This is a genomic window from Mycobacterium paraffinicum, assembly GCF_025822865.1.
GTDB lineage: Bacteria > Actinomycetota > Actinomycetes > Mycobacteriales > Mycobacteriaceae > Mycobacterium > Mycobacterium paraffinicum.
In genome coordinates this window covers 55,313-111,728 of the sequence record NZ_JACKUR010000041.1, presented here as the reverse complement: position 1 = coordinate 111,728, position 56,416 = coordinate 55,313, and the positions used below count along the sequence as shown (strand labels likewise).

Here is a 56,416-nt window from a genome sequence, read left to right as displayed (position 1 = left end):
TGATCCCGGTGTTCAGGCCGGCGTAGATCTCCTCTTTGAACCGCGCCACCAACAACAAGTTGTAGTCCGCGCCCACGGCAAGCAGGATGATCACCGACATCGCGAGCACCATCCAGTGCAGCTCGATGCCGATGAGGTGCTGCCAGATCAACACCGACAGGCCGAACGACGCGCCCAGCGAGAGCAAGACGGTGCCCACGATGACCGCCGACGCCACCACGCCGCGGGTGATGAGCAGCATGATGATGAAGATCAAGCACAGCGACGAGATCCCGGCGATCAACAGGTCATAGGTGTTGCCGTCGCTGAGGTCTTTGTAGATCGACGCGGTGCCCGCCAGATAGATCTTGGAGCCCTCCAGCGGCGTGCCCTTGAGTGATTCGTAGGCGGCCTTCTTGATGGCGCCGATGTGCGAAATGCCTTCCTGCGACATCGGATCGCCGTCATGGCTGATGATGAAGCGCACGGCATGGCCGTCGGGGGAGATGAAGTTCTTCATCCCCTTCTTGAACTCGGCGTTGTTGAAGGTCTCCGGCGGCAGGTAGAACGAGTCGTCATTCTTGGACGCGTCGAACGCCTTACCCATCGCGTTGGAGTTCTTCTGCGCCTCGTTCTGCTGATCCTGCAGACCCTTCTGGGTCGAATACATGGTCAGCATCGTCGTTTTCATGGCCTTCATGTTCTCGATCATCGACGGCATCAGCGCCACCATCTGGGGCATCAGCGTGTCGAGATGATCCATGATGGGCAACAGGCTCTCGATGTCGTCGGTCATGATGTCGATGCCGTCCAGACCGTCGAACACCGACCGCAGCGACCAGCACACCGGGATGTCGTAGCAGTGCCGTTCCCAGTAGAGATAGCTGCGGATGGGCCGGAAGAAGTCCTCGAAATCGGCCATGTGCTGGCGTAATTCGTTGATGTCGATGGTCATGTCGTGCATCTTCTTGACCATCTGGTGCATGTCGTTGGCCATCTGTGCGGTGATGCTCGACATCTTTTCCATGCTGTCGATGGTCGTCTGCATCATGTCGGCCTGGTGCAGCATGTCGGCCATCTGGTCTTCCTGGTACTTCTGGTTCATCTGCTGGGTGACGCCCTGCATGCTGATCTGAAACGGGATCGAGGTGTGCTCGATCGGCGTCCCCTGCGGCCGGGTGATGGCCTGCACGCGACCGATTCCCGGCACCCGGAAGACCGTTTTGGCGATCTTGTCGATGACCAGGAAGTCCGCGGAGTTGCGCAGGTCGTGGTCGCTTTCGATCATCAGCACTTCGGGATTCATCCGCGCCTGGGAGAAGTGCCGGTCCGCGGCCGCGTAACCCTCGTTGGCGGGTAGGTCGGTGGGCAGGTAGTTGCGGTCGTTGTAGTTGGTGCGGTATCCGGGCAGGGTCAGCAACCCGATGAGCGCGATCCCGATCGTCACGACCAGGATCGGCCCGGGCCAGCGGACCACGAGAGCGCCGATCTTGCGCCACCCGCGAATGCGTTGTGTCCGCTTGGGTTCGAGCGTCTTACGAAAGCGGGTCACCACCGAAATGACCGCGGGCCCAAGTGTGAGCGCCGCCGCGACGACGACCACCATGCCGATGGCCAGCGGAATGCCCAGCGTCTGGAAGTAGGGCAGGTTCGTGAAGTGCAGGCAGAAGGTCGCGCCGGCGATGGTCAGACCCGACCCGAGCACCACGTGCGCCGTGCCCTTGTACATGGTGTAGTACGCGTCTTCGCGTGATTCGCCAACGGCGCGGGCTTCCTGATATCGGCCGATCAGGAAGATCGCGTAGTCGGTCGCGGCCGCGATCGCCAACGTGACCAACAGGTTCGTCGCGAACGTCGAGAGCCCAATGATCTTGTAGTAGCCCAGGAATGCCACCATCCCGCGCGCGGCCGACAACTCGAACACCACCATCACCAACGTGAGCAAAACGGTGACGACCGACCGGTAGACCAGCAGCAGCATCCCGATGATCACCGTGAACGTGGCCGCGGTGATGAGCTGCAGGCTGCGGTCACCGGCCGTGTGCTGATCCGCCGAGAGCGCCGCCGGCCCGGTGACGTAGGCCTTCACCCCGTGCGGCGGGGGCACGCTCTTGACGATGCTCTGCACCGACTCGACCGATTCGTTGGCCAGGGCTTCACCCTGGTTACCGGCCAGATACACCTGGACGTAGGCGGCCTTGCCGTCGTTGCTCTGGGCGCCCGCCCCGGTCAGCGGATCACTCCACATGTCCTGAACGTGCTCAACGTGTTTGGTGTCGGCGTCGAGCTTCTTCACCATCTGGTCGTAGTAGGCGTGCGCGTCGGCGCCGAGGGGCTTTTCGCCCTCCAGCACAATCATCACGGAGCTGTTCGACTTGTACTCGTTGAAGATCGCGCCCATCCGCTTGGTCGCGACCACCGACTGCGCATCGTCGGGGGCCATCGACACCGAGCGCATCTTCCCGACCTCGTCCAGCTGGGGGACGACGACGTTGAGCACCGCGATGAGCGCGATCCAGCCCAGGATGATGGGCACGGCGAACGTTCGGATTAGCCGCGGAATCTTCTCCCGCACCGGTTCGTCGGCGACGGGAATGGAGTCGGTGCGGGCGTCATCGAGGTGTGCGCTCATGCGGATTTCACCAAACAGAAGGTCAGGGCGTGCACGCCGTTGGTTTGGTTCTCGGCCTTGACTTCGTCGTCGATCGTGATGCGACAACCGAGGGAATTTCCGTCGCTTTGGGCCGAGAGGTTCGGGAAGACCGAGGGGGCGGTCGTGCTGAGCACCAGCGTCCAAGGCAGGGGTGCGCCGTCGACCCGCCTCGGGTCGGCGGACAGGTCCAGATAATTCACATTCGCTGTGCTGGCCGTGCCGAAGACCTCGTACTTGACAACCTTTGGCTTGAACGGCTTGGAATCGTCCAGCCGCGGGCTCGTCATGACGCCCGTGTCGTGGGCGCTGAAGAACGACTTGACGCGGGCCACGGCGAAGCCGCCGACGACCAGGACCGCGACGATCAGCAGCGGCAACCACGCGTTGCGCACAACCTTCACCTCAGGTGGTTCCCTTCCCCATCAGGCCGCCATCATCGGTCAGCGTCAGTGTGACCTGCGCACCAGCTCAGAGGCAGGGAAGCGTCACGACCGCGACTTACGTTGCACCGCAATGGTTCTCGCCGATCACTATGATGCGTGCACGCTTGATCGCCCGAAGTTGGAACGGTCGCCCAAGCGCACCGGCGGTCGCCCCCAGTACCGACACCTACTTCATGAAGCGTCTTTGGATACTGCCTGACGAGCATAGTACATAATGTGCATACCTTGCACACCATGCAACAATTGCCCGCGGTGTTTCAAATCACTTTGTAAAGATGCTGTTGACCAGCGCAGCGGCCCGCTCGACATAGGGCATCGGCGTGTCGTCGGCGGCGCCGGCTTCCCCACTTGACCAGCGCTCGATGCCGGAACGCACGGCCGTCAAAGCGAGTGCGGCGATCAACGCGACGATCTCGTCGTCGGCGCGCATGCCTTGGCGGCGCGCGACGACATCGGTCAGGTGATTCTGGAACCGCTCCAAGTCGGCGAGGAATGCCGCCAGCACCGCCGGGGAGGTTTTGGCGAGTTCCAGCATGCCGGCGGCCTGTTCGCGTTTCGGCGGCACGTCGCGCAGGTGGTGCGCCGCCAGCGTGATCAGCTCTTCCAACACCACCGAATAGGGGGCGGGTCCGGCCGCGACGAAATCGGCGACCAGCTCCGGAGGTATGTCCGAAGGGCCATAGGCGATCGCGGACTCCTTATTCGGGAAGTAGTTGAAGAAGGTGCGCGTCGACACGCCCGCGTCGCCGCAGATCTCGTCGATCGTCACCTTGTCGAATCCGCGTTCCAGCGCGAGGCGCACCGCGGCGTCGCGGATGTCGGCGCTCGTCTGGCGCCGACGACGCTCGCGCAGACCCACGGGGTTGGACATAGCACCCATAGTTGCACGTTCTGCACAATTTGCAGTCAAAAGGCGGCGGATTCGGTCACGCGGGCCGTTCGGCCCGCGGCCGGTGCCGTTCCCGGCTGAGGGCTCGCCGGACGGGCCCGGTGCACCATATGCCCGCCGCTCTATTTCTTAAACACGTTGGCGCACAAGGAGTTCAATTGGTCGACGCAGGGGGAGCTGCCGGCATCCGCGACTAGGCGCGCGGCGCGACGAGTGCGTCCCGAAGATGATCGCACTGACTGGCGAAGAAGTTCACCGACACCGGCGCCTTATCCGCAATCTGGTCGAACGCGTGAAAGGCGCCGGGGGCAATCTCCTCGTGCACGGGAACACCGGCTTCGCGCAAGCGCCGGGCATATTGCAGGCACTCCTCATAGAACAGGTCCAGTGTTCCGACCCCGATCCAGGCCGGCGGCAGGCCGGACAAATCGTCCCGACGGCCTGGGGCGGCTTCTTTTGGGTCGGCGCCGTTGAGGTACCAGCGCCAGGCCATCTGGTTGTCGGTCGCCGTCCACATAATGCGCCGCCGGCTGTCCTGTTCGGTGCCGGTCCGATCGTCCAGCATCGGATAGACCAACATCTGGAAGGCCAGTTTCACGTCGGTGCGGTCGTGGGCCAGCTGCGCGAGCGCCGCGGCGAAGTGTCCACCGGCGCTGGCCCCTCCAACAGCGATCCGATCCGGATCCACCCATGGTTGACGTGCGAGCCACAACAGCGCCGCATAACAGTCCTCGAGAGGGATTGGATACGGGTGCTCGGGCGCCAGCCGGTGCTCCACTGCCGCGATCGCGACCCCCGCGCGGTGGGACAACTTGCGAAGGTATTTGTCGTCCTGGGCGGCGTGACCCATGATGGTGCCGCCGCCGTGCACCCAGAGCAGCGCCGGTCCGCGGTGGGGAAAGTTAATCGGACGATGCAGGCGAACGGTGACGTGCTCGTCGACCGTGGCGACCGGTACGTCCCGCAGTCGCCCCGTGCTACTGAAGAGGTTCATGATCGCCCGCTGCACCTTGAGACCGCGGTGCAGGGCGTATCCGCGAGGCAGAAATCGGGCCACCTTGCGCAGGTCGGGATTTACCGCCTGCCGTGAGGTAAAGGCGTTGTCGGGGAAGCTATTTGCCATCGAGACCCTCTATCCCTTGCGCCGGCGGACTCGCTGACCATACAGGATCGGGAATCTGTCCCGAGGCATCTTCGACCCGCTGACCAGGGACGCTTCGGGGCGGCTGATTGGTCGGGCCGGGGACAGGGTACCCGCTGGCGTGGCCTCGACCATTACCAAGATCATCAGCGTTCTGGATCCGCGCACCGGTGACACCGTCACACAGGTGCCGATAACCGAGCCGGCCGACTGTGACGACGCCGTCGCCCGCGCCGCGGCTGCGGCCGATGGGTGGGCGCGCACCCCACCGGCCGAACGGGCCGCCGCGTTAGCGGCTGCTGCGGGCGACGTACGCTCCGCGGCCGACGAGCTCGCCGAATTGAACGAGCGGGAAACCGGCAAGCTGCGGGGCGAGGCCCGCGCCGGCGTGGACGCCGGAATCGACGCGCTCGTGCAGTTTGCCCAACTGGGACCGCTACATCGTGGCCACGCCCTGCAGGGCGGATGGTCCGCAACGGATCTGATGGTCCCGCAGCCGCGCGGGGTGGTCGCGGTGATCACGGCATGGGACGACCCCATCGCGATGGCCGCCGGCCCGCTCGGTGCGGCCCTCGTGACCGGAAACACCGTGGTACACAAGCCGAGCGAGCGCAGCCCGCAGACCGGCCGGCGCTTCGCCGAACTGCTGGCCGCCCGGCTGCCCGATGGTGTGCTCGAGATCGTCGACGGCGACGCGACCGTCGGGCAACAATTGGCGGCCGCGGAGCCGGTCGATGTCGTCGCGCACGTGGGCAGCAGCGCGATCGGCCGAGAGATCGCGCGCGCCTGCGCCGAACGCGGCGCCAAGGCACTGCTGTCGAATGGCGGAAACGACGCCCTGATCGTCGACGCCGATGTGGACCCGGCCTGGGCGGCCGGTCAGGCCGCGCTGGGCGCCTTCGCCAACGCCGGACAGATCTGCGTCTCGGTGGAGCGGATCTACGTCGTGCAATCGATCGCCGACGCCTTCGTCAATGCGCTGATCGACGAGGCGATCTCGTGGGTCGACCGGATCGGACCGCTGGTCGACGAGCGTCATCGTGAACACGTGCACGCGCACGTCGAAGACGCAACCGGCGCCGGGGCCCACGTTCTCGTCGGCGGCGAGCCGCAGCCCGGGCCGGGCTCGTTCTATCCGCCCACGGTGTTGACTGATTGCACCCCCGAGATGCTGATCATGCGCGAGGAAACGTTCGGTCCGGTCGCGCCGGTACGGGTGGTGCCGGACTTCGCGGCCGCGCTGACCGAAGCCGCCAATGATCGTTACGGCCTGGCCGCCACGGTGCTCACCGGGAACATGGCGCATGCGCAGGAGGCGTGGCGCAGCCTCCCGGTGGGCTCGGTGAAGATCAACTCCGTCTTCGGCGGGGCGCCCGGCGGAGCTTCGGAGCCCCGCCGTGCCAGCGGCACGGGCTTCGGCTTCGGGCCCGAACTGCTCGACGAGATGACCGCCATGAAGGTGGTGCACTGGTCGGCGCCGGGCGGCTGATTGCATCGCGTCATGAGGTGGCGTTCAGGCAGGGTCGGCCTCCCAGCCACTGGGAAGCATCGGGACGGTTGCTTCGCCGCCGAAGCCGTCGCCGGCCAGCCTGGTCAATCCCGCGGCGCGCCGCGAGGCGAATCCGGCGAAACCGAGCGGTCCTGCGCCCTCGGCAGGGGCCATCGCTGAAGTTGACAGCGCATCGCTTGAGGCGCTGAATTCGCGTTCCAGGTCCAGGAATTCGTACCGGTAACCTCTGTGTGTGCGGCGGGGTGCCGCTCGCCGATGCCCCCGGGTTTGTTGCTGTTGTGCCGCGGGACCCGCCGCGGTCGCCGCGGCCGCGGCGGTAGCTGCTGTCGCCTTGCGAGATTGGCCGGCAACGTCGGACTCCGACCCGGCGCCGAGCACACCGACCAGATACGGGGACACGAAATTCTGTGTGGGCATGGCACTTTCCGGTCCCGCCAGCGTTGGCGGCGGGGCGGGTGGCGTGCCCGGTGTGGCCGCAGGGGCTGGCGCAGCCGCCGATACCGCCGACACGTGAAACGGTGCCGCGCTGGCGGTTGGTGCGGCGGCGAGCGCGGGTGGCGGCGGCGTGTGGGTGAGGGGAATTGCCGTCGCGGGCAATGGGATCGGGACCGCGGCGGGAACAGGAGCTGCTGCTGGCAGTCCCGCCAGCCCCGCCAGCCCCGCCAAGCCGCCCGCCGCTCCGGCGGGAATCGCCAACATCGGCGTCACCAATCCGAGGGTGTAGAGCGGATTGCTCAGAAAAAAGCTGAGCAACCCCGCCGGGTTGAACAGGAGAAGGTTGATGAATACGAGCGTTCGGTGAATGACGAATTGCAGAGCGAGCATCACGATCGTCTCGAACAGCTGCGCGGGATTGTGGGCATACATAGGGATCAGGGTCTCCACGCGCGAGAGAAACATCGACAAACTGGGGTGCATCGACCAGCCCTGCGGCGAAAAGGGATTGAAGGGAAAGAGCGCTTGCAGCCACTCCTGGAGATTTTGGGGGAGTGAGGTGCCCATGATGTAGGGGTTTCCGCCGCCCATACCCGAGCCGCCGCTCATTCCGGAACCGGAATCCGTGCTCCCCGCGCCCATGTCCGCCTTCATGATTTGCGGCACCCCCGTACTGGGTGGGGCCCCGGCGACTGCGGCGGTCGAGACGGCCTGGTAGGTGCTCATCGTTGTGGCGGCCTGCACCCACATTCGCGAGTAATCGGCCTCGTTCAGCGCTATCGGAATTGCGTTGATTCCAAAGAAGTTCGTCGCCACCAACACCGCATGCGTGGCGTGGTTGGCCGCCAGCTCGCCCAGCGTCGGCATCGCGGCCAACGCCGTTGTGAATGCCGTCGCGGCCAACTCTTGCCGCGCGGCCATTCCGGCGCTGGCCGCGCTGGACTGCATTAGCCAGGCGAGGTGCGGCGCGTGGGCGGCCACGTAGTGCCCGGCGCTTGGCCCTTCCCACGCGCCGGCTTCAACGTCGCCAAGCAGCGAGGTGAGTTCGCCTGCGACCGCGGCATACTCGGCGCTCAGTGAATGCCAGGCGCTCGCCGAGGCCAGCAGCGGTCCGGGACCCGGCCCGCTGGACAACAACATCGAATGAACCTCGGGCGGCAACGCCATCCAGATCGGCGCCGTCATCGCCGGTTCGTCTTTCCCGGCTGTCGCAGGCGAGCTACGCCATGGATAGAAACCAACGCGAGCCCTCTTGGTGGGCGGATCACGGGTTTGATCGTAAGGACGTACGACTCCGCATATAAGGAGATTCAGCTGTGATATTCCTGTATCTACGGTCCTAAAGTTACGATCTACCCGCGCGATACCGATACGGGCTGCTCTCGCATCCGGAGGTCGAGAAAGCGAGTAGCGCGGCTCGGCGATTGCGGGGTCGTGCCGTTCGGTGGCGACATGAGCGTCCGTGCCACCAATACCGTTGGGGCGGAATATAATTCGTCACAGTGACGAATCGAGGCAATGCACGCGGAAGTGAGGCAATGCACGCGGAAGTGGGGCCCGGGGCCGAAACGCGCCAAAATCTCGATGGCGCTTTGGGGTGTCGGTCGTAGCCCGCCTTGCCGAGCAATTCGGTCGCGTTATCAAAGCGGGGCCGGGGCGCGGGTGGTGTAGCAGGGGTGGCCCTGGCGTGCCGGGCCCGCCGGCGCCCGAGTCGCGTAGTCTGCCGTTCGTCTCACCGGCGTGGGCCCGTGATGATCGGGGGCTCGAGCTGGCGCGGTGCGCCGTGAAGTTGACTGCATCCACGTGCCCAATACCGCTGGGGCGAAGGTCAATTCGTCACAGTGACGAATTGAGGCCATGCACGCGGAAGCCGGGTCGGGGGCGTCGCGGACCGCCGGCCGCCCGATCTTGGCGCGTGGCTCGCCATGGCGAGCTCAATCGTTGTCGACGAGCGAACAAGTTCGTAAGCGCCGCGTCAATGTCGGTGACGGGGCCCGAGCATGCCAGCTTGCCTCGGTGGCATCGTCCGAGAGTTGTCGAGTGCCCCTTCATGCAATGGCCTGGTGGACGTTGTGCCGATAAGCGACATTATGTCAAGTTATCGAAACGACCTGGCCTGCTGGTTTCCCCTAGCGGGTTGAACACGCGAGTGTTGCCCTACGGCGAGCAGACCAACGCCGAGTCGCCCAGCACGTCCCTCGCCGCACGTATGAATCGCATATGGAGGACTACCGGAACCACTCCGTTTTCGGTTGCACACCATCGGATTTGGACTTACGTAGTGTGTCCGCAGCTCGTCTGGCCGTGTATTCGATCAGTCGTGTATGGCCTCGTACCTCAGCAGGACGCTGCCGCCCGGGAAGGTGCGGTTCTCCAACAGGCGCAGCGACATCCATGACGGCAGTGTGGGGAAGAACCGAGTGCCGCCGCCCACGGCGGTGGGCGTGACCACGATCCGGTACTCGTCCACCAGTCCGGCCTGCACGATCGGTGCGGCCAGCGTCGCGCCGCCCACCTCCAGCCTGCCGTCGGTTTCGGCTTTCAGCTTCGTTACCACCTCGACCGGGTCGCCGTGTTCCAGGCGGGAGTTCCAGTCGACGGATTTACACGTGCGCGAGAACACGACCTTGGGCATATCGCGCCAGATGCGGGCGAAGTCCACGATCAACGGGGTCGCGTCCGGGGCCTTGTCGGCGGTCGGCCAGTACGCGGACATCAGTTCGTAGAGCCGCCGGCCATAGAACGACAGGGCGGTCTCCCGCTCGAAGTCGTTCCAGTACTGGTGCAGTTCTTCGCTCGGATCGCTCCAGTCGATGTTGCCTTGCGCGTCGGCGATGTACCCGTCCACCGACACGTTGAAGCCATAGATGAGTTTGCCCATGCAGAACAGACTGCACCGGAGGGCAAAACTCATCGCGACGCCACATGGCACACCACAACATGCAGTGATCGAATATGGCGGGTTACCAGTAAAGCCCACCATATTCATCCGTGCCACAACAGTTTTCAGATGTTGAGGATAAAGCGTAGTGCCTGGTCAATGGCCTGTATCTGTCCGGGGCCAATCACTCTCTTACGAGATGAGGCGGTCATCGCGCACACTAAGACACGCATCCGACGCTTGGAGGACCGATCCCGGAATGAGCCCTGTCGCCGAATTCGACTTCATCATCGTGGGAGCAGGTAGCGCGGGCTGCCTGCTCGCCAATCGGCTCAGCGCCAACCCTGATTGCCGTGTCCTCCTGATAGAGGCCGGCGGCAAAGACGACTGGTTCTGGATCAAGGTGCCGGTGGGCTACCTGTACACAATCGCCAACCCCCGCACCGACTGGTGCTTCACGACCGAGGCCGACCCCGGCCTCGCGGGCCGCAGCATTCACTACGCGCGGGGCCGGGTGATCGGCGGCTGCTCGTCGATCAACGCGATGATCCACATGCGCGGACAGGCGAGTGACTACGAGCTCTGGGCACAGGCCACCGGTGACGAGCGCTGGCTCTGGGGTGGCCCGGACAGTCCCGGCGAGACACTGGCAATCTACAGAAAGTTGGAAAACTACTACGGCGGAGCCGACGACTGGCACGGCGCCGGTGGTGAGATCCGCGTCGAGCTACCGCGGGTGCGCTGGAAGATCCTGGACGCCTGGCAGGCCGCCGCCGCCCAGGTGGGCATCTCCCCGATCGATGAATTCAACCAGGGCGACAACGCCGGCTGTGCGTACTTTCACGTCAACCAACGGCGCGGCCGGCGCTGGTCGATGGCCGATGCCTTCTTGCATCCCATCGCCCATCGGCCGAATCTCACCGTCTACACGCAAACCCAGGCCTTGCGGCTTCTGATAGATGACCACGTCTACGAGGATCAGCGCCGGGGCGCCTGGACCACGGCCCGGCACCGCATCGCCGGTGTGCGCCTGCTCAAAGGCGGCGAAATCGTCGATGTCGGGGCACGCCAGGAGGTGATCCTGAGCGCCGGAGCTATTGGGTCGCCACATCTGATGCAGGTCTCGGGTCTCGGCCCAGCCGCCCTGCTCGCCCAGCATCAGGTGCCGGTGGCCGTCGATCTGCCAGGAGTGGGCGAAAACCTCCAAGACCACTTGCAGATTCGAACGATCTACCGGGTCCGGGGCGCCCCGACCGTCAATACCCTGTACCGGAATTGGATCAGCCGTGCGGGCATGGGTCTTCAGTATCTGTTGTTTCGATCGGGGCCCATGACGATGCCGCCTTCCACCCTGGGGGCTTTCGCCAAGAGCGACCCCGCGCTGGGCAGTGCCGATTTGGAGTGGCATGTGCAGCCCCTGTCCTTGCCGAAGTTCGGCGAACCCCTGCACCCCTTCGGAGCGATCACTCCCTCGGTGTGCAATCTGCGACCCACCTCGCGTGGTTATGTGCGCATGGCCAGTGCAGATCCACTGACCAATCCGAAGATCCTGTGCAACTACCTGTCGACCGACGCCGATCGCCAAATAGCGGTGACCGGCCTCCGGATGACCCGGCAGATCATGGCAGCGCCGGCGCTCGCCCGCTACGGTCCGCAGGAGTTGCTTCCCGGCCCGCAACTGGTGAGCGACGACGAGCTGCAGCAGGCGGCCGGTGAACTCGGTACGACCATTTTTCACCCGGTGGGCACCTGCGCGATGGGAGCCTTCGACGCCCGCGGTCTGCCGCGGTCGGCTGCCACGGTGCTCGACACCGACTGCCGCGTGTACCGGGTCGCCGGCCTTCGAGTGGTCGATGCTTCGGCCATGCCCAACATCATTTCCGGCAACACCAACGCGCCGACCATGCTCATCGCCGAGCGTGCAGCGCGGGCGATCGTGGAATAAGTCGGTTAACGTCGCCCGAGCCGCTCCCCTGCGACGCGCGACCTGCGTCTGCGCGCCTCCTTGAGGATCAATACGCACAAATTCGAATATGCAGACTTACCAGCAAGAGGACCAGTTGTTTCCCAACGTCTTTTGTTGCAGCGCAGCATGATTCGGGCTAGAGCCCGGATGGTACGGCCTTGCCGTTTACCGTCACGTCGACCTGGTCGGTCTTCGGGTTGTACTCGATCTTGCCGTGCTCGAAGTTCGACACGAGCAGATCGCCGACGGGGTTCTGGTCGCTGATGGGGAAACCCAGCGGGCCTGCCGAGCCGTTACTGCCCGTGATCGCAGGCGTGCCGTCCGGGGCTCGTGGGATATTCCAGGCCTCCCGGATTTTGCCCAGCGTGATATACGCGGGAGTCCCGGCCTCGCCGTTCTTGGCGGTGATCACGCCGCCCTGGAACTGCTGGAATACTAGGGCGCTCTCCCGTGTCCCGGCGTTGCGGTCACCCGTCAGCGGCTTGCCGAGAGCCTTCTTCTGATCCTCGGTTGCCGACGAGTACTTGGCAGCGATCGGGCCGGTCAGGGTCACCTCGACGTCCCGCTCCCCGATGATCTTCACCTCGGTGGCCGGCGCTGGGGTTGTCGACGTGGAGGTGACGTTCACCCCGACCGTAGGCGGTGCCGACGCGTCGACGCTCTTGCCATTGCTGCAGCCCGCCGTGATCGGCACGACGGCGGCCAGGCCGGCGACTGCCGCGTGGCGGTAAGCGATCGTTCTCATGGGCTTCCTCTCGCGTCTACCTGTGGTGTGGACCAAGTTGCGGCTGGCCTCGCCCGGTCGGGACCATGACGGAACCAACGTTGTGCTCGCGCCGGCCAACGCGCGCCCCCTGTTTTTGCGCGCCGCCCCAGCCACCCTAAGGCACCGCTTGATACCGGGTTCGTGACCCAAAGGATCACGAAAGTCATTGGGCTACGTCGTCAATCTGGCACCATGGGGATTTCGGGCCACACGGCGCAGCAGGTCGTCAGCGCCAACGGCGCCCGCCATAAAGGAGTTTCCGTGGGCCTATTCAAAAGGAAGAAGCGGCCCGGTACGGCTCCCGCTGATGCCAAGGTTTACTACTCCACCCCTTTCGGTGACACCATAGACGGTGAACAAAAGCCGTTCTTGCTTCAGCGCAACGGTGTTTGGTACGTCCCCGTTTTTCGCAGCGTGGAGTCGATGAAAGAGTTCTATGAGCGAACGAACCGCGCCGCCTACATGATCCTTGAGGGTGACGTAAAGAGTGTGATGGAGACTAACCGTTCGATTGAGGTGATGAAAACAGCGGGAGTCGTCATTGAACCTTTGAGTGACCATCCGGTTGTGATCATGCCTGATTCCTGACGGAGGCTGAGCGGCACGAATTGTGCCCGTGCGTCCGATCACTCCTTGAGGTGCGCTTGCAGCTTTGGGTAGAAACTCGACGACGTCCTCAAGGTCCAGAAGCTCTTTCGGCAGCTCGATTTCGCGGACGGATTGCCCGAGCCCAGAGATGGGCCCACCTGTTCCCAGGGTCAGCGTTCGATTACGGTCAAAGAGCCATGATTTAGGTCGCTGGTGACGTAGGCGACGTGGGTGGTTGGGTCGACGGCGATGGCGAGTGGATTGTTACCGACGGCGAGGATTCCGGTGACGATGCGCTTAGTGGTGTCGATCACCGACACGGACCCGCCGCTGTAGTTCGCCACGTACGCGGTGTTCGTCGGCGGGTCCACCGCCACACCCGCGGGGCGCTGGCCGACAGGCACACTCGCGGTGACGCCGAGGGTGGTGGTGTCGACCAACGACACCGATGCATCATCCCCGCTGGCGATATAGGCGGTGTGCGATGCGGTGTCGATGGCGATACCGGCCGGGTGGACGCGAAGCGCGACGGAACCGATGACGGTTCGGTTCGTGGTGTCGATGACCGTCACCGTTGGATCGGAATTGGTGACAAACAAGCGGTGCGCGGTCCGATCGATGGCTACCCGGCTCGGGCCCTTTCCGGTGGGCACCGTCGCCGTCACAGCATGCGTCATCACATCGATGACCGACACCGATGCGTTGTCACCACTAGTGACATAGGCGATGCGGGCATCCGGGTCGACCACTACCCCGCCCGGATGGCTGCCGACAGCTATCCGGGCGATGACCGTGCCGTTGGCGGTGTCGATGACCGAGACCGAGGAGTCGTCATAGTTGGTGACGTAGACGGTCCTGGTCGACGAATCCACGGCAACACCGACCGGGTGGCGTCCTACAGCGACGGTGGCCGTGACCGCGCGGCTGGCGGTATCCACCAGCGACACGGAGTTGGAACCGGTGTTCGCGACATAGGCGGTGTGTCCGGCGGAGTCGACCGCGACGCCGAAGGCGCCATTGCCTACCCGGATTGAGGTGGCGATCGTAGGTGGACCACTCGGCACTGTCGTGACTCCCGAACTGGGCGTGCCTCCCCCGCTGGGCGCCGACGGCGGGGCGGCCGTCGCAGATCCCGTCGTCTGCACAGATCCAGCCGTCGATGTGCGTGTGCGCAGAAGATATAGGCTCGCGCCTCCCAACACCACGACCACTCCAATCACCGTGGCGGCGGCCACCCAAGATCGCTTGGCGCGCTTGCGGTTCCCTGCCGTCTCCTGCCGCGGGTCGCGGGGCGATGGTTTCTGCGTTTGCTGCGTTGGCTCACTCGGCCATGAGGCCACTTGAGTGGGGGCAGCGGCGGTGTGGGACTGCACATTCGGGTCCGCGAGGCGCAGGGGCACCGTGATCGCCTCACGTGCGGCTCGTGCCATGTCCACCGGGGTGGCGTAGCGCTGCTCAGGATCCTTGGCCATGCCAGTGGCGATGACCGCATCGAACGCCGCCGGCGCGCCGGAGTCAGATGCCCCGCCAGTTGATGCTCGATGCTGTCACCCGGATATGGGGCGACTCCCGTCAAGCACTCATAGAGCACGCAGGCAAGCGCGTAGATGTCCGAGCGTGCATCGGGCTGGCCGACTCTGACCTGACTTAGGACACTGTCGGACGAATTTCTGCACTGCACTCGGCTGACCTGCGGGCTTTGTGTCCTTAGTGCCCTGGTTGGGGCACTAAGGGGGTAGGTTCGGGCGGTGGCGTACGTGCGGAAGGTGCGCACGGCCTCAGGTGCGGTGGCGGTGCAGGTCGTTCGTAAACATCGAGGTCAACGCAGGATTCTGGCGCACGTCGGCTCTGCGCACACCGATGCGCAGCTCGGCATCCTGCTCGAACAAGCCCACCAGATTGCTGCCGAGGATCAAGGCGTGCTCGAGATCGAGGTCGCTGCCCGGACTCAATCCGTTGACGGGATCGCCGACTGGCGCCGCGGCACGCTGACATTGTCGCCGGGCGTGCCCCCGGGCGCGCCGGTGCCGCCGGGTCGCACCACCGCAACGCATTCGCGGCTGCTTTACGACGTGCTCGGCGCCGTCTACGACTGGCTCGGTTTCGACGCCGTCGATGACGCCGTGTTTCGGGATCTGGTGATCGCCCGGATCGTGGAGCCCACCAGTAAGGCCGACGCCGCGCGGGTACTTGCCGACCTCGGCGCAGAAACGGTGTCCTACAGGACGATTCAACGGCATCTAGCGAAGGTGAACTCCGGCAAGTATCGCGATGTCATCGCCGGGAAGTGCTTCACCCATGCCGCCGACCGGGGTGGGTTGAGTCTTCTGCTCTACGACGTGACCACGTTGTATTTCGAGGCCGAGGACGAAGACGACCTGCGCAAGGTCGGCTACTCCAAGGAACGTCGCATCGATCCGCAGATTGTGGTCGGCCTGCTCGTTGATCGCACGGGGTTCCCGTTGGAGGTCGGCTGCTTTGAGGGCAACACCGCCGAGACCACCACGCTCGTGCCGGTCATTACGGCCCTCGGCGAGCGCCACGACCTGCGCGAGACACCGATGGTGATCGCCGCCGATGCCGGCATGCTTTCAGCATCCAACCTCTCAGCCCTCGATGAAGCCGGGCTGGGGTTCATCGTTGGCTCGCGGATGACCAAAGCGCCCGGTGATCTGGAGTCGCATTTCCATTGGCACGGCGATGTTTTCACCGATGGACAGATCATCGACACCGTCACCCCTCGACACGCCAACAGCTCGGTCAATGACGTCGCCCACCGGGCCGAACCAGTCTGGAACGCCGATGACCATTCACAGGCGTGGCGGGCTATCTGGGCGTACTCGGCCAAGCGGGCACGACGTGACCAGAAAACGCTCTATGCCCAGGAAGCCCGCGCCAAGGCGGTCGTCTCCGGTGAGCGCAGAGCCAAGTCCACCCGCTTCGTCAAGACCCGCGCCGGCGACCGCGTCCTCGATGAAGCCAGCCTGGCCCGCGCGCAATCCCTGGTCGGCCTCAAGGGTTACGTCACCAACGTCCCGGCCACAGTCATGCCCGCCGCCGAGGTGATCGCCCGCTACCACGACTTGTGGCGCGTCGAACGCTCATTTCGCATGTCCAAGAGCGACCTTCGCGCCAGACCGGTGTTCCACCGCACCCGCGACGCCATCGAAGCCCACCTCACGATCGTGATCACCGCGCTGGCCGTCGCCCACAACATCCAGGAACGCAGTGGCCTGGCCATCGCCAAGGTGATCAAGCAGCTGCGACCGCTGCGCTCGGCGACCATCGCGATCAACGGCGCCACCGAGACCTTCCCGCCCGCAATCCCAGAACCCCAGCGACAAATCCTGGCCAGCCTCCCCGAACCGGGGCACTAAGCCAAATGTCCTAACTCAGGCGGAAGATGCCCCGCCAGTTGATGCTCGATGCTGTCACCCGGATATGGGGCGACTCCCGTCAAGCACTCATAGAGCACGCAGGCAAGCGCGTAGATGTCCGAGCGTGCATCGGGCTGGCCGACTCTGAAGCGCTCCGGCGCCATGTAGCGCAGCGTGCCGACCACCGCGTCGGTCCCCGTCAGACCGGTCTCGCCCAAAATGCGCGCGATCCCGAAATCGATCAGATAAGCAAAGTCGCTTTCATCGAGCAAGATGTTGGAGGGCTTGATATCCCGATGCACCAATCCAATCTTGTGCGCCGCATGCACGGCGCGGGCCACTTGCTCGACGATGTGCACCGCGCGTGGCGGGGCATCGAACCGGAGGCCAGCACGGTCGCCAGGTCGCGGCCGTCGATCAGGCGCATGTCAACAAATAGCCGCCCGTCGATCTCTCCGTAGGTGTGAATTGGCACCACGTGAGGGTTGTTCAACCGTGCCGCTGAGTGGGCCTCACGACGGAATCGCTGTTGAAACGTCTTGTCCGCGGCAAAATTCGCCGGGAGTACTTTCAGCGCGACTATCCGATCGGTGACGGTGTCATAGGCTCGCCAGACCTCGCCCATCCCGCCTCGGCCGAGCAGATTGATTAATCGGTACGGGCCGAACGGGGTCCCTTCCATGGAAACCTCCCGACGGCTGCAATTCAGCAACACCATAGTCCACTGATGACATGGTTTGGGGAAACTCCCGCAACGGCCGATTCCGGACCTATTCGCTGCTAACCCATTGTCAAGATCGCGACGGCGGCGACGCCGATCACCGCGACGAGGGCTACCAAAATCACCGTGATCGCCGCGCGCACGATCTCTTCTTCCGTTGGCCGCCAGCGCGGCTGCAATTCGGCGAGAATGGTGTCCCCTCGCCAGGCAATAGCGTTGACTCTCGCTACCGCCCAAGCGACATCGTCGTGCGCGAGGGACGCGTATTCCTCGATTGGCTCGTGCGCGGCAATTGCGGTCGACATATCAGCCCCCCAGGCTTGCGGACGCCGATCGGCGTTATTCGAGTCCGAAGCTTCGGACTTCTCGGTAAACCAATGATAGGAGTGCGCAAATCACGATTGCGGTAACGATCCTTAACGGTCACAGCACAGAGTCGTGCTCCGCGCCGATCGTGCTCGGCTGACGGCGCCCCAGCGGACACGGCGACCGCTGGCCAAAGTTGGGACCGGTAGCGGCGGGCGTGTTATCTGCTTCAACTCGAAAGCGGCCCGCCACGGGCCGCCACCCGACGGAATAGGAGTCACGATGCGACGAATCGTGCGGTTGGCGACTACCGCCCTGGTGGCCAGCGGTTTGGGCGTCGCGGGTCTCGGGCTCGCCGCGGGCACCGCCAATGCCGATGGCGGCCCGCACCGCTGGTGCCCAGGGGAACCTCTGCCGCCGACCGGTAACCACGTCACCAATCCCGTCATTTGGGACAACAACATCTGCCACACCTACTATTACGTCTACTTCGGGCAGGGCAATGTCGCCCAGAACATTTGGGACGGCGACAACCCGCCGGCACCGCCGCCCCCGCCTCCGCCGGCGCTCATCAACAAGGACAACTGCCAACAGATCCTGGGCATCTTCTGCCCACACGCGTGACGGGACGGCGCCCGCTGGCTACGACGCGACCCAGTGACACTGACCACCCATGACACCTGCCCGTCCCCGGCGGTTGACAGAGGGCAACTGATCGCCGGATGTGGTTCGGCGCGGCACGATCAACGATTAGTTTCATCAGATGGCCGCACACAGTCTCCGTACCCGCAGGACCGTCCGGCGGTTGCTGGCGATATCGTGCGTGGCCGTGGCCGCCGCGGGTCTGTTCGTCGCGTGGCGCATCGATGAGCGGGCGCAACCCTGTTGGAGTGTGCGGCAATTCATCGATTTCAACCGCGACATGCAGGCCTCGATGAAAGCCAAGACGCGGTTCGCCCCGCCGGGCTCCTACGAACAAAACTCGGTACCCGCTGACGCCGACTATCAGGCATGGCTCGACGGCCTCCAGCGGCGAGCCAACGAGGTGACCGCGCCGGGCCTGTCGGCGCACGCGCAACGAGCTGCGGCGCTGGCCCGAGAATTCATGAACGACGCCAACCAGATGAACGACGACCTAGGAAGACAAGACCCGCTGAAAGCGGAACTGCCGCCATCGGCGAAAGCGGTGGCCCGGGTTAACCAGGAGTTCGGCAACGAGATGGCCACCCTGGCACACGCCTGCCCCGCGTGACCTGCGGCCATTTACACGTGGGCCCTGAGCGCTACCCGAAGCGGACCGCATGACAGGCGCGACGGTGACGCGCGCCAGTTGAGTCGCTCACATTCTGGAGGTGTGGTTTCGGTGGTTCGTCCCGGCGGCGGTAGCGCCACTCCCCCTACGGCACGGAACGAAGCCGGCTGCGGGCTGAACCGCTTCCCGGGCTCAGACCCACCGTTGGTACCTCGGTTTCGACGGCAGCCCAAGCCTTTCCGTCCCTCCGCTCTCAGTCCAGTTGGCGGCTATGGCAATCTTTCCGGCGGACAACGGATCACACCGGGTTTCAGGTCAGGCTGGCGTCCACAAAAATCTTGTTGGCTTGTAGTTGACTAACTCTCGATCGCGGGAGCGCCGCGAGACGGGACTGCGAGAGGAGCGTCTATGCCTACCATCACCACGTCGGAAGGCGTCAAGATTTTCTATAAGGACTGGGGCGCTGGCCAGCCGATCGTTTTCAGTCATGGTTGGCCGCTGACGTCCGACGACTGGGACGCGCAGATGATGTTCTTCCTGCACCAGGGCTACCGGGTGATTGCTCACGACCGGCGCGGGCATGGCCGATCCGAGCAGGTCGGGACCGGCAATGACATCGACCACTGGGTGGCCGACCTGGCCGCGTTGACCGAGCAGCTCGACCTGCACGAGGCCGTCCATATTGGCCACTCCACCGGCGGCGCCGAGGTGGCCCGCTACGTGGCGCGCCACCAGGAGCGGGTCGCCAAGGCGGTACTCGTGTCCTCCCCGACACCGAGCATGTTGCGGACCGAGAACAATCCGGGCGGGCAGCCCCAGGAGTGGTTCGACGCGGTGCAGGCCGGTGTCTTGGGAAATCGATCGGAGTTCTTCCGCGCGGTTCCGGAGGGTCCGTTCTACGGATTCAACCGCTCAGGGGTGGAGGCGTCTGAGGCGGTCATCGCGAACTGGTGGCGACAGGGCATGTCCGGCAGCGCCCACGCTCACTATGAGACCGTGTTTTCTTGGCTGCAGGACTACAACGAGGATCTGCGGACGATCACCGTTCCCGTCCTGGTGATGCACGGCGACGACGATCAGATCGTCCCGTTCACCAGCGCGGTGCCCCGAGCGGTCGACCTACTTCAGAACGGTGCTTTGAAGACCTATGCCGGCCACCCGCACGGCATGCCGACCACGCACGCCGATGTCCTCAACCCGGATCTGCTCGCGTTCATCGCTTCCTGATCGAGCGTCGGACAGGATGACATCAATCGTCGGCCGAGGAGTTGACGGGAGTAGCCGCGATGGCCCTCCGACTGTCCGCATCCTAATGGGGTGCGAGCTCGTGCCGGCGCACGTTAGCCGAAGAGCCGGCGCCCGGCGGCTAGGACGCGACGATGTCGGTCAGGTCGGTGGCCCGACCGAACAGATGGCCTTGCGCCAGGCCACACCCGGCCATGAAGACTGTCTCAGCCTGCTCGGCGGTTTCGATTCCTTCGGCAATCACGTTGAGGCCCAAGGCTTCACAGAGGCCGATGACTGAGCGATACAGCGTAAGGTTTCGTCCCGGCTCGACACCCATCGCCAGCCCGCGGTCGAGTTTCACAATCTGTACCGGTAGCTCGTGCCAATAGGTCAGCGAGTTGTATCCAGCGCCGAAGTCGTCCAAGGCTACCCTGATGCCCAGGGCATTGAGACGTCTGATGGCCGCCGCCGCGTCGGCGAGATCCACAATGGGAACCGTCTCGGTGATCTCCAGGACGACTCGTTGCGGCGGCAGCTCGTGCCGGGCAAGCGTGCGGCTGATGACCCGTTCGAAATCGACGCTGCCCAACCGCGCGGCGCCGATGTTGATATGAACGTCCAGGCCAAGGCCGGACGATTGGATGTCCGCGCAGGCCCGATCGAGTACCAGGGCATCGAGTTCTGCCCCCATGCCGTTGGCTTCGGCCAGGGAAACGAAGGTCTGGGGAGGAATCTGTATGCCGCTCGGTGTGGTCCAGCGGGCAAGCGCCTCGACGGCGACCGCGTTGCCCTGTGGAAGGCCGACGATGGGTTGGTATTTCAGCCGAAAGCCGTGTGGGGCATCACCTTTCGCCTGTCGAAGCGCGGTCGGAAAATCCTCGGCCACGGTGAACGCCGGCCGGTAAACCACCGCGGTGTCCTTGCCCAGCCGCTTTCCGGTGTACATCGAGATGTCGGCCTGCCTGAGTAGATCATCGGAGGTCCGAGGCAAGCCGTCACATCCGGGACTGACCAGGCCCATGCTGGCGCGCACCCGCACCGACGTGCCATGGAGCGAGAACGGGCTGCGAAGCGCTACCCGCAGTTGGTCGGCGACCAGTTCGGGTGCCTCCACGACACCCGTGATGAGGATGGCGAACTCGTCTCCCCCGACACGAGCCAGTGTGTCGTCGGCGCCAAGGCAACTCCTCAGCCGCACGCTGATCGCGCATAGCAGTTCGTCACCGGCGGCGTGCCCGAATCGGTCGTTCACCTCTTTGAAATCGTCGATGTCGACGAAGATCAGCACGAACGGCCCGTCGCGTATCGCATCGTCCAGCCGCTGCGCCAAGAACAATCGATTGGGTAGGTGGGTCAACGGGTCGTGGTGAGCCTGATGGGCGAGGCGACGTTTGGCGTCGATGAGTTGTTCGGTGAGCGTCCGCTGGACGCGCATCGCCACCAGGTATCGGGTCGAGACAAACACGGCCATCGCAACGTAGGTGCCGATGAAGATGGGGTCGAGCCGGCGTCCGATGAGCTCGTGGAAGGTGACGAGCGCGGTGCTGCCCATGAATCCCACATAAGGCAAGGTGAGCTGCGCCCAGTTGGTCGGTATTTCCTCGTCGTGCTCGGGGTGGGCGCGTGGTGGAAAATCCAGCAAACTCCATGCGATCAGCAGCGGAGCGATGACGAATCCGGCGCCGACCCACAAGTCCAGCTGCGTCACTCCGACGCTGCGAAGGTAGGCCAGCAGCCGGTCCGAAGACGCCAGGGTGATCACCGCGGCGGCAAGCAGCATGTAATTCGTCCGGCCCGGGCGATACGGCGGATACCACATCGCCAGCAGAAGGGCGCTCACCACCACGACGAGCTCGACTGCCGCGATACCGGTTACGACTGCGGTGTTGGTCGACCTCGGCAGCGCGGCTCCGTGCATGGCCCCCAGGCGGGCGACATAGACCAGGTGGAAGAACGCCAGTGTGGCCAGCAATCCATCAAGGCCGGTGGTGATTACGCTCTGCCGGCCCCGCACCCACGTTCGCGCCGGCGCTCGGTGGCCGGACCGTACCAGCAGAAGTATCGCCGCACCGAACAGCAGTCCGGCAACGAAATAGCCGATGACCGCTGACGGCGGCGCGGTCGCGCCGCTATCGGCCGCCCGGATTCGCTGGGAGAGGGCCTCAGCGGACAGGAAGGTGGCGATGGCCGCGAGAAGGGTCACTCGCCACCACCGCGCCAGGCCGGCCACCTGCCGAACGACAAGCAGCCCGGCGAGCAGCGCCACAACGCACAACGTCACTTCGAGGACGAACTGCACCCGCAGTGCCGCCGCCACTCCCCACGGCCCGAGCGCGTTGAATCCTGCCGCAGCAACGACGACGGCAGACAGCCCGTAACCCATGCGGCGACTCAGAAACCGCAACGCGCCCCCTCCAGCCCGCGTGACGTGTAAATCTTGGCAGAACAGGGCGGCACCGGGACCGTTATCGCTGATGCCGGAGAAACGTCAGCGCTTTTTCAGCAAAGCGGACGCAGAATCGCCTAGAGGCCTGTCCGCTTATGAAGCGAACCTGCCAAGACGCCGAAGTCGCCTTGGCTACACCGCAATCGCCTCGATGATGCTGAGTGGCGACACGGTGTCGACGACGCGCTTCAACCGGAAACCGGCTTGGTCGAACAGCCGGCCGTACTCGTCTGCGGTCCGTTCGCGTGCACCGGCGACGACCAGCATCTCGATGTCCACCCACTTGCCGTGGAAGTCGCGGTCGTGGTCGGGAATGACGAACTCGCAGAGCAACAGGCGCGCGCCGGTGCGGGCCGCGGCGCGGACGTTCTTCAGGATGCGCACCGCGTCTTCCTCGGGCCAGTCGTGGATGACGTTTTTGAGCACATACGCGTCGCCGCCCTGCGGCACTGAATCGAAGAAGGAGCCCTCTTCGATCCGGACCCGGTCATCGACACCGTACTTGCGAAACAACTCAGCGGCCCCGGCCACGACCTCCGGAAGGTCGAACAGCACGCCGCGCGAATTGGGAGCCGTCTCGAGCATCGCCGCCAGCAGCCGCCCGTGTCCGCCGCCCACATCGACGATCGTGGCAAACGCACCGAAGTCGTAGGCCGCGGTCAGGGGTACGGTCGAAAACTCGGACACATTGGTCATGGCAGAGTTGAAGATTCCACCTAACTCGGCTTCGTCGGCCAGGTACTCGAAGGCCGGTTTGCCGCGAAGCTCTGGGAGCACCGGATTGCCGGTTCGAATCGCGTCGGTCAGGTGGCTCCAGTGCTCGCGATGCTGAGGCGAGCCGACCCACCGCGCCATCCCCGCCATCGACACCTCCGCGTCAGTGCGCAGCGTGTCCGCGAGTGGGGTGAGCGCGTAACGCCCGTCGTTGCCCTGGCGGAAAATCCCGATGCCGATCAACGCGCGCATGAGTCGACTCAGAGCGTCGGCGTCGGCACCGACCCGGTCAGCCAGCTGCTCGCCCGACAGCGGGCCATCCGCCAGGGCGTCGGCCACCCCAAGATCCGCCGCGGACGTGATTGCCTGGGCCACCCACGCGTTCAAGATCAACTCCATCATCACTGCCGCTGGTGGAGCGAACCGCTGGCGCAGCCGCGACAGGTGATGGCGGGCCTGTTCAACGGCTTGCGCGACCTTGACCGGCGGAACCTTAGACGTCAAAGTGACTCCCCTTCTCGTTCATAGTCGCCACAAACCCTCTCCGCGGGCCCAGTTGCCTTAGGCGCTCGGGCAGGAATCGCGGAGCCGCCGTTGCCGAGGCACATCAGCGCACACACTAATGCGCCAACGAAACCCGTTCGCCTGAGCGCTCTTGCTACGCGACCGATCTGTTCGTCCGCATACGAACTATGCCCGCGGATCCGACATATTTCAATAGTAGTTGAAATAAATGCCCGATCCCTCTAGAGTCTGACCAGGGGGCCTGATGAACGGAGTCGCCATGTCACGTCTAGTCACGAAGGTCGTCGTTGCCGCGATCCTCGCATTTACCGCCGTAACAGCGTCGGGATGCGTTCCGGCAGCCACTGTGGAGCCTCCCCTCGGGGTCGCGGCGGGGTAAAGCTCTTGGGGTGTAACAAGTTCGACGGTCAGGGCGGATGACGCGCGCACGTTCCGGCCTCCCTCAGGGCACGAGCAGCAGCGCGGTCGTGATGAGCATGACGACGGCCGTGACGCCGTGGACTCCCCACGCGATCGACTTCGAGCCGCCGTTGCGGAGCACGATGGTCGCGTCGACGAGCGGAACGATGGTGGCGGCCAACATCACCCAGCCGATCAGGTGGGTCGTGCCCGCGATCATCAGGATGATGACGAACACCCCCGTGGCGATGTCGCGGATGCCCTTGACGCTTAGGTACGCACCCGCGCCCGGTCGGTCCAGATCGGGGAGCACGCCGTAGCCGGCGGCGGCGACGCGCGGCGCGACGAGGAAGCGCGCACCGATGAAGATGATGCCCGCGGCTAGGAGTCCGCTCAGCGTGTAGCCGATGGTGGTGGTCATGGCCGGTCGAGTGCTCCTGGGATTCGTTAGTGAATCGGTGAAAACGGCGTCGGGTCAAGCTGTGTCATTCGAACGTCGACGATGTCCCCGACGTCGAAGCCGGCCATGTCGGCGGCGAATTCCGGGCTGGTCATGACATCCCGGGTGAGTTGTTCGGGGTCGGCGCCGGGCGGGTAGCGGATCAGCGCGACGAGTCGATTCACGCCGCCGCTGCGCTCGGTCCATACGCCGTGTGTGGTAACCCCGAATGCCTTGAAGGTCGTCAGGTGGCGGGCCCAGTGCACCGTCGCGTACTGCTGCAGGGCTTGCGGTGATCGCAGCGTGTAGATCCTGAGCTGAAGCATCGAACCCGTTCTCCTCCAGTTGAACTCGCTGGCTTGGTGGTGCGTCAGATCATCAGCACCACGCACAAGGTGGCGACGGCCAAACCCTGCAGCGTCGCGCGGGCGCCGATGATCGAGTCCCACTTCTCTTGCAGCGCACGCCCTTCCGGTAACCGCCGGCTCGAGCCCGCAGCCGCCGTCAGTCGCCGATTGATTGGTGCGCTCACCTTCGTGTAGAGCGCAAGCCAGACCAATAGCAGGACCAGCGCAACGCCCGCGGCGATCGCCTGCGCCCAATGCGCTGCCACCGTGGCCAGCACCGCGCTCGTCGCGGTGGCGACGACCCCGAGTACTCCGGGCACAGGCATGCGCCGGTCTCCGTATTGGTGCACGCGTCCCATGACCACGACCACGGCATCGTCGTCGACCAACGCCAAGGCCGGTCGCAACACGATCGTGCAGAACACGTCGGTCCCGTAGACCACTGCGGTACCCAGTACCGCGACGAGTGCAGCGGCGCGGGTGATGACGTCCAAAACCATGACGTAACTCCCCTCATGTCCCTAACTGCTAGCAACGCTAACCTTTTATGCGCACCGGTGTCAATAGCGTTGCTAGCAGTTCTATCGACGCTAGGACGCGCGTCGTGAGCCGTCACGCGGCGCCTGATCGTCACAACGGGATCGGCGGCCGCATCTGGGTCACCACGGGATCGCACCGTCGCGGTTGACGAAGCTGCCGGTCGGACCGTCGGCCCCGATTTGCGCCATGCGGACGATCGCCTCGGCACCCTCGGCCACCGTCTGCGTACCCGTATTGCCGTTCAGGTCGGTTTTCGTGAACCCGGGATCGACGGCGTTGATCCGGATGTGCGGGAACGCCTTTGCGTACTGCACCGTGACCATGTTCAACGCCGCCTTCGACGCCGGATAGGCCACCCCGGGATAGACGTCCGCCGGTGCGGGCGCGAACAGGGTCAGTGACCCCAGCCCGCTGCTGACGTTGACCACCACCGGTGCGGCGGACCGTTGCAGCAGCGGCAAAAATGCGTGCAGTACGCGGACTGTCCCGAAGACATTGGTTTCGAACGTCTTTCGCATCACCTCGGCGGTGACATCGGCGGGCCCGATCACGGCGTTGCCGTTGGCGCGTTCTTCGATCGCGGCGTTGTTGATGAGAACGTCGAGACCGCCGTCGGTTTCGACGGCCCGAACCGCGGCCCGCACCGATGCGTCGTCGGTGATGTCGAGCTGGATGGCTTGCGCGCCCACGGCCTCGGCGGCTCGGCGGCCCATCTCGGGGTCGCGGCTACCCAGGTACACGGTGTGTCCCGCCGCCACCAGCTGTCGAGCGGTTTCCAGGCCGATGCCCTTATTGGCTCCGGTGATGAGTGTCGTCGTCATGCCTCCACGGTGCGCCCAGGTTCTACCGTCAGCCAGGAGTCTCGTCTTCCTAGGACTGTCGATACCAGGACGGCCAACCCGAAGAGGCGCACAGTGGAGGGATGGCGACTACGGAATTCGGGCTGGCGCTGCGACGCTGGCGCGACCAGGTGGCCCCGGAAGCCGCCGGACTGCCCGTCGGAGGCCGTCGGCGGGCCGCGGGCCTGCGCCGCGAAGAACTCGCGCAGCTGGCCGGGATCTCGGTCGACTACGTCACCCGGCTGGAGCAGGGCCGGGCGGTCAATCCGTCCGAACAGGTCATCGAGGCCCTCGCCCGCGCGTTCCGGCTGTCCAGCGCCGAACGCTCCCGGTTGTTCAATCTGGCCGGCCGGGTGCCGCCGGGCCAGGGCACGGTGCCGGCCTACATCCCGCCGGGCGTGCAGCGGATGCTCGATCGGCTACGCGAGACGCCGGTGGCCGTCTTCGACGCGGCGATGACGCAGCTGATGGCCAGCCCGCTCTACGTTGCGTTGATGGACGAGCACGTCGGCGATGAGCGAAACGCCTTGTGGCGCAACTTCCTCGGTTCCCGCGGCCGAGTACGGCACACGCCGGAGTCTCTGCTCGAACTGCAGACCGCCCAGGTCTCGGCGTTGCGGGCGACGGCGCAGCGCTACCCCGCCGACCAGACCGTTCGACGGTTGATCCACGAACTACGAGCCGGCAGCGACCTGTTCGCCGCGCTGTGGGATTCGGGCGCCATGGCCGGCCACCAGCTGGCGTCGCGCAAGGTCATCGACCACCCGGAGGTCGGCGCCATCACCCTCGACTGCGACGTGCTGACCGTTCCCGGCGCCGACCTGACGATCATGCTCTACACCGCCGAGCCTGGGTCCGAGGATGCCGAACGGCTGGCGCTGCTGGGGGTCATCGGTACACAGCCGCTGGTCGGCTAGTTCGTCGCCGCGCGCGCCCGCGGGGAGGCCGGGACGTCGGTTCGGCGATCGCCCTTTTGATTTCGCAAGGTAGGGCGGGCCGACCCCAAACGTATTTAGCCGAGAGAATCAGCGTGCGGCCGGCTAAGTCCTAGATTCCGACAACAAAGTCAACTCCGCGTGAATCGTGCGGCCGAACTTGCGCCGCATGAGCCGGTGCGCGGACGGCACCAGCACGCCATGCAGAAAAGGATATTTCTGCCGCAGCAGACGTGCCGCCTTCTGATATTCAGCCCCCTCCAGCAGACGCACGCGGCCAGGCAGCGCGGATCCCGTCGGCTTCCCCGACGCCGTCGCCGGGCCGAATTCAACGCTCGGGTTGCGGCGAATCCGGCGCACTTTGACCGCCCGTTCGAAACTCCGAAAGTACGCGCGATCTCCGTCCACCACGATGCTGACCGGGCTCGAGCCGGCAGTGCCGTCCTTGCGAAAGGTGGTGAGCGCGATGGTCTTCTGGCGCACGAAGGGCATCAACGTCGGGTTGGCTGCCGTGCCGACGGAGCCCAGAACGTAGCCGAGTTGACGCAACCGCAGCCCGAATGCCAGGGCCAGGGCAACTGACACCACTCCGAGGACCCACGCTTGCGCGGCCGAACCGCCCACGTCGAGGTCCACGACGTGGTTCACCGTGTGCACGGTGTTCGCCGCGATGAATCCCGCGAGCGCCGTGGCCAACGCGTCCGCCCAGATCAGCGCGAGGAGCAGGGTGACGCCCAGGCCCAGCTGGAACGCGCCCACGTCATGCAGGAAGTGCCGATGCGCATCGAATCCGACGGCATCGGCGAACGAATTCGGATCGACTAGGCACCAGATCCCGATCCCAGCGGTGGTCGCCCCCACGGCCGCCGTCACCGCGACCAGGTAGATCTGCGCGACCGTACTCAAGCGATTCATCATGGCGCCCTTCCGACGATGCTTTCTTACTGCTCCTAATCGCTAGACGGGATTGGGCATCAGTATGTGACGAGGGGAGCGACGGCGCCGGCGGGTGCCCAGGCTTGCGCCCCGCCGCGACAATCAACGGTTCACGCGGAAACGTTTGAGCCGTGTTGTGGTTCCGGATATCAATTCGACCTGGCTCCTTGGCAATCGCAGGTGGGCTGCCAGTAGCCGGGTCACGGCGTCGTTGGCCTTGCCGTCAACCGCAGGTTCCCGAACGTAGACAGTCAGCTCACCGTCAGGACCGACCTCAACGAGGGGCCCCTTTCGACTGCCGGGCTTGACCCTGACGAAGACGGAGTCGTTCATGCTGCGCAAGGCTACCGGCCGGGCATACGCTCCCCTGCCGGTTCCTGGTTGCGACCCGCGTGCGGTCTACAGAAAGGCTTCGTTCGGCGGTCCGTTGCAGACAATTACGTCCACTATTTGCTAGGCCGAGATCAGCGCGGCCGCGAGGCTCCGATGAATTCCGGACACTTCGGCGGTCAGACCTTTCGGGACGAAGAAATCGAAGCAAAGGTGGATCCCATGTCACCCAAAGCCACGGCCCTGCCGCCGGTCGTTGATGAACAAACGTGGCGCGCCGCGCTCGACGAATTGCGCAAGAGGGAAAAGGCCGCCACTCGAGAATTGGATGCGGTCGCCGCTCAACGCCGGCGTCTGCCGATGGTGGAGTTGGCCGACTACACCCTGATCGGGGCTGATGGCCCGATCCGCCTGGCCGACGTGTTCGCCGGCCGCTCCCAGCTCATCGTGTACCACCACATGTGGTCGGACGGCGCGGAGTGGCAATGCGGCGGATGTACGGGCTTCACGTCGCAGTTCACCCGACTGGAGTTCCTCGACAACTACGACGCCCGGTTCGTCATCGTCACCAACGGACCGATCGAGGAAGCCCTCGCCTACAAGCGGAAGGTCGGCAACCGCATGGAGTGGTACTCGTCGTCGCAGAGCCCCTTCGCCGCCGACATGGATGCTCCGCCCGGCGGCGGTTTTGGCGTCAACGTGTTCCTGCGCGACGGGGACACGGTGTACAGAACCTGGCATACCAATGGGCGAGGCACCGAACAGCTCAGTCACTCCTTCGGTCTGATCGACATCCTGCCGTGGGGACGGCAGGAGGAATGGCTCGATTCGCCCGAAGGGTGGCCCTCTCGCCCCACCTACTCGGGTTGGCTCGACTCCCCCGATATCGCAGCCGCCTACGGGCCCGCCAGTGAGGACAACGAATGAGCGCCGCCGCCGAACGTTACGTCGTCACCCGCACCATCGCCGCGACGCCGGCCGAGATCTTCGCGGTGCTCGTCGACCCGTCCCGCCACCAGAACACCGAGCCCACTGACTGGGTCCGTGACGCGGTGCACGCCGCGCCCATCACCCGCGCGGGCCAGATGTTCGCGATGAACATGTACCTCACCCAGGCCGGCGGTGACTACGTCACCCACAACCTGGTCAATGTGTTCGACCAGGACCGTGCCATCGGGTGGATGCCGGGCATACTCGACGACGCGGGCAACCACAATCCCGGTGGTTGGTTCTGGCGCTACGACCTCGCAGCTAACGGGAACCACACCGACGTGACGCTCACCTATGACTGGAGCGGCACACCGCAGGAGTTCCGCGACCGAGTCGGCGAGATGCCGATCTTCGGCGAGGACTACCTCGCCGCGTCGCTGGCCACGCTGGAGCGATCGGTCGCGAACTGAGCCGTCAATTGGAAGACGACGATTATGGCGCCGCGAGCGTCGAAATGCCAGAGACTCGCGGGATCTCGGAAGCGGGCAACGGGCGGCAGAAGAAGTTCCCCTGTACGGCGTCGCAACCGTAGTCCTTGAGTCGTTGGGCCGTGGCGAGGTCCTCGACGCCTTCCGCGACGGTGGCGATGCCGAACGCAGATGCCAACTCGATGACCGAGTGCGTAATGATTGCGGCTCGGTCGTCATGCAGGATCGGCGCGATGAATTCGCGGCCGAGTTTGACTTCGTCGACCGGTAGCTCGCGCAGATAGGTCAGAGTGGCGTAGCCGCTGCCGAAGTCGTCGATCGCCACCCGGATGCCCTTCTCCCGGAGGCGATCGAGCACAGTCCGGGCCTTAGCCAGGTCGGCCACCACCAAATCCTCTGTGATCTCAATCGTGAGAGAACCAGGAGACATTGCGTATGTGTGGAGCACGGACATGATCCGGTCGGGCAGCGCGTCCTTGTCGAGGGAGGGCGCCGCCAGATTGATCGCGACCGGGATCGCGGCGCCTGCCGCGTGCCAAGCGGCAGCGTCGGCGACGGCGCGCGACAGCACCAGATCGGTGAGCGCATGCATCAGCCCGTGCTCGCGAACCAGGGGCAAAAACTGGGCGGGCTTCAGCACGCCAAAGCGCGGGTGCTGCCACCGGACGAGAGCCTCTACTCCGCGCACGGAACCGGTCAGCAAGCCGAATTTCGGCTGGTATAGCAGGGTTAGCGAGCCGTTCTCAATGGCGCGTCGCAGTTCGCCGAGCAACTGCAGTCGCGCGATGGCACTGTCGTATGCCGGCGCTCCGCCAAGTTGATCGTTCATCTCGGGTGTGAACGTCCTGACATTGGCCGAGTTCGCCTGCCGGGCAACGGATCTTGCCGAATCGGCCTGTCTGAGGAGTTCACCCGGCGTGGGGGCGGCGGCGAGCCCTGAATTAGCCGATGCCACACCGATACTCACGCGCACGTCCAGGCGGTGATCCTCGATGTCGATGGGTTCCTCGAAAGATCGCGCCAGCCCGTTGGCAACCCGCATTGCCGCATCGGGACGGTCTTCGACCAGAATCGCAAATTCGTCACCGCTCATCCGCGCAACGGTATGAATGTCGTTGGTATTCGTTTGGATCCGCTGGCCGACGGCGCGCAGGAGCTCGTCGCCGACGTGATAACCCAGCGTGTCGTTCACCAGCTTGAAATCATCGACGCCCACCGTGAGCACGCTGACCGGCACGCTGTGCTGAACATGCAAGCGCAGCGCGTGCGCCAGGCGATCATCAAATAGTCGCTGATTTGCCAACCCCGTTAGCGGATCCCGTAGGGCGGCGTCAGACATAGCGACGAGCAGACGTTGCTTTCGGTCGAGCAGCAAGACGTGGCGGGCCAGGGTGGTAACGAAAAGTACCACGCAAACCAAGAAGATGAACTCCTCACCCGGGTATGCGGGCCAAAAGTGCACGGCACCAACGACAATGGCCAGCAATACCGGCAGGTAGGGCAGCCACAACGACGCCCTCGAAGAGGGCTGCGAAAAACCGAGGTCGGGTTCCTGGCTGGGCTGAGAAGTGATTCCGGACAGCGCGACGAAGTACATTCCCCCTACCCACCCAAGAACGACGAGGTCATTCGGCGCCTGGTCGGCGTAATCCGTTGCGACGTGGACCACCCCGGCCGCTGCGATGATGCCCCACCCCAGCATCATCAGCGTGGGTGAAAGCTTGCGGCCCGCCTCGGCCTTCCTCGCCACGACGAAAGTCGTGGCGACAAGCCCCACATACACGCCCGCGGCGGTGGCCAACAGGATCGCTGGAACGCTGACCGTCTGTGGTGCGTGCGCCGCGCGACCCAACATCAGGATGACAAGAATGATCAACAGCGACGCGGTGACGAGGATGCCGTCAAGCAGGAGGCCGATCCCAAATCGCGCGTCATCCCGGCTGGGAATTGCGAGCGCGGCTGTCAGCGCACACAGCGGCAAGATGAGGTAGCCGAAGTTGGCCGCCGAAAGGCCCGCGACCGGAAGGCTGCCACCCACCGCGACGTAGCACCACACCGCTTGGCCGACGGTCCAGCCGAGCAACCCGGTGGACAGAACGGTCCACGCAAGGCGTTGGCGGCCTCGAGAACCGCGCGCGGCATTGGCTGAACATGCGAGTGCGAAGACGCCTGCAATGACGGAGCCTGCCGGGGCGACTGGTCCGCGGCCCGAAGTGCCGTTCGAGATGAACAGCATCGTCGCGAACGCGAGGAGCCCGATAGTTGCCAACACGACCACCACAACGCGGCTCCGTGTCAGTGACAACATTCCCCTCAATCTGCCGGGTGCGGTTCGCAAGCAGGATAAGACACACCGCAAAGTAGTTCTGCAAATTTGCTTAGCTGTTTCCCGGCCATTACCGCCCCGAACCGGAGCAGGACGCCGCACCAGGTCGAATGGCTCTGGCAGCCTCACTTTTGAGAGGGTGAGCGTATGAACGAGACCCGAAACCGCGTACTCCTTCCCGCTTTCGCCGCATTGCGGTTTGCAACAGGCCTGAGCGCATGGCTTGCTCCCAAGAAGACAGCGGCTCTGATCGGGTTGGGTTCTGACCGTCAGCAGCCGCTGACCACCCAATTGTTCGGTTCCCGCGAACTAACGCTGGCCGTCGCCATCATGGACACCACCTCACCTCGGCTGCGCACGCGCGCTCTGCAACTGGGCCTTCTAGTCGACACTTTGGACATCGTCGCAGCGGTCCACGGCATGCGGCGCCAGACGTTGTCGCCGGCCGGCGCGATCGCCTGCGGGGGTGGCGCGGCGCTCTTTGCCGGCCTCGGGCTGGCTGCGCTCACCGGCTAAAGACCGCAAGCGCGACAGCGAATGAGAACCCGGACCCGCCTTCGGGCTTTTCGCTATTGTTCATATCTGCCCAGCTATGAAGCGGCACACTTTTGCGGCCGTGCTAACGCCAAGATGAATGGAAGGGAATCGAATGCCCTCACCTCGTTGGCTGGCCACACTCGCCATCCCCGTGATGGCCGGCGCCGCCCTGGTAAGCAGCGCCGCGCTTGCGGCTGCCACCCCACAAGACGACGCATATCTCGCACAACTGCGCGCCGTCGGACTCAGCTGGCCGCCCCAGACGGAAGAGGCGCTCATCGGGGAGGCACACCTCATCTGCTACGACCTCACCTGGGGTTGGACGCCACAACAAATTGCCGACGACGTTCACGCCCACTTGAACGCGAGGGGTGTGACGTTGTTGGACGTCGGCACCATGGTCGACGCCGCGCACTCGATCTATTGCCCCGGCAACGTCTGCGACGCCCCCAGCCTTTGCACCTGACGCGCAGGCGCAGGGCTACCACCAACGGACGACTCAACTGGCTGTAGCGTGACGGCCGTGAAGTCCTCCCTGGTGTATTCCTCCGTCGCGGCCTGTGTCGCGGCAACCGTTCTGACCCTCGCCGGATCGGGCACGGCAACCGCGGCCGGCTCGTGCCCGACAGCACCCGCACAGAATGGCGGAACGCCGGACTGGACGCTGGCCGGAAGCACCGGCAGCGTAGCGGTTACCGGGTCCACGGACACGACGGCACCGCGCGTGGACGTGACGGTACCGTTCAGCGTGGCCCAGACCCAGGTGCATACGCTGCACGCCGGAGACGGACCGGTGGTCTCCCCCACGGCCACCGTCTCCGTCTGCTACATGGGCGTCAATGGACGTGACGGGTCGGTGTTCGACAGCAGCTATCAACGGGGCGCCCCCGTCGACTTTCCGCTTAACGGCGTTGTGCCGGGCTTCCAGAAGGCCATCGCGGGGCAAAAGGTCGGGTCCACGGTGGGCGTCGCGATGACTTCCGCGGATGGATACCCCAACGGCCAACCCAGCGCTGGAATCCGGCCCGGCGACTCGCTCGTATTCGCGATCAAGGTCCTCAGCGCATCCAGCTAGCTCTGACGCGCGAAATCCCCTGTCGCTCAACCGCTCAGCGGCGCGAACATGAGCGCGGGATCAATGCCGAGTTGCTGAGCGACATGGGTGGTATCCCAATACTCGCGCCAGAAAGTGATCGAGCCGTCGCGGACACCGAAGAACGCCGTGACGTAGAACGTGACGGCCACACCGTTCATGGCGTTCACGTCGACGCGCTCGACGACGACGCTGTCACCGTCGGACACGATGGTGCGGATCTCGCTCCCCTCGACCATTCCCGTCGAAAGTGTGTTGTGCTTCTCGAGTTCCGCGCGCGCCGCGTCACGCCCGCGAACGACCGGCGAAAGAGGCACGTGAAGTTGCCAGACAAAATCGTCGGCCATGAGCGCGGTCATCCTGTCGGTGTCCATGCTCTCGCCGTAAGCGGCATGTATAAAATCGACTACGATTTTCTCGTTGTCATTTTTGGGCGCAACGCTTTTCGCCATGTTGTTTCCTTTAGACGTCATCGGCACTATTCGCTGAACTGTAGATGCCGAGAGCCGTTTGCGTTTCACTTCGCGTGATCAGCTCAAGGACGGCGGAGGCTGATGATGCTGACGTCCGCAGCAATCACCACTGTAATCTGAGCTGGCCATGAGCCCGATCGCCAACTCGACACGTCGCCGCCTGTCGGTCGCGATGAAGGACGGGTCAACGGCCGAGCACATCGCCGCCGAGCAGAGCACATTCATCTCCGAACTGCTTGCCGGCCGCGTCACCGTTCACGGCTATTCCGAATACCTGCTTCGCTTACGCGTGGTGTACGCCGCCCTGGAGGAGGCCATGCGGGCGCGCCGCTATGACCCCATGGTCGCCGCCGTCTACGACCCGGCGTTGGAGCGACTGACCGCCATCGACGCCGATCTGCGGCACTGGTGCCCCGAGGGCACCCGCGCCATCGACTCCCCCGCGGCGATGGCTTACAGCGAACGGGTCCGCACCCTGACCTGGGGTGGCTCCCTGGTGGCCCACCACTACACGCGATACCTCGGAGACCTTTCCGGAGGCCGGGTCATTTACCAGGCTCTCGACCGCACGTTCGGTCTTCGCGGCGCCGGGCTCGCGTTCTACGAATTCCCGATGCGGTCCAAGCCGTACAAGGACGCCTATCGTGCCCGCCTTGATGCGCTCCACCCCGGCGCTGATGACATCGAACGCATCGTCGACGAGGTCAGGTTGGCGTTCGGCCTGAATCACGCCTTGCTCGACGAGCTCGCCGAGCACGTCCCGACTTCAGGGTGTTGATGCTCCTTCAAACGTGCAACGGGCCTTACATGGGTCCGGGCAGCTCGCCCAGGTCGGAGAGTTCGGCGTGGACAGAGGTGATAGCCGCCCGGTATTGCTCCTCGTTCAGCGTCTTGTTGTAGTAGCGGTTCATCCGCAACTGGTATTGCAGATCCCGCAATCGCCTGATGCGGTCCAGCCGGGCGATTTCGCCTGGTGAGAACTTCAATTGCTCGGCGGTGATCTGGCCGGCCACGACCTGTTCAATCGGTGCGAGCCGATAGCCGCACCCGGCGAGGTAGTCGAAGTACGGCCTGCAATAGGGGCGTCCGCCAGCTTGCCAGCTGTGCCGGTCGGTGTTCCATTCAAACGCCGCGAGCACCATCGCCAGGGTTACGATGGCCGGCCGGGCATCGATATCGTTTGTGGCCCCGAGGTTTTCGTATCGCGCTTCGTCGGTCCCCAGCAGCAGTTGCGCGGCCAGGTGCATGCTGGCACGGCAGTGCAGGTCGGCCAAGTAGTGGAAGTTGCGGGCAATGAAGATGTCGCTCCCGGGCGGTGGCGTGCTCCCCGAGACGATATTGGTGCGAATCCAATCGCGGCGCGCCGTGGTGACCGCCGCGGCGCGGCGATCCAGCTCGCGTACCAAGACCCAATCGGTATTGGCCGCTGCCGCGGCTTCGGATTGCAGCTTGGTCGGCTGGGCGCCGGTGTATGTGGGGCCGCCCGTCACTTCGCTACGCGCGAGTGGGCGTGCCATGTCCCGGGTCAGGTAGCGGACGTACACATCGAGATCGGGAACGTTTGACCACTTGGCCAGATTGCCCAAGGTTGTTTCACCGGGCACCAATCTGCAGATGTGAGGTTCTTGTTTGAGGTCATCGCGCGTGTAGATCGTGCCGAGGTCGCGTCGGCAGACCGCATCCTTGGTATTGACGTCGGCAACCCAGCCTGCCGGTCCGGCGACTCCCGGCACATAGCGGGTGATTTCAACCAGCAGGTCGTCGACGGTTGCCGACTCGGGGTAAACCCAGAAAACCCGATGGGACTCGGTGTCGTCGCCCATCGCCACGCTGTCGCGATCCAGCGTGACTTTTACCGTGTCGGTCATGCTGGGGATTATGTCCCGACGTCAGACATCCTCGCCATTCACTAGATGTTGAGCCCCGAGAACATGATTCGGCTGGGATCGTACTTCTGGCGCACGGCGGTCAGCCGGGACAGGTTCGAGCTGAAGTACCGCGAGGCCGGTTGGTTCGCCTCGATGTAATTGACGTATCCCCCGACCGAGTACGGCTGAACGGCCTGGTGTGCGGTGTTGAGCCAGTTGGTCGCCGCCGCCGCGTCGCCGGTTTCGACGTACCACTGCACCAGTGCGTACTGCCGGCGCCATGGGAAGGCGGTTGCCCCCGGCGCCACATCGGCGAGGGCGCCGTCCAGCGCATGCATGATCGCCAACATGCGGCCCGCTCCACGCGGAAAGGCGTCGACCGCCTTGGCGATGCCCTGCGCGGTGGCCGCGTTGACGACGGGCAGCACGTCGGATCCGCCGACGTATCCGAGCGGTGACGGGTTGAGGTTCCCGACGGCCAGGTACCGCACCAGGTCGAGATAGTTGAAGGTGTGGTTCTCGGTCCCGGTCGGTTGCACCCCAACGGCTTTGGTGATGGCCGCCCCTACGCTGCCCCCCGATCCGACCGGGCACGTCGCCATGATGCGGCAATGCGTCCCCATCCCGTCGACGGTGGCGTCCGCCAGCGCCCAGCTGTTCCGGTCGGCGGTGCGCAGCCAGTTCTGCCAGCCGACCAGTACTTGCGCGAACGCCTCCGCCGGGAAGTTGAGGTTCACCACGTCAAGATCCGTCGTGGGAAAGGTGGCGAAGGTCAGCGAGGTGGTCACGCCGAAGTTGCCGCCGCCGCCACCGCGCAACGCCCAGAACAGGTCGGGATTGCTGGCGTTGGACGCGGTCACGGCCTGACCGCCGGGAAGCACCACCGACGCCGACAGCAGTTGGTCACAGAGCAGCCCCGCGTGGCGGGAATTGGCGCCCAGTCCCCCGCCCAGGGCATGCCCGGAGGCCCCGACCGAAGGGCACGTACCCGTCGGGATGCCGCGGCCAGCGCCTGCCAGCGTCTGGTGTATCGCGTACAAGCTGGTCGCGGGCGTCACCGTGACGCTCCCCGTGCCGGCGTCGTAATTGATGCCTCCGGGCAGCTGACGCAGGTCGAGCACCATGACGCCGTTCGCCGTGGAGGCGCCGATGTAGGAATGCCCGCCGCTGCGCGGCGCCACCTTCAGGTTGTGGGCGGCGGCGAACGCCATGGCCTTCTGCACGTCGGCCGGCGACGTCGGGGTCACGATGGCAGCCGGCGTCGAGCCGTTGTAGTTGGTGTTGAACACCTGCTTGGCCGACCCGAAGGCGCCGTTGTCCGGTAGCAGCACTTGTCCACCGATGGCGGTGGACAGACCCTCCCATCCGGTGGGATTGGGGGCGGCGGTGGCCCGGGCGGAGCCGAAAACCGCACCGGCGGCCAACGCTCCGGCGGTACTCCGCAGGAACGTCTGGCGTGAGATTTCACGCGCCACCGTCGGGCTCCCGCGTCTGCCTCATGTCCGGCATTGTCAAACGCGGGACAACGAAAACCTCGGTGCCCCATGCCGTGTGACCGGATCGAAACCGATACGAGCCGCCCCGGTGATGAACCCGCCGAGCACGGCGGGCGCCGCCTCGAACAGACACGCCGCTTCGCGACTCGTATTGTCTGCAGCATGATCGCCGCTGTGATGTTCGCGCCCGGCCAGTCCCCTCGGTAGCCGGGTTCAGGCGCGTGGGTGCTCTTGTGCTGGCGCTTGCGGGCCTGGCGTTTCTCGATTCGTTGAACGTCCTCAATCTGGGCGTCGTCTCGGCCGTCATTTTCGACAGCCGGTTGAATCGCCGGTCGCCGATTCCGGGTGCCCTGAGCTTCATCGCGGGCGTGTTCGCCGTGACAACCACCTTCGGGCTGTGCACGGTGCTGGGCCTCAGTTTCTTGACCCATGCCGTCGATTTCCATGTCACACCGGCAATCCGTTTTCGCGGCGAGCTGGTGCTCGGCCTCGTGCTGACCGGCCTGGCGTACTTCCCGTTGACCGCCCAATCATCGGCTCCCGGCTGGGCTTTGGCGGCGATGCGCGAGCGGCCATGGCTGCTCGGGTTTCTCGGATTGGCCGTCGGTAGCGGGCAGGCGCCAACCGCAATCCCCTATCTCACGGGGCTCGCCATGCTCGCCGCCCTGCACCCGAGGCCACCGTTCTGGCCCTTGGTGATCGTCGCCTATTGGGCGATCGCGCTTTCCCCACCGCTGCTGATCCTTGCCCTTTCGATGAGACGAACCATGCGCGCCAAGCGCATTCAGCGCAGGCTCGTCCGCGCCCTGACCCGCTACGGCCCGATGTCGGTGCGGCTGTTGTTCCTGGTCTTCGGCATAGGACTGGTGGCCGACGCGCTCGTCAATCACAGCGCCCTGTGGTGACGCGGCACTCTTTCTCATCTCTTGCATAGCGAGCCGCAATATCTTGTTGCGTGTGACTGATCGTCAAGAGCGCGCGACGTCCTTCGGCTCGATCGCCGAGGACTATGACGGGTTTCGTCCGCACCCTCCGCAGCAAGCCGTGGACTGGCTGGTGCCGCCCCATTGCGGGGTGGCCGTCGACTTGGGCGCGGGCACGGGGCTGTTCACCCGCACACTCGTGGACAGGGCGGCGGCGGTCATCGCCGTGGAACCCGATGCGCGCATGCGGGCCGTACTCACCGAGCGGTCTCCCGAGGTTCGTGCCGTCGAAGGCACCGGGGAGTCGATTCCGCTTCCCGACCTTTCCGCGGACGCGGTGTTTGTTTCGTCGGCATGGCACTGGATGGATCCTCAACGGGCCGTTCCGGAGATCGGCCGGGTGCTGCGCGACGGCGGGCGATTCGGCCTGATCTGGACCAGTCGAGATCGTGACGTTGATTGGGTGCGCGACCTCGACCTGCTGCCGGGCGAGGACACACTCGAGGCGGACTCCCCCGACCGCTTCCGCCGGCGCCACGAAAACGTTGTGCTCCCCGACCCGCAGATCTTCCACAACGTCGCTCGGGAGACATTCACGTTCGCGCGGACGATGAGCATCGAGGATGTCGTCGCAATGGTGGGCACCTACAGTCGGGTGATCATCGCGTCTGCGGATGAGCGCGCGGCGCGCCTGGCCAGTGCCCGCGCCGCCTTGAACGAGCGTTTCTCCGATGCCGAAGCGATCGAGGTCCCCATGAAGTCCCGGTGCTGGCGCGCCGACCGGATTCCCCGCGGCGTCGAACGCTAGGCGTACCGCCTCAGGCCTGGGGGCCCTCCGAGGGCGGCCAGTGCGATCCCGGCGACGCCTCGCCGGGTGAATCGTGTTCCCCGCGGGCCAGCGGCACCCACCGCTCGCTCGGCGCGGGCTGCTTGGACGACGGAAAGTCCCGCAGCTGTCCCGACGGCTTGGCATCCCATTTGGCGAAGGTCAGCGGCGTCTGCAGCCAGGTGTGCAGCAGGCAGTACACCGCCTGCAGCGAATCCAGATGGGTGCGTTCCCAACCGTGGCTGCCGTCGAGCCCGAAGCCGACGAGCGCCGCGCGGGTGCCCGCGCCCGCCTCGATCGCCGCGGCGGCATCGGAGCGGTAGAAGCGGAAGACATCCCGCGCGCAAGGGATTTCCTGCTCCTGCGCGAGCCGGCAGAGCCTGCGGGTCAGGTGATAGTCGAACGGACCGTGCAGGTCAGCCATCGGAATGGTCACGCCGTCCTCGATGGAATGCTGGCCGGGCGCGCACACCGCGTTATCCACCGAGACCAGTTCGGCGACATCGGCGGGCAAGCCGTGGCTCGCACCGTGGCCGACTTCCTCGGTGATGGTGATCATCACCATGGTGCGGTGCGGCAGCACCACCTTGTTCTCGGCGAAATTCTTGGCCAGCGCGAGCGCGATCGCGACGCCCGCCTTGCCATCGAGGTGACGAGAAACGATGTAGCCGTCGGCGGTCAGCTCGGGGCTGGCGATCAAGGCGACGAAGTCGCCGATCTGCAGGCCGAGGCGGACGAGGTCCTCCCGCGAAGACACTTTGCGGTCGACGCGGACCTCGACGTGTTCCCAGTCGGTTGGCTGCAGGTCGATCTCGTCGCCGAAGGCGTGCCCACTGGCCTTGAGCGGCATGACCGTGCCGGTGATGAATTCGTCGGGGTCGTCGGAGAAGATCCGCACCCGGGCGCCCGCGGCGAACCGGGCCGAGAAGGTGCCGACCGGAATGACCTCCAGACGGCCGTTGTCCTTGAGCCGTCGCACCATGCAGCCGATGGTGTCGGCGTGAACGACCACCGCGCGGTCGATGGCCGCCGATTCCCCGGGGAGTTCGGCGGTCAGCGCACCGCGCCGGGTCAGGGAGAACGGCACACCAAAGTCGTCGAAGATGTCGCCGATGAGCTGCATCACCGCGTCCGTCCGCCCCGCCGGACTTGGCGTCTGCAGCAGCGCGAGCAGCGTGTCAACCATCCACGTGCGGTCGGCCTCGGCCATGGCCGCGCTGTGACGCACGGTGTCTCCTCTCGAATCGTCCGGAACCGCGTTCAACCTACCGCGTGGTCACCGTCGACTCACCGGTCCGGGCAGGTGTCCGCGCCGAGATGGGGCACCCTGTCCCCCGCCTGCCAACACGGTAGAGCACGTGATGCCCGGACGCCCGTTGGCGCAACCGCATTCGCGCGCAAAGGCGGCGGACTTAGCTCATCAGATGCTATGGGTTGACGTTGGGACACACCTGCTTGATCCAGGCGGTAAGCGCATCCCTGTTGGCGTTGAGGTCAGGATCGTTGGGTTGTGCGCCGACGGTGGTGACGAAGTGCTCGATCGCGGCCTTCACCGTTTCGGGAGGCCCGTACTTTTCCAGCGTGTCGGCGAACTTGCGCGCATCCTCGGGTTTCTGCGCCACCATCAGGTTGTCTTTCGTGAAGGAAATGTCCAGGCAGGTGGATTGATCGAAGGAGCCGCCCTGCGCGGAGGACGAAGGTGGTGTCGTCGTCGGCGGTGCCGAGCTGGGCGCCTGCGAGCCCGAGGTCGCCGATTGGCTGGACGAGGAGCCCGACGTTGACGAGCCGTTCGAGCACCCCGCTGCAACGATCGTGATGGCGACCACTCCCGCGATCATGATTCGGTCTAGCCGCATCGGAGACTCCTCTGTTCCAACGAATGGCGTTTGCTGCATGCACCTTACCGGCAACCGACATACCCACGCCGCGGTTTTAATTCGTATTTGAATCGGAGACGCCCTGCGGTACCTGCGTCGGTGGACGGTACTTCCCCGGTTTTGTTGCCCTAGGAAACCCTTGATCTGCGAACGATTCCCGGTTACGGGGCGCCGAGCGGGGCCGGATCCGTCGGTCTTGGCTCGGGGGGTGCGCTCCACGACCGACATTGATCCCGAGGCTCAAACGACGATTCACGGAACACTTTCGAGGAATCACGCAATTTGCTGTCCGAGCGGTTATGCTTCCGTCCACCTCTCAGCTTGGTCGTGGATGCGTCTGGCCGCGCGGAAGCTTGAAGAGCCGAACGCGACCGTGAAAGGTGAGCTACACATGCGCCGACTGTCAGCCGCGATCTCCATCGCGGCCATCGGATTACTGGTTGCCGCGTGCGGCAGTAGCAACGAAGGCGGCCCGGGCTCGTCGACGACGACCTCGACGCGTCCGCCGGTCGCGCAGGCGGCGCTGTCGGGGTTGTTGCTCGGTTCGGCGGAGATCGACAGCGCGCTGGGTGTGACCGGATCGAAGAGCAAGGAAAAGAACGACAAGCTCCAAGACGACAACGCGAAGCAGCCGTGGCCCGCGGGCTGGAAATTCCCCGACGACTGCGTCTATGCCATCGGCCCCGGTCAGGCTCCCGTGTATGCGGGCAGCGGTTACACCGCGGTCAGCGGCGACGACGAGGTTGCGTCCCTTCCCCCGAATTCCAATGAACCGGATCCCGAGGTGGGCCAGGTACTGGTGCTGTTCCCGTCTCCGAAGGAGGCGAATGCCTTCTTCAGTAGCTCGGCGCAGCGCTGGCCGGCCTGCGCCAACCGACAATTCACCACTCCCGCCGGGCAGGACACCCCCGAGACGGGGTGGCAGGTGGGACCGGTCTCCAACGCCAACGGGATGTTGAGCACCACCCTGACGATGACGCTGCGCGACAACGGCAACGTCCTGCTGACCATGACCTGCCAGCGCGCGCTGACCGTGCGCAACAATGTGGCGATCGATGTCGGTGTGGTCCGCAAGGAACCGGCCGACTTGGCGGTCAAACTCGCCGGCCAGATCGCCGGCCGAGTCGACAAGCCATGAGCCCGTACGCCTAGGAGGCGGACGCCAGTTCCGCGATCAGGTCCGCGAGCGCGAGGATCCGCTCCGCGTTGCGGACATGTAGGCCCTCGACCATCCGACCGTCCACTGTGATGACACTGGTCCCCGCGGCCCGCGCCTCCTCGTAGGCCGCGACAACCTTACGGGCGTCGGCGACTTCCTGCTGCGACGGACCGAACAGGTCGTTGGCCGGGCCGATCTGGGACGGATGGATCAAAGTCTTGCCGTCGAAACCCATTTCGCGGCCCTGCCGAGCCTCGGCGCGAAATCCGTCGTCATCGGTGATGTCGTTGAACACGCCGTCCAAGATCACCTTTCCCGCCGCCCTGGCACCCAGCACCGCCAACGCCAACGCGGGCACGACCGGCGCGCGGCCAGGCACATGCAATCCGTGCAGATCGTTCACCAGGTCGTTGGTGCCGATCACCAGCGTGGCCAGTCGCTCGCTGGCCGAAGCGATCTCCTCGACCCTGAGGAAGGAGCGCGGTGTTTCGATCATCACCCACAGCTGCAACGACTCCGGGGCGCCGAGCTTGACCAGCGTCGCGGTCAGCGCTCGGACCTGATCGCCTGACTCGACTTTCGGCACCAGCACGCCGTTTGCACCCGAACCGGCCACGGCGGCCAGGTCCTCGTCGTGCCACTCGGTGTCTAGGCCGTTGATGCGCACCACGACCTCCCGGGGCCCGTAGCTGTCCGGGGAGATCGCGTCGCACACCGTGGCCCTCGAGTCGGCCTTGGCGTCGGGTCCTACGGCGTCCTCGAGGTCGAGGATGACCACGTCCGCGGGCAGCGATTTCCCCTTCTCCAATGCGCGGGGCTTGTTGCCGGGCAGGTACAACGCGGAGCGGCGCGGGCGCAGAGTCGGTGCCATCCAGTGATTCGCTTCCTGTCTCGAGCGGGGCGTGGTGAGCGCGGCTTAGGCAGAAAGTACCCTTCGATCTCAGTGTGGCCGCGCAGTCCGTCGGCGGCGAACATCCGAAATCGTGCCGCCGCGGCGGCCGAATCCCAGGAGGGAGCGGCGAGTGTCATCACTTGGTTCGGCGCGCACCGAGGGCGACAGCTGGGACTTGGCTTCCAGCGTTGGGGCGACCGCGACGATGGTCGCCGCGTCTCGGGCGCTGGCTTCCCGCGAGCCCGACCCGTTGCTGGATGACCGGTTCGCCGAGCCGTTGGTGCGCGCGGTCGGGCACCCCTTCTTCGTCCGCATGCTCGACGGCCAGATCCCGCTCGACAACGACGACATGCCGCTGACCCTGCAGCAGCGTCGTGAGCAGATCGCCGTGCGCACCAGGTATTTCGATGATTTCCTCACATCGGCATCCAGCAGCGGGATACGTCAGGCCGTGATTTTGGCAGCCGGGCTGGACGCCCGCGCCTATCGGTTGGCCTGGACGGCGGGGACGGTGGTTTACGAGGTTGATCAGCCCGAGGTCATCGCCTTCAAGAGCGAAACGCTGGCCCGGTTCGGCGCCGAACCGACCGCCGAACGCCGAACCGTAGGGATCGACCTGCGCGACGATTGGCCAACCGCGCTGCGCGGCACAGGTTTTGACCCGACGGCACCGACGGCCTGGATCGCCGAAGGCCTGCTCCCCTACCTGCCGCCGCAGGCGCAGGACCGCCTCCTGGACAGCATCACCGCACTCAGCGCACCGGGCAGCCGGCTGGCAACCGAGAACATCACCGACATGGGTGTGTTCACCGACGAGCGCGCCCGGGCGATGCGCACCACCTGGCGTAAGCACGGGCTGGACATCGACGTCGCCGATCTCGTGTGGGAGGGGGCGCGGCGACCCGCCGGGGCGCACCTCGCCGACACCGGCTGGGTCGTCACCCCCCACCCGACCGAGCAGCTCTACGCCGAACACGGCTTCGTCGTTCCCGACAACGAGATGCTCAAGGATTTTCGGCACGCGATCACCTACATCAGCGCCGAACTGGGCTGACCGCGCCGGCTAGGAGTCGGGCCTGGCGTCGCGCCACTCCCGCTCGAAGGGCAACCGCCACGCATTGGGCGCGATCAGTTGATGGATGGCGTTGGGACCCCAGGTGCCCGGTTGATACATCTTCGCCGGCGGGGGGTCGTCGAGCAGCTCCTGCGAACGCTCCCACAACGATTCGATGCCCTCCGCGGTGTTGAACAGCGTGTGGTCACCCCGCATCGCGTCGAGGATGAGCCGTTCGTATGCCTCCAGCACGTCCACGACGGTGTCGATCTCCTGCGAGGAGAACTGCATGGACAACTTGTCCAGTTTCATCCCGGGGCCCGGCCGCTTGCCGTAGAAGGACAGCGAAACCTTCGAGTTGTCGGCGAGGTCGAACGTCAGGTGGTCGGGACCCTGAGTCCCGACCCCCGAGCCTGGCGGAAACATTGTCCGGGGCGCCTCTCGGAATGCGATCGAGATGATGCGGATGCCCTCGGCCATCTTCTTGCCGGTACGCAAATAGATGGGCACGCCCGCCCAGCGCCAGTTGTCGATGCCGACCTTGAGGGCGATGAACGTCTCGGTGTCGGAATCCTTTGCCACGCCTTTCTCTTCGCGGTATCCGTTGTATTGGCCGCGCACTACGTTGGAGGGCTTGACCGGCAGCATCGAGCGGAACACCTTGTTCTTTTCTTCGCTGATGGCGAAAGGTTCGAGCGCCGTGGGCGGCTCCATCACGACGAACGCCATCACCTGGAACAGGTGGGTGACGACCATGTCCTTGTAGGCGCCGGTCTCCTCGTAGAAGTTCGCTCGCTGATCCAGGCCGAGAGCCTCGGGGATGTCGATCTGGATGTGGTCGATGAAGTTGCGGTTCCAGATCGGCTCGAACAGTCCGTTGGCGAAGCGGAACGCCAGGATGTTCTGCGCGGCCTCCTTGCCCAGGAAGTGGTCGATGCGGAAGATCTGGGATTCCTCGAACGTCTCGTGCACGAAATCGTTGAGCGCCACCGCGCTGGCCAAGTCGGTCCCGAACGGCTTCTCCATCACCACCCGCGAGCGCTCGACGAGCTTGGCGTCGCTCAGCATGGTGATGACTTCGCGCGCGGCTTTGGGGGGCACCGACAGGTAATGCAGCCGCCTGACGTTGGGGCCCAGCTCGGCTTCGGCCTCGGCGACTGCGGCCGCCAGCGCTTCCGGTCCCTTCCCCTGGGGGACGTAGGTAATGATCTTCGCAAAGTTGGCCCACTGTTCGGACGTGAGCTTGTGCCTGCCGAACGACTCGATCGCATCCTTGGCGATCTCGCGGAAGTCGTCGTCGCTGAGGTCTTCCAGCGACGTCGCGACGATCTGGATGTCGGGCGCGAGCTCGGACTGGTCCAGATACGCCAGGCCGGGGATCAGCCGGCGTTTCGCCAGATCCCCGGTCGCACCAAACAGAACGATGACATGGGGGTCAAGCGGCTCGGATTCGTGGCGGCGCGGACGCCTGTCGGCCGCCGGGTACGAGATGGTCTGCGGTTTCTTATCGGCCACCCCTGCGATACTTCCACCGCCACGGCGTAATGTCGCGTCCGTCACTCCTAGCTCGGCCAACGCGGCCGCTGCCGCCACGAACCGAGGATCACCATGGCCGCCCGGTTACCAGCCGGCGGATGGGGTACTGGATAGCGACGGGCCGTGCCCGACCACAGTCGATGGAAAGCGATATGACGAAACCCGACAAAGACCCCCGGGGCCACTCTCAGGAGCTCGAAGACATCGTCGACCGGCTCGAGGAGAAGGTCGCCGACGCCCGGGAAGCCGAAGGCGTTGCCGGCAAGCCCAGCGACCGGGAACGCGCCCCCACCGTCGGCTCGGGCGATGAACCGCCGGATTAGACCTGAGGGCCGGGCGGGGCGCCGAACCAGGCCGTGAGCGTGTCGCCCAGGCCCTCATCGGTGCCGTTTCCGACCCAGGCCACATGCCCGTCCGGACGAATCAAGACCGCGTCGGGAGCCGATACCGTGCCGACCGCCGGAAGTTCCCAGTTACCGCCATATTCCGCGTCGATCAGCTGGACCGTGTGCGCCCGGGAAGCCAGGTCGAATCGGCCCGCTTCGCCGAGGTTGAGCAGCACCGGTCGGGCCCGGTGTAGCAGCGTGAAAACCCGCAGTGGCCCCTCGGCGGTGACCAGGTCAAGATCGGGCATGCGCCGTCCGAGCAGCGGGTGTGCGTCGCCCAGGTCGTAGCGGATGTCCAGGCCGGACATCATGGCGGCGAACCGTCGGCGAGGTTCTTCCATGGCGAGCAGGTCGGCCATGGTGTCGCGCAAGGCCTTCGTTCGGTCGTCGGGGCGAAGAAGCGCCATCTGCGCGATCGCGTTGCGCAGCACGCGCGCGGCGACCGGGTGGCGTTCGGTGTGGTAGCTGTCGAGCAGGGTGCCGGGCGACGTGCCGTTGACCACCTGTCCCAGCTTCCACCCCAGATTGACCGCATCCTGCACGCCGGTGTTCAGCCCCTGGCCGCCCACTGGGTGGTGGACATGCGCGGCGTCCCCGGCCAGCAGGACGCGCCGGTCGCGATAGGTTGCGGCCTGTCGCGCCATGTCGGTGAATCTGGAAAGCCAAGCGGGACTGTGTATTCCGTAATCGGTGCCGTAGACGGCGATCAGTGCCTCACTCAGGTCGCCTAGCGTGGGTTCGCTGCTTGGCCCGAGGCGCCGCTCGGTGACCATGACACGCACCGGCCCGCCCTCCTCCGACGCGGAGAGGGAATGCACCCCGAGTGCATCGTGGCGGATGCCCCATACCGGCGAATCCCCTGTCCCGAAATCCATTTGGACCTCGCCGAGCAGGTAGCTGGCCGTCGGCTCCCAGCCGGGGAAATCGATGCCGGCGGCTTTACGGACCGCGCTGCGCCCGCCGTCGCAGCCGACGAGGTATGCCCCTCGCAGGATTCGACCATCGGAGAAGGCGACGTCGACGCCGCTGCGGTCCTGGGCGATGCCCGTCACCTCATGTTCGCGATAGAACCGCACCCCCAACTCGTTCACCCAGTCGGCGAGTATGCGTTCGATCTCGTTCTGCCACAACGCGAGACCGTAGGGATGCCGGGTGGGAAAGTCGCTGATGTCGAGCCGAATCTGGGAGAACCCGGCGACCTGGGCGACCTGGCCCCGGGCCAGAAACCGATCGGCGATGCCCCGCTGATCGAGGACCTCGATGGTGCGCGCGTGCAGACCCCCGGCACGTGCACCGATGAGGTCCTGGCCTGCGCGCCGCTCGAGTACCGCCACATCAACCCCCGCCAGCGCCAACTCACCGGCCAACATCAGGCCGGTCGGGCCTCCTCCAGCGATCAGCACCGCGTGGTCGACGTTCTCGTGTGACAACACTCCCAACCCCCTGATGAGCGCGAAAATTGGCTTCGGCCAGCGATTGTGCGGCATCACCCAGCCCTTGCCGCAAGCCCCCCGGTGCGCTATAGGTTGAGAGTGGGAGGGCAATAATTCACATACGGTCGCGTAGCGCGTCGATCGCTCGGTAGATCCGCTGCTCGCTCACCGGCCGCGTTGTGCCCAGCTGCTGGGCCCACAGGCTCACCCGTAATTCCTCGATCTGCCGCCCAAGGTCGCGGACGTCGGACACCGCCTGCCGCGCGGGCGGCAGCGACTGTGTGAAATCGTCGTAGGCGCGCTGCACGGCGCGTACCCGCTGCATTCGCTCCCGGTCCGCGTCGATCCCGTGTGGCAGCCTCTCGAGGCGCCGGCGGATTGCGCCCAGATAGCGGGTGAGGTCGCCCAGGTGGACAGTTCCGGTGGCGGCCACGAACCCCGGCGCCAACAGTCGGTCCAGCTGAGCGCGGACGTCGGCGATCGCCTCGGACTGCGCGGGCGGCGGCCGGCCGGGCAGGGCGAGTTGCACGTCCTGCGCGGCGGCCAACACCTGCTCCACGCGGGCCACGATGTCGGCGGTCGCGGACACGAGCGCCTTGCCCACCCGCTCGCGCAGCGCGGCGAACTCCTCGCGGGTCCACACCGGCGCGGGCACCAGCGCGTCCGCCGCGGCGTCGGCGCAGTCCTCGAGCAGCGCGGTCAGCGAGCCGTCCGGGTTTGCGCCGAGCGCCAGGCGGGTCCGTGGGCTCAGTTGTCGCTCAACGGCTTTGACCGGCGACGCCACACTCAGCCGCACCAATCGCCGCATCCCGGGCCCCAGCGCGTTGTCCCGCTCCGCCGGCGTCGCAAAGACCCGCAGGTCGACCGCGCTGCCCGCGTCGACGAAGCCGGGGAAGCCGCGCACGGCGCGCCCGTCGACCGTTCGCTCGACGACACGCGGCAGCGCGTCGAGGTCGTCGGGCCAGGTGCGCAAACCAGTCCGTTCCAGCCCGCCGGCGACCGCCCCCGCCACGGCCTGACGAGCGGGCGCGGCCAGCCGTAGTTGCAACGCGTCGAGGTCCTTTCCGCGGGCGACCTCGGTACCGTCGGAGGATTCGACAGCGAAGGTCACCCGCAGATGCGCCGGTAACTTGTCGAGGTCGAACGCGTCGACGGGCACCAGAACGCCGGTGCGACGGCGCAATTCGCGCTGCAGCGCCTCCAGCAACGGCTCCCCCGCCGGGTCGATCCCTGCCAGCACCGCACGGGCGGTGTCGGGGGCGGGAACGAAGTTGCGGCGCAGGTCTTTTGGCAGTGAGCGGATGAGCGCGGTCACCAGCTCCTCGCGCAGCGCCGGCACCTGCCAGGCGAACTCGTCACCGCCCAACCGCGCGAGCACATCGATCGGCACGTGCACCGTGACGCCGTCGTCGGCGGCACCCGGCTCGAACCGGTAGGTCAGAGGCAGCGTGACGTCGCCGGAATGCCAGGCGGTCGGGCGCTCGGCGTCGGCCGTGTCGCCGGTGCGCAACAGGTCGTCCCGAGTGAAGGTCAGCAACTCCGGTGTCTTGTGGCGCTCCTTCTTCCACCACCCGTCGAAGTGCCGTGCGGAGACGACGTCTGCCGGGATGCGGGCATCGTAGAGGGCGTACACCTCGTCGTCACCGACGAGGAGGTCGCGGCGGCGGGCACGTTCCTCCAGCTCCTCGAGCTCGGCGCGCAGCCGCGCGTTGTCGCGAAAGAAGTGGTGGCGGGTCTGCCAGTCGCCCTCCACCAGCGCGTGCCGGATGAACAACTCCCGCGCGATCGCCGGCTCCACCCGGGCGTAACCGACGCGCCGTCGCGCAACCAGCGGCAGGCCGTACAGCGTTACCCGCTCGTAGGCCATCACCTCGCCGCGCCTGGCGTCCCAGTGCGGTTCGCTGTAGGTGCGCTGCACGAGGTCGCCCGCGATCCGCTCGACCGCCTCCGGCTGGATGCGCGCGGCGGTGCGCCCGTACAGGCGGCTGGTTTCCACCAGCTCGGCCACGACCACCCAGCGGGGTGGTCGTTTGGTGAGCGCTGAGCCCGGTGCGAGGACGAATCGCGAGTTGCGCGCGCCCAGGTACTCGCGCCCGTCCTCGCGGCGCATGCCCATGTGCGACAGCAGCCCGGCCAGCAGCGCCGCGTGCACCTGCGCCGGGTCGGCGGGTTCATCGGACGCGGCGCCTTCAACGACGCCCAGGTCGCGGGCGATTCCGCGGAGTTGCCCGACCAGGTCCTGCCACTCGCGGATGCGCAGGTAGTGCAGAAACTCATCTCGGCACATGCGGCGAAACCCGTTGCCCGTCAGGGCCTTCCGCTGTTCGCGTAGGTAGCGCCAGAGGTTGAGGTAGGCAAGGAAGTCGGAGTTCTCGTCGGCGAAGCGGGCATGCTTTTGACGGGCGGCCTCCTCGCGGTCGGTGGGCCGCTCCCGCGGGTCGTGGATGGTCAGCGCCGCGGCCAGCACCAGCACCTCCCGCACGCATCCCTCGGTGTGGGCCTGCAGGATCATCCGGCCGAGGCGCGGGTCGACCGGCAGACGGGCCAGGCGGCGGCCGAGATCGGTGATGGCGCCCTTGGCGTCGAAAGCTCCCAACTCCTGCAGCAACTGCACGCCGTCGCGCACACTGCGCCGGTCCGGCGGGTCGAGAAACGGGAAGTTCTCCACCTCGCCGAGCCGCAGCGCCGCCATCTGCAACAGCACCGAGGCGAGGTTGGTCCGCAGGATCTCGGGCTCGGTGTAGCGCGGACGTGCCGCGAAGTCCTGCTCGGAATACAGGCGGATGCACACGCCGGCCGCGACCCGGCCGCAGCGGCCCGCCCGTTGAGCGGCAGAGGCCTGCGAGATCGGTTCGATCGGCAACCTTTGCACCTTCAATCGGCGGCTGTAGCGCGAGATGCGGGCATTGCCGGGGTCGACGACGTAGCGAATACCCGGCACCGTCAGCGACGTCTCGGCGACGTTGGTCGCCAGCACGACCCGGCGCCCGGTGTGGGGCGCGAACACCTTCTGCTGCTCGGCGGTCGGCAACCGGGCGTACAGCGGGAGCACCTCGGTGTTTCTCAGTCCGCCCAAAGCCTCGGCGGTATCGCGGATTTCGCGTTCGCCCGAGAGGAACACCAGGACGTCCCCGGCTGGCTCGGCCTCGAGCTCAGCGATCGCGTCGACGATCGCCTCGACCTCGTCACGGGTCTCGGTGCGCACGATCTCGTCGTCTGGGTCGTCGGGATCATCCTTCCGGCCGCTTGACACGGGGACTTCCAGCGGCCGGTAGCGGATCTCGACCGGGTGCGTACGCCCGGACACCTCGAGGATCGGCGCACCGCCGAAGTGGTCCGCGAACCGTTGTGGCTCGATGGTCGCCGAGGTGACGATCACCTTCAGGTCCGGGCGGCGCGGCAGCAGCTCGCGCAGGTAACCCAGTAGGAAGTCGATGTTCAGGCTGCGCTCGTGGGCCTCGTCGAGGATCAGTGTGTCGTAGCGCAGCAGCCGGCGGTCCCGCTGAATCTCGGCGAGCAGGATGCCGTCGGTCATCAGCTTCACCAGGGTGCGGTCGCTGACCTGATCGGTGAACCGGACCGTGTAGCCGACAGTTTCGCCGAGCGGGCCGCCCAATTCGTCGGCGATGCGCTGCGCGACCGTGCGGGCGGCCAGCCGTCTGGGCTGGGTGTGCCCGATGGTTCCGCGGACGCCCCGCCCGGCGTCGAGACAGATTTTGGGCAGTTGCGTGGTCTTTCCCGAACCGGTTTCACCGGCGACGACGACGACCTGGTTCGCCCGAATCGCGTCGGCGATCTCCTGCCGCCGCCCGCTGACCGGGAGATCGGGATAGCTGATGGCCGGCACCGCGGCCTGCCGCGTGGCGACGAGCGCCTCGGCCTGCGCGATCTGGCCGGCGAGCTGCCGCAGCTGGTCAGGTTTGGCTCCGCGCAGGTTCTTCAGGCGCCTTCCGAGGCGTGCGGCGTCGCGGGTTGTCAGGCCGTCAAGGCGGGTGTGCAGTTCCGCGACGGACAGTTCGGCCACTCGGGCCAGGGTAGGCGTGCGGGCGCCGTGGGCCGTTCGCCGAGCGTGGGTCGATGGACGAGTTCGCGCCAGTTTTGATACGTAGGGCCCATACTCGGCGCCCTAGGGTGAACCCATGAGTCTCGTCACGTATGAGCTGGACGACCACGTCGCGACCATCACCCTCAACCGCCCCGAGGCGCGCAACGCCATCAACGGGCCGCTGCGCCAGGACTTGAACGCGGCGTGGGAGCGGTTCCGCGACGACCTGGACGCGTGGGTCGCGATCCTGACCGCCAACGGCAGCGTCTACTGCGCCGGCGGCGACCTCAAGGACGGCGAGGGCTCGGTGGGCACCTTCGGCGGCACCTTCTGGGAGAAGCCGACGATCAACTCCTTCGAGTCCGGGATGGAGTTGTTCAAGCCGACCATCGCCGCCGTGCACGGGCCCTGCATCGGCTATGGAGTGACCGGCGTGCTCTTCTGCGACTTCGTCATCGCCAGCACCGAGGCGACGTTCTGCTTTCCGGAGGTGTCGATCGGCGTGCCCACCATCGTCGGGGCCATCCGGCTGCCCCAGCGGGTCGGCTGGGCCAACGCCATGGAACTGCTCCTGACCGGCAAGCCCATGAGCGCCGAGCGGGCCAAGGAGATCGGCCTGGTGTGGAAGCTCGTGGAGCCGGACGACTTGCAGGCCGAGGCCCGGGCCTGGGCCCGGACCCTGACCGAGGCCGCTCCCCTGGCCCAGCGGGCGACCAAGGAGGTGGCGTGGCGGACGGCGGACATGGGCTGGATCGAGGCCGTTCGCTTCGGGGAGACCATGCGCAAGGTGGCCGGGGCGACCGAGGACGTCGCCGAGGGCCTCCGGGCGTGGGCCGAAAAGCGCAAGCCCCAGTGGCGCGGCCGCTAGGGATGGGTGAGCGATTGCGAGCCGAGCTGGGCCGGGTCCGTGAGGGCGGTGGGCCCGGCGCCGACCATGCCGAGATCGCGCTCGGGGACGGGCCGATCAGGCGGCGACTGGCATCGTCGATCCGCGCGCTGGCCGAGCATCGCGGCCGGCGGAGCAGCATCTGCCCGTCGGACGCCGCCCGGGCCGTGGGTGGCGAGAACTGGCGCGAGCTGATGCCCGACGCGCGTGACGTCGCGCGGCAGCTCGCCAGATCGGGTGCCGTGGAGATCACGCAGCGCGGCACCGCCGTCGATCCCGAGGGCGACTGGACCGGCCCCATTCGCATCCGGACTACCGCTGACTGAGAGCTTCCGTTGCACCGCAACATGATTCGGCGGTATACGTGCGCTTCCCCGTCCCAGCGTCAACCGGCGGGACGGCCGCGGCCGGCGATGTGACAGGATTTCGGCATGAGTGCACGCAGATTTGGTCGCATAGTTGGTGTGTCGGTGGCGACGACCTGGGCTGCGCTGAGCATCCCCGTCTGGGAATCGTCGGCCCTGCCCGCCGCCGCCGCAGACGCGTGCTCCGACGTCTCGGTGGTCTTCGCCCGCGGCACTCATCAGGAACCCGGTCTGGGCAACATCGGGCAGGCCTTCGTGGACTCGCTCACCTCGCAGCTCGGCGGGAAGTCCGTCGACGTCTACGCGGTCAACTACCCGGCCAACGACGACTACCACAACAGCGCGAACGCCGGATCCAATGACGCGAGCACGCACATCCAAGACACCGTCGCCAGCTGCCCGAACTCGAGGATCGTGCTCGGCGGATACTCGCAGGGTTCGACGGTGATCGATCTGGCGACCAACGCGATGCCGCCCTCGGTCGGCGACCACGTCGCCGCCGTCGCCCTCTTCGGCGAGCCCAGCAGCGGATTTTCGTCCATGCTGTGGGGCGGACAACCGCTACCGACGATCAACCCGGCGTACGGATCCAAGACCATCAGCCTGTGCGCCCCGGATGACCCGATCTGCTCCGGAGGCGGCAACATCATGGCGCACGTCTCCTACATCGACGCCGGAATGACCGCCCAGGCCGCGACGTTCGCGGCCAACAAGATCAACCAGGGGCCGGCGCCGCGCGTCTGAGGCGCGCCCGTCAGTCGTTCGCGCGTTCCTCTTGCCGCTGCCGCTTCTCGGCGGCCGCCAGTTGCGCGACGCGGTCCGCCTCGGAGCGCTTTTCGGCGGCGTCGCCCAGCTTGTCCTCGGCCTCGTCGATCTTCACCGCCGCGACCTCGGAAGCGGCCTTCTCGGCGGCCTGGGTCCTGGTTTCCACCTGGCGTTTGGCCGACTCGACCGTCCGCTTCTGCCTGTCCGCCGCCTCGTCGGCGCGCCGCTTGGCCGCGGCGCTCTGTTGCTGGGCCGATTGCGCGGCTTCCCGCTTGCGTTGCTCGGCGGCGTTGCGAGCCTCCGCGATCTCCTGCTGCGTGGCCGCCTGCGCTTCCTGCCGGTCCTCGATCGCCTCGTCGCGGGCGCTCCTCAGCTTCGCGTCGGCCTGTTCCTTCCGGGCCGCGGCCTTCGCGTCCAGCTGAGCCGCGCGGCTCAGCGCGTCGCTGCGCTCGACGAGCGCCGTCCCCCGCTTGACCAGCTTCGGGTCATCGAGCACGTTGCCCACCGTGGTGTCCAGCATGCCGAGCGAGCGCTCGAACAGCAGCCGCGCGGGCGCTTCGGTCGGGATTCGGGTGACGACCCGGTCCTCGATGACCTGCAGCGGGAAACGGGCCAGCTGGTAGTGAAAACGCAGAACCGCGAACGGGACTTCGGATATCCTCATCAACTTCTCCTGTGTGTGGCCCGCCGTCAGGGCAGGTCGGCTTCGTCGGTCACGCTCTGGGCTCGACGTCGCAGGCGGTCGGCCTCCGACTCTTCGTTGCGCGCCACCTGGACCGAGGTCTGATGCTCGGCGGCGGCGTCGATGATGTCCTCCGACGCTTCACGGATCTCGGCGCGCTCGTCGGCCTTTGCTCGCTGCGCTGCACGCTGTGCGTCCAGCTCGGCCTGGGTCTTCTCGGCGGTCGCCCGCTGCCGCGCGGCCTGCTCGGCGGCCCGCTTCTGAGCCGCCTCCTGGGCGTCGATCGATTCCTCGGCGGCGACGGCTTGCGCGTTTGCCGCGACGCGCTCTTGGGCGCCCTGGACCCTGGCCTCGGCCGCGGCGTCCTGCGCCTGCTTGGCCTGCGCCTCGGCGACGGCCTCGACCGCGTTGGCTTCCTTGCGCTCGTGTGCCTGGGTCTGCTCGAGTTGCCCCTCGGCGGTTAGCGACTCGTTGCCGGTAACGGCCCCGAAGACCTCTTTGGCTTTGCCTTTGACCGAATCGATCAGGCCCCTGCGCGCTTCGTCGGCTTTGTTCTGCTCGCTCATCGAAAATCTCCTTGCGGCCGCTAGCCAAGAATTGCGTGCGTTCGTGTCACGCCAAGTGGTTCCACCGATGACCCCGATCAAACCCGCATGTGACCTGCGTCACCCACGCGTGTAGCCGGATGGGCGGGCCGGCCGCTAATGAATTAGCCAGCGTTGCAACGAAATTCGCGCGGAGAGCGGGTGTCGCGGGCGGGCGACACTCATCGCGGTGCAGGCGCGGGTTGCCCGATCGACTACGGTCGACCGTATGTCCAAAGCGTCCGGTAGCGACCTGATCGACGACGTCACCCCTGGCGACTTCATCGCCGTCGACCGTGGCTCGGGTGAACGGCCCTACAAGGTGGTGTTCAAAGACTCCACCGACGCGGGTTACACCGTCACCTTCCAGGGCGACGACGGGGAGACCTTTCAGCTGGACCTGCCCGCCGGCACCACGGTGACGAGGTCGCTGGAGTCGAAGTGGGAATCCGTGCAAAGCCCCACTCCACACTCGGAGTCCTAGATTTCCGGCTTCCAACCGTCCGGATGCTGCTCATACGCAACGCGATCGCCGGGGGGGGGCGTGGCTGATCGCCCAGTAATCGCAGCATTCCGTTTGGGCGCGTTCTGGGCGGGAATGCCACGGAGCGGCGTGAGTTGTTCGAGAACACGGACGACTGCGTCTGGGTGGCGATGCGGCCCGGCATGAAAGCCGGGCGAGCGACACCGAAAGCCCAGGAAAGGACGGGCGCCCGCGATGACAGCACAACCCCCAAATCCCGACCCGGTTCAAACGCCCGGGCTCGAGGCCGGCGGCGGCGTCCCGCCGGGATCCACTCCTCCTGCGGCACCGCAAACGGCGGGCCTGGGTGAGCACCAACGGCCGCCCACCGGGCGATTCATTTCCAGTTCCGTACTAACGGTGATCGCCGTTTGCGTCTTCGTCGTCGTCTTCCTCGCGGTAGCGGTGCTGCTCGTCATGAAATTGGTTGGGGCGTCATGAGATGACCGTCACCGCTGAAGATGTCCGGCGGCTACCCGACTGCCAAGATGACGGCGCTCCGCAACCTGGGCGCCTGACACTCGCTGTGACCGCTGCTTCGCCGGTTGAACCCTCACCGGCCGATCGTGACGCGGTCACCCACGCGGATGACGCCTTCCGTCAACACCGCGAGATAAGCACCCGCGCACGGCTGAGCGCCATGACCGCCTGTGTCCCAACGGTTTTCGGCTGCCGGTGTGCGGAG

54 protein-coding genes and 1 pseudogene (2 of these 55 cut by a window edge) are annotated in these 56,416 nt (G+C 65.8%); 24 read left to right on the top strand and 31 right to left on the bottom strand.

Annotated features, from left to right (window positions below):
- The 4 genes from H7J89_RS25125 to H7J89_RS25110 form a co-directional block, all read right to left on the bottom strand.
- Nucleotides 1–2,611 carry the 5' portion of an MMPL/RND family transporter gene (locus H7J89_RS25125; protein ID WP_264047782.1) on the bottom strand. Its footprint begins 305 nt before the window's first position, so only the first 2,611 of its 2,916 coding nucleotides appear in the window; its start codon is at nucleotides 2,609–2,611; its stop codon lies off the left edge, out of view.
- Nucleotides 2,608–3,024, bottom strand: coding sequence for an MmpS family transport accessory protein (locus H7J89_RS25120; RefSeq protein ID WP_067207230.1), 417 nt, complete (start codon nucleotides 3,022–3,024; stop codon nucleotides 2,608–2,610). The genes H7J89_RS25125 and H7J89_RS25120 overlap by 4 nt, the downstream gene beginning before the upstream one ends.
- Before the next feature lie 313 nt (nucleotides 3,025–3,337).
- Nucleotides 3,338–3,946 carry a TetR/AcrR family transcriptional regulator gene (locus H7J89_RS25115; RefSeq protein WP_264047778.1) on the bottom strand — a complete coding sequence of 203 codons (609 nt, stop codon included), beginning with the start codon at nucleotides 3,944–3,946 and terminating at the stop codon, nucleotides 3,338–3,340.
- A gap of 211 nt (nucleotides 3,947–4,157) precedes the next feature.
- Nucleotides 4,158–5,087 carry an alpha/beta hydrolase gene (locus H7J89_RS25110; protein ID WP_264047776.1) on the bottom strand — a complete coding sequence of 310 codons (930 nt, stop codon included), beginning with the start codon at nucleotides 5,085–5,087 and terminating at the stop codon, nucleotides 4,158–4,160.
- A gap of 139 nt (nucleotides 5,088–5,226) precedes the next feature.
- Here H7J89_RS25110 and H7J89_RS25105 point away from each other — a divergent pair, with 139 nt between their 5' ends.
- The gene (locus tag H7J89_RS25105; RefSeq protein WP_372513842.1) at nucleotides 5,227–6,594 is read left to right on the top strand and encodes an aldehyde dehydrogenase family protein; all 1,368 of its coding nucleotides are present in this window, start codon (nucleotides 5,227–5,229) and stop codon (nucleotides 6,592–6,594) included.
- A 24-nt stretch (nucleotides 6,595–6,618) separates the two neighbouring features.
- Here the strand turns inward: H7J89_RS25105 and H7J89_RS25100 are convergent, their stop codons facing one another.
- Together H7J89_RS25100 and H7J89_RS25095 are read right to left on the bottom strand one after the other, a co-directional pair.
- Complete coding sequence (locus H7J89_RS25100) at nucleotides 6,619–8,235, bottom strand: PPE family protein (RefSeq protein ID WP_264047774.1); 1,617 nt, start codon at nucleotides 8,233–8,235, stop codon at nucleotides 6,619–6,621.
- Nucleotides 8,236–9,364: 1,129 nt separating this feature from the next.
- Nucleotides 9,365–9,931, bottom strand: coding sequence for a dihydrofolate reductase family protein (locus H7J89_RS25095; protein WP_264047772.1), 567 nt, complete (start codon nucleotides 9,929–9,931; stop codon nucleotides 9,365–9,367).
- Between the two features lie 259 nt (nucleotides 9,932–10,190).
- Between H7J89_RS25095 and H7J89_RS25090 the strand changes: the two genes are divergently transcribed.
- A complete protein-coding gene (locus H7J89_RS25090; RefSeq protein ID WP_264047770.1) occupies nucleotides 10,191–11,876 on the top strand; it encodes a GMC family oxidoreductase in 1,686 nt (561 codons plus the stop codon).
- Between the two features lie 157 nt (nucleotides 11,877–12,033).
- Here the strand turns inward: H7J89_RS25090 and H7J89_RS25085 are convergent, their stop codons facing one another.
- The gene (locus tag H7J89_RS25085) at nucleotides 12,034–12,642 is read right to left on the bottom strand and encodes an LGFP repeat-containing protein (protein ID WP_264047768.1); all 609 of its coding nucleotides are present in this window, start codon (nucleotides 12,640–12,642) and stop codon (nucleotides 12,034–12,036) included.
- Nucleotides 12,643–12,924: 282 nt separating this feature from the next.
- Here H7J89_RS25085 and H7J89_RS25080 point away from each other — a divergent pair, with 282 nt between their 5' ends.
- The gene (locus tag H7J89_RS25080) at nucleotides 12,925–13,251 is read left to right on the top strand and encodes a hypothetical protein (protein ID WP_264047897.1); all 327 of its coding nucleotides are present in this window, start codon (nucleotides 12,925–12,927) and stop codon (nucleotides 13,249–13,251) included.
- 170 nt (nucleotides 13,252–13,421) lie between these two features.
- On the opposite strand, the gene H7J89_RS25075 is transcribed toward H7J89_RS25080, so the two are convergent.
- Nucleotides 13,422–14,315: a beta-propeller fold lactonase family protein gene (locus H7J89_RS25075; RefSeq protein ID WP_264047895.1), complete on the bottom strand. Its 894-nt coding sequence runs from the start codon at nucleotides 14,313–14,315 to the stop codon at nucleotides 13,422–13,424.
- Between the two features lie 684 nt (nucleotides 14,316–14,999).
- On the opposite strand from H7J89_RS25075, the gene H7J89_RS25065 reads away from it, so the two are divergent.
- On the top strand, nucleotides 15,000–16,628 hold the full coding sequence (locus H7J89_RS25065) for an IS1634 family transposase (protein WP_264047766.1): 1,629 nt from the start codon (nucleotides 15,000–15,002) through the stop codon (nucleotides 16,626–16,628).
- A 17-nt stretch (nucleotides 16,629–16,645) separates the two neighbouring features.
- Here H7J89_RS25065 and H7J89_RS25060 read toward each other — a convergent pair.
- Together H7J89_RS25060 and H7J89_RS25055 are read right to left on the bottom strand one after the other, a co-directional pair.
- Nucleotides 16,646–17,310 (bottom strand): annotated as a pseudogene (locus tag H7J89_RS25060) (serine/threonine-protein kinase); the annotation flags it as partial.
- A 98-nt stretch (nucleotides 17,311–17,408) separates the two neighbouring features.
- Nucleotides 17,409–17,654: a hypothetical protein gene (locus H7J89_RS25055; RefSeq protein WP_264047764.1), complete on the bottom strand. Its 246-nt coding sequence runs from the start codon at nucleotides 17,652–17,654 to the stop codon at nucleotides 17,409–17,411.
- A gap of 283 nt (nucleotides 17,655–17,937) precedes the next feature.
- Between H7J89_RS25055 and H7J89_RS25050 the strand changes: the two genes are divergently transcribed.
- The 3 genes from H7J89_RS25050 to H7J89_RS25040 all read left to right on the top strand — a co-directional run bounded on the left by H7J89_RS25050 (nucleotide 17,938) and on the right by H7J89_RS25040 (nucleotide 20,134).
- A complete protein-coding gene (locus H7J89_RS25050; protein ID WP_264047762.1) occupies nucleotides 17,938–18,279 on the top strand; it encodes a hypothetical protein in 342 nt (113 codons plus the stop codon).
- Nucleotides 18,280–18,418: 139 nt separating this feature from the next.
- Nucleotides 18,419–18,907: a hypothetical protein gene (locus H7J89_RS25045; protein WP_264047760.1), complete on the top strand. Its 489-nt coding sequence runs from the start codon at nucleotides 18,419–18,421 to the stop codon at nucleotides 18,905–18,907.
- A gap of 408 nt (nucleotides 18,908–19,315) precedes the next feature.
- Complete coding sequence (locus H7J89_RS25040) at nucleotides 19,316–20,134, top strand: alpha/beta fold hydrolase (RefSeq protein ID WP_264047757.1); 819 nt, start codon at nucleotides 19,316–19,318, stop codon at nucleotides 20,132–20,134.
- Nucleotides 20,135–20,273: 139 nt separating this feature from the next.
- On the opposite strand, the gene H7J89_RS25035 is transcribed toward H7J89_RS25040, so the two are convergent.
- The 6 genes from H7J89_RS25035 to H7J89_RS25010 form a co-directional block, all read right to left on the bottom strand.
- On the bottom strand, nucleotides 20,274–22,538 hold the full coding sequence (locus H7J89_RS25035; RefSeq protein ID WP_264047755.1) for a putative bifunctional diguanylate cyclase/phosphodiesterase: 2,265 nt from the start codon (nucleotides 22,536–22,538) through the stop codon (nucleotides 20,274–20,276).
- 174 nt (nucleotides 22,539–22,712) lie between these two features.
- Complete coding sequence (locus H7J89_RS25030; protein WP_264047752.1) at nucleotides 22,713–23,798, bottom strand: methyltransferase; 1,086 nt, start codon at nucleotides 23,796–23,798, stop codon at nucleotides 22,713–22,715.
- A 463-nt stretch (nucleotides 23,799–24,261) separates the two neighbouring features.
- Nucleotides 24,262–24,639: a DUF4267 domain-containing protein gene (locus H7J89_RS25025; RefSeq protein ID WP_264047750.1), complete on the bottom strand. Its 378-nt coding sequence runs from the start codon at nucleotides 24,637–24,639 to the stop codon at nucleotides 24,262–24,264.
- A gap of 26 nt (nucleotides 24,640–24,665) precedes the next feature.
- On the bottom strand, nucleotides 24,666–24,983 hold the full coding sequence (locus tag H7J89_RS25020) for an NIPSNAP family protein (protein ID WP_264047748.1): 318 nt from the start codon (nucleotides 24,981–24,983) through the stop codon (nucleotides 24,666–24,668).
- A gap of 44 nt (nucleotides 24,984–25,027) precedes the next feature.
- Nucleotides 25,028–25,504 (bottom strand): DUF1772 domain-containing protein, encoded by a 477-nt coding sequence (locus tag H7J89_RS25015; protein ID WP_264047746.1) that lies wholly within the window; start codon nucleotides 25,502–25,504, stop codon nucleotides 25,028–25,030.
- 159 nt (nucleotides 25,505–25,663) lie between these two features.
- Nucleotides 25,664–26,365 (bottom strand): SDR family oxidoreductase, encoded by a 702-nt coding sequence (locus H7J89_RS25010; protein WP_264047744.1) that lies wholly within the window; start codon nucleotides 26,363–26,365, stop codon nucleotides 25,664–25,666.
- Between the two features lie 101 nt (nucleotides 26,366–26,466).
- On the opposite strand from H7J89_RS25010, the gene H7J89_RS25005 reads away from it, so the two are divergent.
- On the top strand, nucleotides 26,467–27,300 hold the full coding sequence (locus H7J89_RS25005; RefSeq protein ID WP_264047742.1) for a helix-turn-helix transcriptional regulator: 834 nt from the start codon (nucleotides 26,467–26,469) through the stop codon (nucleotides 27,298–27,300).
- A gap of 123 nt (nucleotides 27,301–27,423) precedes the next feature.
- Here H7J89_RS25005 and H7J89_RS25000 read toward each other — a convergent pair whose 3' ends face one another.
- Entirely contained in the window at nucleotides 27,424–28,236 is an 813-nt protein-coding gene (locus H7J89_RS25000) for a PPOX class F420-dependent oxidoreductase (RefSeq protein WP_308205148.1), read from the bottom strand.
- Nucleotides 28,237–28,356: 120 nt separating this feature from the next.
- Entirely contained in the window at nucleotides 28,357–28,587 is a 231-nt protein-coding gene (locus H7J89_RS24995) for a DUF167 domain-containing protein (RefSeq protein WP_264047738.1), read from the bottom strand.
- Between the two features lie 219 nt (nucleotides 28,588–28,806).
- On the opposite strand from H7J89_RS24995, the gene H7J89_RS24990 reads away from it, so the two are divergent.
- Together H7J89_RS24990 and H7J89_RS24985 are read left to right on the top strand one after the other, a co-directional pair.
- On the top strand, nucleotides 28,807–29,511 hold the full coding sequence (locus H7J89_RS24990; protein ID WP_264047736.1) for a DUF899 domain-containing protein: 705 nt from the start codon (nucleotides 28,807–28,809) through the stop codon (nucleotides 29,509–29,511).
- Nucleotides 29,508–29,984: an SRPBCC family protein gene (locus tag H7J89_RS24985; protein WP_264047735.1), complete on the top strand. Its 477-nt coding sequence runs from the start codon at nucleotides 29,508–29,510 to the stop codon at nucleotides 29,982–29,984. The genes H7J89_RS24990 and H7J89_RS24985 overlap by 4 nt, the downstream gene beginning before the upstream one ends.
- Nucleotides 29,985–30,006: 22 nt before the next feature.
- On the opposite strand, the gene H7J89_RS25810 is transcribed toward H7J89_RS24985, so the two are convergent.
- Nucleotides 30,007–32,283, bottom strand: coding sequence for a putative bifunctional diguanylate cyclase/phosphodiesterase (locus H7J89_RS25810; protein ID WP_264047733.1), 2,277 nt, complete (start codon nucleotides 32,281–32,283; stop codon nucleotides 30,007–30,009).
- 192 nt (nucleotides 32,284–32,475) lie between these two features.
- Here H7J89_RS25810 and H7J89_RS24975 point away from each other — a divergent pair, with 192 nt between their 5' ends.
- From H7J89_RS24975 to H7J89_RS24965, 3 genes are all read left to right on the top strand, one after another.
- Entirely contained in the window at nucleotides 32,476–32,844 is a 369-nt protein-coding gene (locus H7J89_RS24975; RefSeq protein WP_264047731.1) for a hypothetical protein, read from the top strand.
- A 133-nt stretch (nucleotides 32,845–32,977) separates the two neighbouring features.
- Entirely contained in the window at nucleotides 32,978–33,331 is a 354-nt protein-coding gene (locus H7J89_RS24970; RefSeq protein WP_067206349.1) for a DUF732 domain-containing protein, read from the top strand.
- Between the two features lie 48 nt (nucleotides 33,332–33,379).
- Entirely contained in the window at nucleotides 33,380–33,940 is a 561-nt protein-coding gene (locus tag H7J89_RS24965; RefSeq protein WP_372513840.1) for an FKBP-type peptidyl-prolyl cis-trans isomerase, read from the top strand.
- Between the two features lie 26 nt (nucleotides 33,941–33,966).
- On the opposite strand, the gene H7J89_RS24960 is transcribed toward H7J89_RS24965, so the two are convergent.
- Entirely contained in the window at nucleotides 33,967–34,410 is a 444-nt protein-coding gene (locus tag H7J89_RS24960; protein ID WP_264047728.1) for a limonene-1,2-epoxide hydrolase family protein, read from the bottom strand.
- A gap of 148 nt (nucleotides 34,411–34,558) precedes the next feature.
- On the opposite strand from H7J89_RS24960, the gene H7J89_RS24955 reads away from it, so the two are divergent.
- A complete protein-coding gene (locus tag H7J89_RS24955; protein ID WP_264047726.1) occupies nucleotides 34,559–35,209 on the top strand; it encodes a biliverdin-producing heme oxygenase in 651 nt (216 codons plus the stop codon).
- Between the two features lie 25 nt (nucleotides 35,210–35,234).
- Here H7J89_RS24955 and H7J89_RS24950 read toward each other — a convergent pair whose 3' ends face one another.
- Together H7J89_RS24950 and H7J89_RS24945 are read right to left on the bottom strand one after the other, a co-directional pair.
- Nucleotides 35,235–36,299, bottom strand: a complete 1,065-nt coding sequence (locus H7J89_RS24950; RefSeq protein ID WP_264047724.1) for a hypothetical protein — start codon at nucleotides 36,297–36,299, stop codon at nucleotides 35,235–35,237.
- 41 nt (nucleotides 36,300–36,340) lie between these two features.
- Nucleotides 36,341–37,774, bottom strand: coding sequence for an FAD-dependent oxidoreductase (locus H7J89_RS24945; protein ID WP_264047722.1), 1,434 nt, complete (start codon nucleotides 37,772–37,774; stop codon nucleotides 36,341–36,343).
- A 242-nt stretch (nucleotides 37,775–38,016) separates the two neighbouring features.
- Between H7J89_RS24945 and H7J89_RS24940 the strand changes: the two genes are divergently transcribed.
- A complete protein-coding gene (locus H7J89_RS24940) occupies nucleotides 38,017–38,700 on the top strand; it encodes a GAP family protein (protein ID WP_264047720.1) in 684 nt (227 codons plus the stop codon).
- Between the two features lie 52 nt (nucleotides 38,701–38,752).
- Entirely contained in the window at nucleotides 38,753–39,526 is a 774-nt protein-coding gene (locus tag H7J89_RS24935) for a class I SAM-dependent methyltransferase (protein WP_264047718.1), read from the top strand.
- Between the two features lie 10 nt (nucleotides 39,527–39,536).
- Here H7J89_RS24935 and H7J89_RS24930 read toward each other — a convergent pair whose 3' ends face one another.
- Both H7J89_RS24930 and H7J89_RS24925 read right to left on the bottom strand, forming a co-directional pair.
- Complete coding sequence (locus tag H7J89_RS24930; RefSeq protein WP_264047715.1) at nucleotides 39,537–40,772, bottom strand: osmoprotectant NAGGN system M42 family peptidase; 1,236 nt, start codon at nucleotides 40,770–40,772, stop codon at nucleotides 39,537–39,539.
- Nucleotides 40,773–40,971: 199 nt separating this feature from the next.
- Entirely contained in the window at nucleotides 40,972–41,400 is a 429-nt protein-coding gene (locus tag H7J89_RS24925) for a hypothetical protein (RefSeq protein WP_264047713.1), read from the bottom strand.
- Nucleotides 41,401–41,812: 412 nt separating this feature from the next.
- Between H7J89_RS24925 and H7J89_RS24920 the strand changes: the two genes are divergently transcribed.
- Nucleotides 41,813–42,559 (top strand): sensor domain-containing protein, encoded by a 747-nt coding sequence (locus tag H7J89_RS24920; RefSeq protein ID WP_264047712.1) that lies wholly within the window; start codon nucleotides 41,813–41,815, stop codon nucleotides 42,557–42,559.
- A 10-nt stretch (nucleotides 42,560–42,569) separates the two neighbouring features.
- On the opposite strand, the gene H7J89_RS24915 is transcribed toward H7J89_RS24920, so the two are convergent.
- On the bottom strand, nucleotides 42,570–43,451 hold the full coding sequence (locus H7J89_RS24915) for an HpcH/HpaI aldolase/citrate lyase family protein (protein ID WP_264047710.1): 882 nt from the start codon (nucleotides 43,449–43,451) through the stop codon (nucleotides 42,570–42,572).
- 151 nt (nucleotides 43,452–43,602) lie between these two features.
- On the opposite strand from H7J89_RS24915, the gene H7J89_RS24910 reads away from it, so the two are divergent.
- Nucleotides 43,603–44,526, top strand: coding sequence for a class I SAM-dependent methyltransferase (locus H7J89_RS24910; protein WP_264047708.1), 924 nt, complete (start codon nucleotides 43,603–43,605; stop codon nucleotides 44,524–44,526).
- A gap of 9 nt (nucleotides 44,527–44,535) precedes the next feature.
- Here H7J89_RS24910 and zwf read toward each other — a convergent pair whose 3' ends face one another.
- A complete protein-coding gene (zwf, locus tag H7J89_RS24905) occupies nucleotides 44,536–46,041 on the bottom strand; it encodes a glucose-6-phosphate dehydrogenase (protein WP_264047705.1) in 1,506 nt (501 codons plus the stop codon).
- A 161-nt stretch (nucleotides 46,042–46,202) separates the two neighbouring features.
- Here zwf and H7J89_RS24900 point away from each other — a divergent pair, with 161 nt between their 5' ends.
- Nucleotides 46,203–46,385 carry a hypothetical protein gene (locus H7J89_RS24900; protein ID WP_264047703.1) on the top strand — a complete coding sequence of 61 codons (183 nt, stop codon included), beginning with the start codon at nucleotides 46,203–46,205 and terminating at the stop codon, nucleotides 46,383–46,385.
- Here the strand turns inward: H7J89_RS24900 and H7J89_RS24895 are convergent.
- Both H7J89_RS24895 and hrpA read right to left on the bottom strand, forming a co-directional pair.
- Nucleotides 46,382–47,818 carry an FAD-dependent monooxygenase gene (locus H7J89_RS24895; RefSeq protein WP_372513844.1) on the bottom strand — a complete coding sequence of 479 codons (1,437 nt, stop codon included), beginning with the start codon at nucleotides 47,816–47,818 and terminating at the stop codon, nucleotides 46,382–46,384. The genes H7J89_RS24900 and H7J89_RS24895 overlap by 4 nt on opposite strands.
- 178 nt (nucleotides 47,819–47,996) lie before the next feature.
- Nucleotides 47,997–51,905: an ATP-dependent RNA helicase HrpA gene (hrpA, locus tag H7J89_RS24890; RefSeq protein WP_264047699.1), complete on the bottom strand. Its 3,909-nt coding sequence runs from the start codon at nucleotides 51,903–51,905 to the stop codon at nucleotides 47,997–47,999.
- Between the two features lie 115 nt (nucleotides 51,906–52,020).
- On the opposite strand from hrpA, the gene H7J89_RS24885 reads away from it, so the two are divergent.
- From H7J89_RS24885 to H7J89_RS24875, 3 genes are all read left to right on the top strand, one after another.
- Complete coding sequence (locus H7J89_RS24885) at nucleotides 52,021–52,794, top strand: enoyl-CoA hydratase/isomerase family protein (RefSeq protein ID WP_264047698.1); 774 nt, start codon at nucleotides 52,021–52,023, stop codon at nucleotides 52,792–52,794.
- A gap of 2 nt (nucleotides 52,795–52,796) precedes the next feature.
- Nucleotides 52,797–53,138 carry a DUF3253 domain-containing protein gene (locus H7J89_RS24880; RefSeq protein WP_264047697.1) on the top strand — a complete coding sequence of 114 codons (342 nt, stop codon included), beginning with the start codon at nucleotides 52,797–52,799 and terminating at the stop codon, nucleotides 53,136–53,138.
- A gap of 105 nt (nucleotides 53,139–53,243) precedes the next feature.
- Nucleotides 53,244–53,921, top strand: coding sequence for a cutinase family protein (locus tag H7J89_RS24875; protein WP_264047696.1), 678 nt, complete (start codon nucleotides 53,244–53,246; stop codon nucleotides 53,919–53,921).
- 10 nt (nucleotides 53,922–53,931) lie between these two features.
- On the opposite strand, the gene H7J89_RS24870 is transcribed toward H7J89_RS24875, so the two are convergent.
- On the bottom strand, nucleotides 53,932–54,606 hold the full coding sequence (locus tag H7J89_RS24870) for an IF2 family translation initiation factor (RefSeq protein WP_264047694.1): 675 nt from the start codon (nucleotides 54,604–54,606) through the stop codon (nucleotides 53,932–53,934).
- Nucleotides 54,607–54,632: 26 nt separating this feature from the next.
- Nucleotides 54,633–55,190: a CsbD family protein gene (locus H7J89_RS24865; RefSeq protein WP_264047692.1), complete on the bottom strand. Its 558-nt coding sequence runs from the start codon at nucleotides 55,188–55,190 to the stop codon at nucleotides 54,633–54,635.
- Nucleotides 55,191–55,437: 247 nt separating this feature from the next.
- On the opposite strand from H7J89_RS24865, the gene H7J89_RS24860 reads away from it, so the two are divergent.
- Nucleotides 55,438–55,692, top strand: coding sequence for a hypothetical protein (locus H7J89_RS24860; RefSeq protein ID WP_264047690.1), 255 nt, complete (start codon nucleotides 55,438–55,440; stop codon nucleotides 55,690–55,692).
- Between the two features lie 234 nt (nucleotides 55,693–55,926).
- Complete coding sequence (locus H7J89_RS24855) at nucleotides 55,927–56,172, top strand: DUF6480 family protein (protein WP_264047688.1); 246 nt, start codon at nucleotides 55,927–55,929, stop codon at nucleotides 56,170–56,172.
- A 112-nt stretch (nucleotides 56,173–56,284) separates the two neighbouring features.
- Here H7J89_RS24855 and H7J89_RS24850 read toward each other — a convergent pair whose 3' ends face one another.
- Nucleotides 56,285–56,416, bottom strand: the end of a protein-coding gene (locus H7J89_RS24850; protein ID WP_276042579.1) for an MOSC domain-containing protein. Its footprint extends 672 nt past the window's final position; the window shows 132 of its 804 coding nt (coding positions 673–804); the start codon falls outside the window, past its right edge; its stop codon occupies nucleotides 56,285–56,287.

Coding starts and splice junctions, on each gene's coding strand:
- H7J89_RS25115 (WP_264047778.1), bottom strand. CDS start 3,946: ATGTCCAACCCCGTGGGTCTGCGCGAGCGTCGTCGGCGCCAGACGAGC.
- H7J89_RS25110 (WP_264047776.1), bottom strand. CDS start 5,087: ATGGCAAATAGCTTCCCCGACAACGCCTTTACCTCACGGCAGGCGGTA.
- H7J89_RS25100 (WP_264047774.1), bottom strand. CDS start 8,235: ATGACGGCGCCGATCTGGATGGCGTTGCCGCCCGAGGTTCATTCGATG.
- H7J89_RS25095 (WP_264047772.1), bottom strand. CDS start 9,931: ATGGGCAAACTCATCTATGGCTTCAACGTGTCGGTGGACGGGTACATC.
- H7J89_RS25090 (WP_264047770.1), top strand. CDS start 10,191: ATGAGCCCTGTCGCCGAATTCGACTTCATCATCGTGGGAGCAGGTAGC.
- H7J89_RS25085 (WP_264047768.1), bottom strand. CDS start 12,642: ATGAGAACGATCGCTTACCGCCACGCGGCAGTCGCCGGCCTGGCCGCC.
- H7J89_RS25055 (WP_264047764.1), bottom strand. CDS start 17,654: ATGTCGACCGCAATTGCCGCGCACGAGCCAATCGAGGAATACGCGTCC.
- H7J89_RS25050 (WP_264047762.1), top strand. CDS start 17,938: ATGCGACGAATCGTGCGGTTGGCGACTACCGCCCTGGTGGCCAGCGGT.
- H7J89_RS25045 (WP_264047760.1), top strand. CDS start 18,419: ATGGCCGCACACAGTCTCCGTACCCGCAGGACCGTCCGGCGGTTGCTG.
- H7J89_RS25040 (WP_264047757.1), top strand. CDS start 19,316: ATGCCTACCATCACCACGTCGGAAGGCGTCAAGATTTTCTATAAGGAC.
- H7J89_RS25025 (WP_264047750.1), bottom strand. CDS start 24,639: ATGACCACCACCATCGGCTACACGCTGAGCGGACTCCTAGCCGCGGGC.
- H7J89_RS25020 (WP_264047748.1), bottom strand. CDS start 24,983: ATGCTTCAGCTCAGGATCTACACGCTGCGATCACCGCAAGCCCTGCAG.
- H7J89_RS25015 (WP_264047746.1), bottom strand. CDS start 25,504: ATGGTTTTGGACGTCATCACCCGCGCCGCTGCACTCGTCGCGGTACTG.
- H7J89_RS25010 (WP_264047744.1), bottom strand. CDS start 26,365: ATGACGACGACACTCATCACCGGAGCCAATAAGGGCATCGGCCTGGAA.
- H7J89_RS25005 (WP_264047742.1), top strand. CDS start 26,467: ATGGCGACTACGGAATTCGGGCTGGCGCTGCGACGCTGGCGCGACCAG.
- H7J89_RS25000 (WP_308205148.1), bottom strand. CDS start 28,236: ATGATGAATCGCTTGAGTACGGTCGCGCAGATCTACCTGGTCGCGGTG.
- H7J89_RS24995 (WP_264047738.1), bottom strand. CDS start 28,587: ATGAACGACTCCGTCTTCGTCAGGGTCAAGCCCGGCAGTCGAAAGGGG.
- H7J89_RS24990 (WP_264047736.1), top strand. CDS start 28,807: ATGTCACCCAAAGCCACGGCCCTGCCGCCGGTCGTTGATGAACAAACG.
- H7J89_RS24985 (WP_264047735.1), top strand. CDS start 29,508: ATGAGCGCCGCCGCCGAACGTTACGTCGTCACCCGCACCATCGCCGCG.
- H7J89_RS24975 (WP_264047731.1), top strand. CDS start 32,476: ATGAACGAGACCCGAAACCGCGTACTCCTTCCCGCTTTCGCCGCATTG.
- H7J89_RS24970 (WP_067206349.1), top strand. CDS start 32,978: ATGCCCTCACCTCGTTGGCTGGCCACACTCGCCATCCCCGTGATGGCC.
- H7J89_RS24960 (WP_264047728.1), bottom strand. CDS start 34,410: ATGGCGAAAAGCGTTGCGCCCAAAAATGACAACGAGAAAATCGTAGTC.
- H7J89_RS24955 (WP_264047726.1), top strand. CDS start 34,559: ATGAGCCCGATCGCCAACTCGACACGTCGCCGCCTGTCGGTCGCGATG.
- H7J89_RS24950 (WP_264047724.1), bottom strand. CDS start 36,299: ATGACCGACACGGTAAAAGTCACGCTGGATCGCGACAGCGTGGCGATG.
- H7J89_RS24925 (WP_264047713.1), bottom strand. CDS start 41,400: ATGCGGCTAGACCGAATCATGATCGCGGGAGTGGTCGCCATCACGATC.
- H7J89_RS24920 (WP_264047712.1), top strand. CDS start 41,813: ATGCGCCGACTGTCAGCCGCGATCTCCATCGCGGCCATCGGATTACTG.
- H7J89_RS24915 (WP_264047710.1), bottom strand. CDS start 43,451: ATGGCACCGACTCTGCGCCCGCGCCGCTCCGCGTTGTACCTGCCCGGC.
- H7J89_RS24900 (WP_264047703.1), top strand. CDS start 46,203: ATGGAAAGCGATATGACGAAACCCGACAAAGACCCCCGGGGCCACTCT.
- H7J89_RS24895 (WP_372513844.1), bottom strand. CDS start 47,818: ATGTTGGCCGGTGAGTTGGCGCTGGCGGGGGTTGATGTGGCGGTACTC.
- H7J89_RS24885 (WP_264047698.1), top strand. CDS start 52,021: ATGAGTCTCGTCACGTATGAGCTGGACGACCACGTCGCGACCATCACC.
- H7J89_RS24880 (WP_264047697.1), top strand. CDS start 52,797: ATGGGTGAGCGATTGCGAGCCGAGCTGGGCCGGGTCCGTGAGGGCGGT.
- H7J89_RS24875 (WP_264047696.1), top strand. CDS start 53,244: ATGAGTGCACGCAGATTTGGTCGCATAGTTGGTGTGTCGGTGGCGACG.
- H7J89_RS24870 (WP_264047694.1), bottom strand. CDS start 54,606: ATGAGGATATCCGAAGTCCCGTTCGCGGTTCTGCGTTTTCACTACCAG.
- H7J89_RS24865 (WP_264047692.1), bottom strand. CDS start 55,190: ATGAGCGAGCAGAACAAAGCCGACGAAGCGCGCAGGGGCCTGATCGAT.
- H7J89_RS24860 (WP_264047690.1), top strand. CDS start 55,438: ATGTCCAAAGCGTCCGGTAGCGACCTGATCGACGACGTCACCCCTGGC.
- H7J89_RS24855 (WP_264047688.1), top strand. CDS start 55,927: ATGACAGCACAACCCCCAAATCCCGACCCGGTTCAAACGCCCGGGCTC.